This is a genomic window from Polynucleobacter sp. AP-Sanab-80-C2, assembly GCF_035012965.1.
Classification (GTDB): domain Bacteria; phylum Pseudomonadota; class Gammaproteobacteria; order Burkholderiales; family Burkholderiaceae; genus Polynucleobacter.
The window spans coordinates 110,448-166,512 of record NZ_JAYGQS010000005.1; the positions used below are offsets into that span (position 1 = coordinate 110,448).

The 56,065-nt window shown below is 46.0% G+C and carries 56 protein-coding genes, 1 tRNA gene and 1 other RNA gene (1 of these 58 running past the window's edge); 33 read left to right on the forward strand and 25 right to left on the reverse strand.

Features of this window, described 5'->3' with window-relative positions; all coding sequences use genetic code 11:
- Nucleotides 1–61: 61 nt before the first annotated feature.
- Nucleotides 62–274 (reverse strand): twin transmembrane helix small protein, encoded by a 213-nt coding sequence (locus VC178_RS09145; RefSeq protein WP_215295923.1) that lies wholly within the window; start codon nucleotides 272–274, stop codon nucleotides 62–64.
- 24 nt (nucleotides 275–298) lie between these two features.
- On the opposite strand from VC178_RS09145, the gene VC178_RS09150 reads away from it, so the two are divergent.
- The 5 genes from VC178_RS09150 to VC178_RS09170 are packed head-to-tail and all read left to right on the forward strand — an operon-like array spanning nucleotide 299 to nucleotide 4,322.
- The gene (locus tag VC178_RS09150) at nucleotides 299–1,084 is read left to right on the forward strand and encodes an SURF1 family protein (RefSeq protein WP_323482308.1); all 786 of its coding nucleotides are present in this window, start codon (nucleotides 299–301) and stop codon (nucleotides 1,082–1,084) included.
- Nucleotides 1,081–1,737 carry a hypothetical protein gene (locus VC178_RS09155; RefSeq protein WP_323482309.1) on the forward strand — a complete coding sequence of 219 codons (657 nt, stop codon included), beginning with the start codon at nucleotides 1,081–1,083 and terminating at the stop codon, nucleotides 1,735–1,737. The genes VC178_RS09150 and VC178_RS09155 overlap by 4 nt, the downstream gene beginning before the upstream one ends.
- Nucleotides 1,737–2,840, forward strand: a complete 1,104-nt coding sequence (locus VC178_RS09160) for a COX15/CtaA family protein (RefSeq protein WP_323482310.1) — start codon at nucleotides 1,737–1,739, stop codon at nucleotides 2,838–2,840. The genes VC178_RS09155 and VC178_RS09160 overlap by 1 nt, the downstream gene beginning before the upstream one ends.
- Nucleotides 2,837–3,730, forward strand: coding sequence for a heme o synthase (cyoE, locus tag VC178_RS09165; protein ID WP_323482311.1), 894 nt, complete (start codon nucleotides 2,837–2,839; stop codon nucleotides 3,728–3,730). The genes VC178_RS09160 and cyoE overlap by 4 nt, the downstream gene beginning before the upstream one ends.
- 1 nt (nucleotide 3,731) lies before the next feature.
- A complete protein-coding gene (locus VC178_RS09170; RefSeq protein ID WP_323482312.1) occupies nucleotides 3,732–4,322 on the forward strand; it encodes an SCO family protein in 591 nt (196 codons plus the stop codon).
- 23 nt (nucleotides 4,323–4,345) lie between these two features.
- On the opposite strand, the gene rpoH is transcribed toward VC178_RS09170, so the two are convergent.
- Nucleotides 4,346–5,275, reverse strand: a complete 930-nt coding sequence (gene rpoH, locus VC178_RS09175; protein WP_416350549.1) for an RNA polymerase sigma factor RpoH — start codon at nucleotides 5,273–5,275, stop codon at nucleotides 4,346–4,348.
- A 92-nt stretch (nucleotides 5,276–5,367) separates the two neighbouring features.
- Nucleotides 5,368–6,258: a signal recognition particle-docking protein FtsY gene (gene ftsY / locus VC178_RS09180; protein ID WP_323482314.1), complete on the reverse strand. Its 891-nt coding sequence runs from the start codon at nucleotides 6,256–6,258 to the stop codon at nucleotides 5,368–5,370.
- A gap of 63 nt (nucleotides 6,259–6,321) precedes the next feature.
- On the opposite strand from ftsY, the gene VC178_RS09185 reads away from it, so the two are divergent.
- Genes VC178_RS09185 through VC178_RS09205 form a run of 5 tightly spaced genes read left to right on the forward strand, consistent with a single transcriptional unit; the run spans nucleotide 6,322 to nucleotide 10,447 of the window.
- Complete coding sequence (locus tag VC178_RS09185) at nucleotides 6,322–7,686, forward strand: M16 family metallopeptidase (RefSeq protein WP_216178073.1); 1,365 nt, start codon at nucleotides 6,322–6,324, stop codon at nucleotides 7,684–7,686.
- Entirely contained in the window at nucleotides 7,686–9,023 is a 1,338-nt protein-coding gene (locus VC178_RS09190; RefSeq protein ID WP_323482315.1) for a pitrilysin family protein, read from the forward strand. Before VC178_RS09185 ends, VC178_RS09190 begins: the two co-directional genes overlap by 1 nt.
- 10 nt (nucleotides 9,024–9,033) lie before the next feature.
- Nucleotides 9,034–9,630, forward strand: a complete 597-nt coding sequence (gene rsmD / locus VC178_RS09195) for a 16S rRNA (guanine(966)-N(2))-methyltransferase RsmD (protein ID WP_323482316.1) — start codon at nucleotides 9,034–9,036, stop codon at nucleotides 9,628–9,630.
- Between the two features lie 36 nt (nucleotides 9,631–9,666).
- Nucleotides 9,667–10,164, forward strand: coding sequence for a pantetheine-phosphate adenylyltransferase (gene coaD / locus VC178_RS09200; protein WP_215295913.1), 498 nt, complete (start codon nucleotides 9,667–9,669; stop codon nucleotides 10,162–10,164).
- A gap of 16 nt (nucleotides 10,165–10,180) precedes the next feature.
- Nucleotides 10,181–10,447, forward strand: coding sequence for a YfhL family 4Fe-4S dicluster ferredoxin (locus VC178_RS09205; protein ID WP_216127017.1), 267 nt, complete (start codon nucleotides 10,181–10,183; stop codon nucleotides 10,445–10,447).
- Between the two features lie 9 nt (nucleotides 10,448–10,456).
- Here VC178_RS09205 and pth read toward each other — a convergent pair whose 3' ends face one another.
- The 6 genes from pth to VC178_RS09235 form a co-directional block, all read right to left on the reverse strand.
- Nucleotides 10,457–11,047, reverse strand: coding sequence for an aminoacyl-tRNA hydrolase (pth, locus tag VC178_RS09210; protein ID WP_323482317.1), 591 nt, complete (start codon nucleotides 11,045–11,047; stop codon nucleotides 10,457–10,459).
- Between the two features lie 112 nt (nucleotides 11,048–11,159).
- Nucleotides 11,160–11,810 (reverse strand): 50S ribosomal protein L25/general stress protein Ctc, encoded by a 651-nt coding sequence (locus tag VC178_RS09215; RefSeq protein WP_215295910.1) that lies wholly within the window; start codon nucleotides 11,808–11,810, stop codon nucleotides 11,160–11,162.
- Nucleotides 11,811–11,956: 146 nt separating this feature from the next.
- Nucleotides 11,957–12,922: a ribose-phosphate pyrophosphokinase gene (locus VC178_RS09220; RefSeq protein ID WP_323482318.1), complete on the reverse strand. Its 966-nt coding sequence runs from the start codon at nucleotides 12,920–12,922 to the stop codon at nucleotides 11,957–11,959.
- 54 nt (nucleotides 12,923–12,976) lie between these two features.
- Nucleotides 12,977–13,053, reverse strand: a tRNA-Gln gene (locus VC178_RS09225).
- Between the two features lie 5 nt (nucleotides 13,054–13,058).
- Nucleotides 13,059–13,943, reverse strand: a complete 885-nt coding sequence (gene ispE, locus VC178_RS09230) for a 4-(cytidine 5'-diphospho)-2-C-methyl-D-erythritol kinase (RefSeq protein WP_323482319.1) — start codon at nucleotides 13,941–13,943, stop codon at nucleotides 13,059–13,061.
- Nucleotides 13,936–15,423 (reverse strand): lipoprotein insertase outer membrane protein LolB, encoded by a 1,488-nt coding sequence (locus tag VC178_RS09235; protein WP_323482320.1) that lies wholly within the window; start codon nucleotides 15,421–15,423, stop codon nucleotides 13,936–13,938. The genes ispE and VC178_RS09235 overlap by 8 nt, the downstream gene beginning before the upstream one ends.
- A 35-nt stretch (nucleotides 15,424–15,458) precedes the next feature.
- Between VC178_RS09235 and mutM the strand changes: the two genes are divergently transcribed.
- Both mutM and mutY read left to right on the forward strand, forming a co-directional pair.
- Nucleotides 15,459–16,295 (forward strand): bifunctional DNA-formamidopyrimidine glycosylase/DNA-(apurinic or apyrimidinic site) lyase, encoded by an 837-nt coding sequence (gene mutM, locus VC178_RS09240; RefSeq protein ID WP_323482321.1) that lies wholly within the window; start codon nucleotides 15,459–15,461, stop codon nucleotides 16,293–16,295.
- A complete protein-coding gene (mutY, locus tag VC178_RS09245; RefSeq protein ID WP_323482322.1) occupies nucleotides 16,280–17,422 on the forward strand; it encodes an A/G-specific adenine glycosylase in 1,143 nt (380 codons plus the stop codon). Before mutM ends, mutY begins: the two co-directional genes overlap by 16 nt.
- Here the strand turns inward: mutY and rapZ are convergent.
- The 9 genes from rapZ to VC178_RS09290 form a co-directional block, all read right to left on the reverse strand.
- The gene (gene rapZ, locus VC178_RS09250) at nucleotides 17,367–18,257 is read right to left on the reverse strand and encodes an RNase adapter RapZ (RefSeq protein WP_323482323.1); all 891 of its coding nucleotides are present in this window, start codon (nucleotides 18,255–18,257) and stop codon (nucleotides 17,367–17,369) included. The genes mutY and rapZ overlap by 56 nt on opposite strands.
- 3 nt (nucleotides 18,258–18,260) lie before the next feature.
- Nucleotides 18,261–19,247: an HPr(Ser) kinase/phosphatase gene (gene hprK, locus VC178_RS09255; RefSeq protein WP_216178084.1), complete on the reverse strand. Its 987-nt coding sequence runs from the start codon at nucleotides 19,245–19,247 to the stop codon at nucleotides 18,261–18,263.
- A complete protein-coding gene (locus VC178_RS09260) occupies nucleotides 19,244–19,705 on the reverse strand; it encodes a PTS sugar transporter subunit IIA (protein ID WP_323482324.1) in 462 nt (153 codons plus the stop codon). The genes hprK and VC178_RS09260 overlap by 4 nt, the downstream gene beginning before the upstream one ends.
- A gap of 33 nt (nucleotides 19,706–19,738) precedes the next feature.
- Complete coding sequence (gene hpf, locus VC178_RS09265; RefSeq protein WP_215295901.1) at nucleotides 19,739–20,062, reverse strand: ribosome hibernation-promoting factor, HPF/YfiA family; 324 nt, start codon at nucleotides 20,060–20,062, stop codon at nucleotides 19,739–19,741.
- A 182-nt stretch (nucleotides 20,063–20,244) separates the two neighbouring features.
- Nucleotides 20,245–21,012, reverse strand: coding sequence for an LPS export ABC transporter ATP-binding protein (gene lptB / locus VC178_RS09270; RefSeq protein ID WP_215295900.1), 768 nt, complete (start codon nucleotides 21,010–21,012; stop codon nucleotides 20,245–20,247).
- Complete coding sequence (gene lptA / locus VC178_RS09275) at nucleotides 21,009–21,560, reverse strand: lipopolysaccharide transport periplasmic protein LptA (protein WP_323482325.1); 552 nt, start codon at nucleotides 21,558–21,560, stop codon at nucleotides 21,009–21,011. Before lptA ends, lptB begins: the two co-directional genes overlap by 4 nt.
- Nucleotides 21,561–21,570: 10 nt before the next feature.
- A complete protein-coding gene (gene lptC, locus VC178_RS09280; RefSeq protein ID WP_215319091.1) occupies nucleotides 21,571–22,212 on the reverse strand; it encodes an LPS export ABC transporter periplasmic protein LptC in 642 nt (213 codons plus the stop codon).
- Between the two features lie 3 nt (nucleotides 22,213–22,215).
- Entirely contained in the window at nucleotides 22,216–22,788 is a 573-nt protein-coding gene (locus VC178_RS09285) for a KdsC family phosphatase (RefSeq protein WP_323482326.1), read from the reverse strand.
- Between the two features lie 21 nt (nucleotides 22,789–22,809).
- Nucleotides 22,810–23,802 carry a KpsF/GutQ family sugar-phosphate isomerase gene (locus VC178_RS09290; protein WP_323482327.1) on the reverse strand — a complete coding sequence of 331 codons (993 nt, stop codon included), beginning with the start codon at nucleotides 23,800–23,802 and terminating at the stop codon, nucleotides 22,810–22,812.
- Nucleotides 23,803–23,813: 11 nt separating this feature from the next.
- Here VC178_RS09290 and VC178_RS09295 point away from each other — a divergent pair, with 11 nt between their 5' ends.
- Nucleotides 23,814–25,796 carry a monovalent cation:proton antiporter-2 (CPA2) family protein gene (locus VC178_RS09295; RefSeq protein WP_323482328.1) on the forward strand — a complete coding sequence of 661 codons (1,983 nt, stop codon included), beginning with the start codon at nucleotides 23,814–23,816 and terminating at the stop codon, nucleotides 25,794–25,796.
- 10 nt (nucleotides 25,797–25,806) lie between these two features.
- Here the strand turns inward: VC178_RS09295 and uvrA are convergent, their stop codons facing one another.
- Complete coding sequence (gene uvrA, locus VC178_RS09300; protein WP_323482329.1) at nucleotides 25,807–28,695, reverse strand: excinuclease ABC subunit UvrA; 2,889 nt, start codon at nucleotides 28,693–28,695, stop codon at nucleotides 25,807–25,809.
- Between the two features lie 37 nt (nucleotides 28,696–28,732).
- Here uvrA and VC178_RS09305 point away from each other — a divergent pair, with 37 nt between their 5' ends.
- Nucleotides 28,733–29,917, forward strand: coding sequence for an MFS transporter (locus tag VC178_RS09305; protein WP_323482330.1), 1,185 nt, complete (start codon nucleotides 28,733–28,735; stop codon nucleotides 29,915–29,917).
- A gap of 80 nt (nucleotides 29,918–29,997) precedes the next feature.
- Nucleotides 29,998–30,453: a single-stranded DNA-binding protein gene (gene ssb, locus VC178_RS09310; RefSeq protein ID WP_215295892.1), complete on the forward strand. Its 456-nt coding sequence runs from the start codon at nucleotides 29,998–30,000 to the stop codon at nucleotides 30,451–30,453.
- Between the two features lie 78 nt (nucleotides 30,454–30,531).
- Here the strand turns inward: ssb and queF are convergent, their stop codons facing one another.
- Genes queF through ilvA form a run of 3 tightly spaced genes read right to left on the reverse strand, consistent with a single transcriptional unit; the run spans nucleotide 30,532 to nucleotide 33,812 of the window.
- Nucleotides 30,532–31,359, reverse strand: coding sequence for an NADPH-dependent 7-cyano-7-deazaguanine reductase QueF (gene queF / locus VC178_RS09315; protein ID WP_323482331.1), 828 nt, complete (start codon nucleotides 31,357–31,359; stop codon nucleotides 30,532–30,534).
- A 9-nt stretch (nucleotides 31,360–31,368) separates the two neighbouring features.
- Nucleotides 31,369–32,277: a 5'-nucleotidase gene (locus tag VC178_RS09320; protein ID WP_323482332.1), complete on the reverse strand. Its 909-nt coding sequence runs from the start codon at nucleotides 32,275–32,277 to the stop codon at nucleotides 31,369–31,371.
- 14 nt (nucleotides 32,278–32,291) lie between these two features.
- Complete coding sequence (gene ilvA, locus VC178_RS09325; protein WP_323482333.1) at nucleotides 32,292–33,812, reverse strand: threonine ammonia-lyase, biosynthetic; 1,521 nt, start codon at nucleotides 33,810–33,812, stop codon at nucleotides 32,292–32,294.
- 134 nt (nucleotides 33,813–33,946) lie between these two features.
- Between ilvA and VC178_RS09330 the strand changes: the two genes are divergently transcribed.
- The 13 genes from VC178_RS09330 to rnpB all read left to right on the forward strand — a co-directional run bounded on the left by VC178_RS09330 (nucleotide 33,947) and on the right by rnpB (nucleotide 49,786).
- A complete protein-coding gene (locus tag VC178_RS09330) occupies nucleotides 33,947–37,786 on the forward strand; it encodes an FAD/FMN-binding oxidoreductase (RefSeq protein WP_323482334.1) in 3,840 nt (1,279 codons plus the stop codon).
- Complete coding sequence (locus VC178_RS09335) at nucleotides 37,786–38,184, forward strand: DUF971 domain-containing protein (protein WP_323482335.1); 399 nt, start codon at nucleotides 37,786–37,788, stop codon at nucleotides 38,182–38,184. The genes VC178_RS09330 and VC178_RS09335 overlap by 1 nt, the downstream gene beginning before the upstream one ends.
- Nucleotides 38,184–38,927: a bifunctional demethylmenaquinone methyltransferase/2-methoxy-6-polyprenyl-1,4-benzoquinol methylase UbiE gene (ubiE, locus tag VC178_RS09340; protein WP_323482336.1), complete on the forward strand. Its 744-nt coding sequence runs from the start codon at nucleotides 38,184–38,186 to the stop codon at nucleotides 38,925–38,927. Before VC178_RS09335 ends, ubiE begins: the two co-directional genes overlap by 1 nt.
- Before the next feature lie 67 nt (nucleotides 38,928–38,994).
- Nucleotides 38,995–39,900 (forward strand): Tim44-like domain-containing protein, encoded by a 906-nt coding sequence (locus tag VC178_RS09345; protein WP_323482337.1) that lies wholly within the window; start codon nucleotides 38,995–38,997, stop codon nucleotides 39,898–39,900.
- Nucleotides 39,901–39,953: 53 nt separating this feature from the next.
- On the forward strand, nucleotides 39,954–40,574 hold the full coding sequence (locus VC178_RS09350) for a hypothetical protein (protein WP_323482338.1): 621 nt from the start codon (nucleotides 39,954–39,956) through the stop codon (nucleotides 40,572–40,574).
- Between the two features lie 3 nt (nucleotides 40,575–40,577).
- Nucleotides 40,578–42,164, forward strand: coding sequence for a ubiquinone biosynthesis regulatory protein kinase UbiB (gene ubiB / locus VC178_RS09355; protein WP_323482339.1), 1,587 nt, complete (start codon nucleotides 40,578–40,580; stop codon nucleotides 42,162–42,164).
- 52 nt (nucleotides 42,165–42,216) lie between these two features.
- Nucleotides 42,217–42,870 carry a DUF502 domain-containing protein gene (locus VC178_RS09360; RefSeq protein WP_323482340.1) on the forward strand — a complete coding sequence of 218 codons (654 nt, stop codon included), beginning with the start codon at nucleotides 42,217–42,219 and terminating at the stop codon, nucleotides 42,868–42,870.
- Nucleotides 42,871–42,885: 15 nt separating this feature from the next.
- A complete protein-coding gene (aspS, locus tag VC178_RS09365) occupies nucleotides 42,886–44,685 on the forward strand; it encodes an aspartate--tRNA ligase (protein WP_323482341.1) in 1,800 nt (599 codons plus the stop codon).
- Nucleotides 44,686–44,712: 27 nt separating this feature from the next.
- Nucleotides 44,713–45,156 carry a dihydroneopterin triphosphate diphosphatase gene (nudB, locus tag VC178_RS09370; RefSeq protein WP_216178101.1) on the forward strand — a complete coding sequence of 148 codons (444 nt, stop codon included), beginning with the start codon at nucleotides 44,713–44,715 and terminating at the stop codon, nucleotides 45,154–45,156.
- Nucleotides 45,157–45,180: 24 nt separating this feature from the next.
- Nucleotides 45,181–47,004, forward strand: coding sequence for an ABC transporter ATP-binding protein/permease (locus tag VC178_RS09375; RefSeq protein WP_323482342.1), 1,824 nt, complete (start codon nucleotides 45,181–45,183; stop codon nucleotides 47,002–47,004).
- Between the two features lie 9 nt (nucleotides 47,005–47,013).
- Nucleotides 47,014–48,354, forward strand: a complete 1,341-nt coding sequence (locus VC178_RS09380; protein ID WP_323482343.1) for a glycerate kinase — start codon at nucleotides 47,014–47,016, stop codon at nucleotides 48,352–48,354.
- Between the two features lie 2 nt (nucleotides 48,355–48,356).
- Nucleotides 48,357–49,415 (forward strand): dihydroorotase, encoded by a 1,059-nt coding sequence (gene pyrC / locus VC178_RS09385; RefSeq protein WP_323482391.1) that lies wholly within the window; start codon nucleotides 48,357–48,359, stop codon nucleotides 49,413–49,415.
- Between the two features lie 64 nt (nucleotides 49,416–49,479).
- Nucleotides 49,480–49,786, forward strand: an RNA gene (rnpB, locus tag VC178_RS09390) — RNase P RNA component class A.
- Here rnpB and VC178_RS09395 read toward each other — a convergent pair.
- Nucleotides 49,787–50,209, reverse strand: a complete 423-nt coding sequence (locus tag VC178_RS09395) for an OsmC family protein (RefSeq protein ID WP_323482344.1) — start codon at nucleotides 50,207–50,209, stop codon at nucleotides 49,787–49,789.
- A 417-nt stretch (nucleotides 50,210–50,626) separates the two neighbouring features.
- Between VC178_RS09395 and rplM the strand changes: the two genes are divergently transcribed.
- The 4 genes from rplM (at nucleotide 50,627) to erpA (ending at nucleotide 53,129) form a co-directional block, all read left to right on the forward strand.
- Entirely contained in the window at nucleotides 50,627–51,055 is a 429-nt protein-coding gene (gene rplM / locus VC178_RS09400) for a 50S ribosomal protein L13 (RefSeq protein WP_068949468.1), read from the forward strand.
- 9 nt (nucleotides 51,056–51,064) lie between these two features.
- Nucleotides 51,065–51,466, forward strand: coding sequence for a 30S ribosomal protein S9 (rpsI, locus tag VC178_RS09405; protein ID WP_015422033.1), 402 nt, complete (start codon nucleotides 51,065–51,067; stop codon nucleotides 51,464–51,466).
- A 137-nt stretch (nucleotides 51,467–51,603) separates the two neighbouring features.
- Nucleotides 51,604–52,662 carry an N-acetyl-gamma-glutamyl-phosphate reductase gene (gene argC / locus VC178_RS09410; RefSeq protein WP_323482345.1) on the forward strand — a complete coding sequence of 353 codons (1,059 nt, stop codon included), beginning with the start codon at nucleotides 51,604–51,606 and terminating at the stop codon, nucleotides 52,660–52,662.
- A 92-nt stretch (nucleotides 52,663–52,754) separates the two neighbouring features.
- Nucleotides 52,755–53,129, forward strand: coding sequence for an iron-sulfur cluster insertion protein ErpA (gene erpA / locus VC178_RS09415; RefSeq protein WP_215295874.1), 375 nt, complete (start codon nucleotides 52,755–52,757; stop codon nucleotides 53,127–53,129).
- A 7-nt stretch (nucleotides 53,130–53,136) separates the two neighbouring features.
- On the opposite strand, the gene VC178_RS09420 is transcribed toward erpA, so the two are convergent.
- On the reverse strand, nucleotides 53,137–54,264 hold the full coding sequence (locus tag VC178_RS09420) for an anhydro-N-acetylmuramic acid kinase (protein ID WP_323482346.1): 1,128 nt from the start codon (nucleotides 54,262–54,264) through the stop codon (nucleotides 53,137–53,139).
- An 88-nt stretch (nucleotides 54,265–54,352) separates the two neighbouring features.
- On the opposite strand from VC178_RS09420, the gene tyrS reads away from it, so the two are divergent.
- Entirely contained in the window at nucleotides 54,353–55,585 is a 1,233-nt protein-coding gene (gene tyrS / locus VC178_RS09425) for a tyrosine--tRNA ligase (protein ID WP_323482347.1), read from the forward strand.
- A 5-nt stretch (nucleotides 55,586–55,590) separates the two neighbouring features.
- Here tyrS and ruvB read toward each other — a convergent pair whose 3' ends face one another.
- Nucleotides 55,591–56,065: the end of a Holliday junction branch migration DNA helicase RuvB gene (gene ruvB, locus VC178_RS09430; RefSeq protein ID WP_323482348.1), read on the reverse strand. Its footprint extends 596 nt past the window's final position; the window shows 475 of its 1,071 coding nt (coding positions 597–1,071); the start codon falls outside the window, past its right edge — the gene reads right to left on this strand; its stop codon occupies nucleotides 55,591–55,593.

The window sequence follows — 56,065 nt, forward strand, 5'->3', positions numbered from 1 at the left end:
CGGGGCGTTAAGCCCCGATTGATTTTTAGGCACCCCAGTATTAATAGCCGGAATAGCCGGTTTAGTTTGTACCTACTTTGATGCCTGTGGATTCAATTAGGCCAAAGTAGTGAGCCAACAGAATCCCGATGAATAGCGCAAGCGATAGACCGATACGTAGCATGAGTGAGCGAACCATTCTGGAACTATTGCCCCTATCCTTCATCATGTAATACAGGGCTGAACCTAAGCTAGCAACAATCATTAGTAGGACAATCGGAATAATCCACTTCATCTTAAATCCTTATTTTTAAATCTCTTGAATAATCTTTTTACTGCTCTCATTGCTAAGCGCATAGTTGCTACTGTATCAGCCTTGCTGGTCATTGCAATTGCTTGTGCTGCGGGTATTTGGCAGTTGAGCAGGGCTGAGAGCAAGATTGTCTTGGCGGCTCATTTATTAGCTCGGCAACAGATGCCAATATTGAGCGTCAATTCAAGCTCTTTAACTCTAGAAGATGCAAGTGAGCGTCGCATGATTGCTCGCGGCCAATATATTCCGGAGGCGGCTATTTGGTTGGATAATCGGCCAAGACCAATGCCTCCTCCTGGGAGCGCGGCATCACAATCCGGTTTCTTTTTAATGATGCCTTTGCGTCTAGAGGGTCGCGATGAAGTACTCTGGGTCAATCGAGGTTGGGCGCCGCGCAATAGTGCTGACCGAGAGTTGCTGCCCCCGGTTAAAACGCCAGCCAATGTGGTCAATATTGAGGGGATTGTGTTCGCCCATCCTGGCAAGGTCTATGCCTTGGGCGAAAGTAAGCCCCCCACAGATACTGGCAAGCCTCGAATTGAGCAAAATTTTGATTTAGTAGGCGAGGGCATGCTACGAGCTTGGTCTCAAAGCCCTTTTATTTTGAGAGAGATTGATACGGGTATCGATGATGGTTTATTGCGCGAGTGGGCTCCCCTGACAACTGGAGTCGATCGCCATTATGCTTATGCATTCCAGTGGTTTGCGCTAGCAGTTGCTGGTTTCTTATTTTGGTTGATTACTGGCCTGCGGCAATATAGGCGTCAGGATGTGAATGGGGATCAAGAGTGAGTGATAAAGAGTTATTAATTCCAGCTTCACAGATGGATGCATCAGCAATCAATGCGCGGACTCGTCGTGGCCGAATTCAAATGCTGTTGCTATTGCTCGCATGTGCTAGCCCGGTGCTCGCATCCTACTTTGCTTACTATGTGATTAAGCCTGAGGGTGGAAAAACAAATTTTGGTACCTTGGTTTATCCAGCCCAAGAATTTAATAGTGCTTGGCTCGATGCGCCCTTACAAGGCAAGTGGACTTTGTTGATTGCACGACCTGCAGGCCAATGCCAAATTAAAGATGAAAAGTGTGTTGAAGCATTATTTTTAATGCGCCAAACCAGAGTGGCAATGGGTAGAGAAAGTAAGCGCGTTCAGCTGATTTGGGTCAATACAGATGGCAAGCTTCTAGACCCTGAGCTTTTGAAGGCTTATGACGAACAGACTGCGGGACTTAAGGTGGTGCCACTGCCTGCAGATCCTAAGTCACGAGCTGAATTTAATGCGTGGCTGAATAAAGAGGGCGCTGGAAAAGAGATTCAGTTGATTGATCCAAGCCCAGCGAAGATGATGTACTTTCCAGTGACAAACTCTCCTAAAGAATTTGCTAGTATCAAAAAAGATTTAGAAAAGCTCTTAAAGTTAAATCACAAGGGCGAAAGTTTGTAATGCCCAATCTTCTTTTGTTCTTGGAGTTGGCTGCTATTGCCATAGTATTTGCAGGGCTACCATTGGCTTATCTTTGGACCAGACGGGGGTATAGTTTTTTTCAGAAACTCAATTGGGTCTTGGTGTTTATGACTTTTGATCTGATCGTATTTGGGGCTTTTACGCGCCTAACGGACTCAGGTTTGGGGTGTCCAGATTGGCCTGGCTGCTATGGCACATCTAATCCATTTCATGCATTGAGCGATATACAACAAGCTGAAAACGCCTTACCCAGTGGCCCCGTAACTGTCATGAAAGCTTGGATTGAAATGATCCACCGTTATTTAGCGATGACTGTAGGTGCATTGATTTTGGTTCAAGTAGTACTGGCATTTAATAAAGTAAAGGCTTTAGGTAAAACCCCCTTCTTTGTTAGTCTAGGTTTACTTTTATTGGTCTGCATTCAGGGAGCCTTTGGTGCGTGGACTGTGACACTTAAATTGCAGCCCATCATTGTGACGATTCATTTAATGTTGGCCCTTCTTTTATTGGCTTACTTAACTGCTTATGCTCAACAAGCTTGGGAAGAAAAAATTTCTACAGTACGTACACTGCGTATCAAACCTTTACCTGCTGCTCTTTTATTGGCAGCTTTTATAGTGCTCATGATTCAAGTTTTCTTGGGTGCCTGGGTTAGCACCAATTACGCCGTTTTAGCTTGTCCTGACTTTCCAACGTGTTTAGGTACTGCTTGGCCAGAAACTAATTGGGTTGAGGGCTTTACGCTGTGGCGTCAACTGGGTTTAAATGCGCAAGGTGAGTTTATTTCTCCAGTTGCGCTACAGACAATTCACTGGGCGCACCGCTTATTTGCAGTATTGGTATTCGTAGTGTTCTCATTCTTGGGTTGGAGGGCGCTGCAGCTTGCAACTCCAGCAATACCGGGGCTGAAACACTATGGCAAGCTCTTATTTAGTCTGCTTGCTTTACAGATTCTGACTGGTATCTCCAATGTTGTATTTCAGTGGCCTTTATTAGCCGCTTTATTACATAGCGCGGGGTCTGCTGCTTTGGTATTCTGCTTAGTCAGAATGAGTTATTGGGCTTCTTGGAAGTCATTATGAGCACACCGAAAAGATCCGCTACAGTACCGATGCCACGTTGGCGTCAGTACTGGGTTTTAACAAAACCTAGGGTGACTCAACTCGCAGTTTTTTGTGCAGTGATTGGTATGTTCTTGGCAACACCTGGCATGGTTCCATATCCAGTACTCATTGGAGGTGTTGTAGGTATCTGGTTATTAGCAGGCGCTGCATTTGCGGTGAATTGTTTGATTGAGCAGGCGGTCGATGCCAAGATGAGGCGCACTGCATGGCGTCCTTCTGCAACAGGTGAAGTCACTCCATTCCATATTATTGTTTTCTCTATCATTCTGGGTGCTTTGGGAATGATTGTCTTGTGGAATTTTTGTAATCCACTAACGATGTGGCTCACCTTTGCAACGTTTGTAGGCTATGCAGTGATTTATACCTGGCTACTAAAACCGGCAACACCACAGAACATTGTGATTGGTGGTTTATCTGGTGCAATGCCGCCAGCCTTAGGTTGGGCTGCAGTCACTAATACACTTTCTGCTGAAGCTTGGCTTTTGGTATTAATTATTTTTGTTTGGACGCCACCCCATTTTTGGGCCTTGGCTTTATATCGTCGCGATGACTATGTGCAATCTGGCTTGCCAATGCTCCCAGTAACTCATGGTGAGCGTTTTACGCTGCTCAATATTTTGCTCTACACCCTGATTTTGATTGCAGCAACTTTATTGCCTTACATCTATGGCATGAGTGGCATGCTGTATTTGATATCAGCAATTATTCTCGGTTTAATATTCCTGGCTTACGTGATTGCGCTATTTATTACCTATAGCGATGCATTGGCTAAGAAGACCTTTCGTTTTTCAATCACCTATTTGTCTTTGCTGTTTGCAGTATTGCTCATAGATCACTACTTTCTCTAAGATGAAGGTCACCATTTTGCGCAGTTGCTTCATTGCTTCATTGCTGATGATTTTGGCAGCCTGTAGTCCAAAGCCAGAGTTCAAAAATATTGATATCACTGGTGGCAAAGCGTTTGGTAAGGACTTTAGTTTGCTGGACCCTGATGGCAAGCTTAGAACGCTCAATGACTTTAAAGGTAAAGTTGTTGTGATGTTTTTCGGCTACACTCAGTGCCCTGATGTTTGCCCAACTACTTTAACTGAAATGCAGCAGGTCATGACCTTATTGGGGCCACAGTCAGATAAGGTGCAGGTGCTATTTGTAACGGTTGATCCTGAGCGTGATACGGCGACCATTCTGAAGCAATACGTTCCCTCATTTGATGCCCGTTTTCTTGGCTTGCGCCCAGCAGATGAAGTCGCGTTAGAAAAGGTTACCAAAGACTTCAAAATTTATTACAAGAAAGTGCCAGGAACTAGTCCAGGTTCTTACACCATCGACCACACGGCGGGTAGTTATGCATTTGATCCCGAAGGTCGCTTACGTTTGTATATCAAGCATGCGCAAGGTCCGGAGACCTTGGCACATGACTTGAAAGAACTTCTAAAGTAAGTTTTTGAAGTTGCTAAGCTTGCTTAAGCCGCTTCAGCTTGCAACATGCCACGCATCTTTTTGAGGGCGGCTGTTTCAATTTGACGCACACGTTCTGCAGAGATGCCATATTCTGCAGCAAGGTCATGCAAAGTCTTAGTGCCATTACCGTCAGCATCCATGGCTAACCAACGTGACTGCACAATATTACGACTGCGCTCGTCCAAAGCCATCAAGGCTTGATCTAATTTAGGACCTTGTAATGCATCGGCTTCTGCATGAGCAATACGTTCAGTGGGCTCTTGACTGTTATCAGCAAGCCATTGTATTGGTGCATAGGCAGCTTCTTCATCACTGTCATCGCCCTCAAGGGCAACATCGCCACCAGCAAGACGCATTTCCATTTCTTTAACGTCCGAGCCTTTCACATCGAGGGCTTTTGCTAATGCATCAACCTCACCAGGAGTGAGTGCGCTCAAGGTGGGTTTGTTGCTGCGTAAGTTAAAAAATAATTTGCGTTGTGCTTTGGTCGTTGCCATCTTAACCAAACGCCAATTCTTGAGAATGTACTCATGAATTTCTGCTTTGATCCAGTGGATTGCGTATGACACTAAACGGGCGCCATTATTTGGGTCGTAACGTTTCACTGCTTTCATCAAGCCGATGTTGCCTTCTTGAATGAGATCAGCATGCGGAATGCCATAACCAAGATATTGGCGTGCAACAGAAACGACGAGACGCAAATGGGAGAGCACCAAAGTTTTAGCGGCTTCTACATTTTCAGTACGACGAAACTCCTGCGCTAGATGCAGCTCTTCTGCAGCGCTCAGCATCGGCACACGATTCACGTACGCAATGTATGAGTCAAGAGTGCCAACCCCAAGGGATGGCAGCATAGGAAATGCAGACGCCGCTGCAGCCTGCGCTACAGGCAGCCTTTGCATATTCGGTTTGTCAGATTTCTTTTGAACCATTTTTTTATCAATAGAAAAGAGTTAATAGAGGTCTATTTTAGCACTCTTGTCAAGAGAGTGCTAATGCTTTGTATATTCTGTAAGTTATTGAATTAATTGAATAATTCTGAAGAATATTGCCTGGCAGTAAACGGGACTAAATCTTCAATACCCTCACCTTTACCAAGCGCTAAAACTGCTGGTGCGGGGCTATCTTTGAGGGTGTGGGCAAGGGCGCAGATAACGCCGCCTTTAGCTGTGCCATCGAGCTTGGTAACAATGATTCCAGTGAGCCCCAGGGCAGTATGAAATGCCTTCACTTGGCTTAAGCCATTCTGACCAGTATTGCCATCTAAAACCAAGAGAGTGTGGTGAGGGGCCCCAGGAAGGGCTTTGCCGATGACCCTCTTCACCTTTTTTAACTCTTCCATGAGGTGGTCTTGGGTGGCAAGGCGTCCTGCAGTATCAATAATCAGAATATCGCTTTTACGAGAGATCGCCGAGTGGATTGCATCATGTGCAACTGCTGCTGCATCACCCCCCTCTTGAGTAATGACATCAACTTGGTTGCGACCACCCCATTCCTGTAGTTGATTGCGCGCTGCTGCTCTAAAAGTGTCACCTGCAGCCAAGAGTACTGATTTACCTTGAGACTGAAAGCGCCTGCAAAGTTTGCCAATAGTGGTAGTTTTACCTGCGCCATTAACGCCAACGACCAACCAAACTTCTGGAATAGTATCTTGCTGGCTTGAAAATAAAGGGTTCGGCGATGGTTCTAAAACCCGCAATAGATCTCCAACCTCTTGAATGAGTAGTGCCTGAAGTTCTTCTGGACTGGATGCTTGTTCAGACTTTGCTGCTTTGCGCAGTTTGCCGATCAATTGCTCAGTCGTCGGCAGCCCCACATCACTTTGAATCAGTGATTCTTCTAGGGCATCAAACCAAGCTTCGTCAGTCTTGCTAGATTTGAATAGGGATCCGAGGGTTTTACGTAAGCCGAACATAATCGATACAATTTAATCCTTGCATCTTATCAATTTAATTCTTGGGATATGGTGATTCAGCAGATGCGTTCTAATTTACTCCGAATTTTTTTCCTATTTTTACTGTTTACGCCATTGTCTTGGGCTACAGGCAAAGATCAGGCGGATACACACGAATTTCAGTTAAGTAATGGACTGAAGCTCATAGTGAGGGAAGACCATCGTGCCCCAACTGTGGCCCATATGGTTTGGTATCGCGCAGGTTCGATGGATGAGATCAATGGTCGAACTGGCGTGGCGCATGTCCTTGAGCACATGATGTTTAAGGGAACTGACAAGGTGAAAGCAGGTGAGTTTTCACGTTTAGTAGCAGCGGTTGGTGGGCGTGAAAATGCATTTACTTCTCGCGATTACACCGCTTACTTTCAGCAAGTTGAAAAATCAAAGTTGGATGAAGCGATTAAGCTAGAAGCAGATCGAATGTCCAACTTAAATTTTGATGACGCTGAGTTCTTAAAAGAAATTCAGGTGGTGATGGAGGAGCGGCGTTTACGCACTGAAGATAATCCTAGTAGCCTTCTCAATGAATCGCTCATGGCAACCGCTTATATGAGCTCACCATATCGTCATCCTGTAGTTGGCTGGATGAATGATTTACAGAATATGACAGCTTCTGATGCAAGGGATTGGTACCGCAATTGGTATAAGCCAAACAATGTAACTGTAGTCATTACTGGTGATGTTGATGCCAAGAAAGTCTTGGTATTGGTAGAAAAATATTATGGCGCCGTTCCCGCACAAGAGCTACCAGTGCGTAAGCCACAAGTCGAGCCACCGCAAAAAGGAGTGAAGCAAGTTCAAGTGAAGGCACCGGCAGATAGCGCGCAATTGGCGATGGCTTGGAAAGCACCACGTCTTGAGTCTGGCAAGCTGGATAATCCTGAGCCATATGCACTTGAGTTGTTAACCGCAGTGCTGGATGGTTATGACAATGCACGCTTGAATCGCATGTTAGTAAAGCAAGAAAAGGTCGTGAACGATGTAGGTGTTGCTTATGACATGGTCTCTCGTGGGCCCGAGTTATTTCTGATTAGTGCCACCATGGCTAAAGGAAAAACGGTTTCACAGGCACAAGCAAGCATTCGCAAAGCGTTGGATGAGATCAAGCAAAAAGGGATTTTGGAGTCTGAACTCAAGCGCATTAAGGTGCGCATTCTTTCAGAACAAATTTATAAGCGCGATTCTATTTTTGGTCAAGCGATGGAAATTGGCAGTACTGAAATGGCTGGATTTTCTTGGAAGGATATTGACTATATGCTGGAGAAAATGCAAACCATTACTCCGGAGCAAGTCCAAGCGGTTGCCAAAAAATACTTGGTCGATGAAGGCTTGACGATTGCTGTACTCGATCCACAGGCACGCAAGACCGTTGGTAAGGAGGGCAAATAATGAGAGCCCTCACGAAAATCGTTTCATCCTATTTTTTAGCTTTTGGTTTCATCGCTAGTGCAAATGCCATATTGCCAATTGAAAAACTGGATGCTTATAAAGGTGCCAAAGCTTTTCTAGTACAAACCAAAGCATTGCCGATGGTTGATATTGAGGTCAGCATAGATGCCGGCGATCGTTATGATCCTGCTGGCAAAAGTGGCTTAGCCGACATGACCGCAGGCCTGATGAATTATGGGGTACGTGGCGATAGGGGCTTGTTAAATGAGGCCCAAATTGCGGATGAGATTGCTGATTTGGGTGCAAATATTGGTTTATCAGTTAGTGGCGAGCGCGCCATTTTGCGTATCCGGACTTTAAGTAGAAAAGATTTGCGTGATCGGGCTGTGCAATTGGCAGCCTCTATGTTGAGTTCGCCCACCTATGATGCCAATATTCTTGCGCGGGAAAAGCAAAGAACTATCACCAGCTTGCTTGAAGCAGAAACTAAACCAGAGTATGTTTTAGAGCGCCGTTTCAAAAAAATGCTCTACGGAGCTTATCCTTTGGCCGATACTCCCTCAGTAAAATCGGTTGGTACGATTACTGCTACAGACTTACAGCAGTTTCATAAACAGTTTTATCGTGGCGATCGGATGATCGTCAGCATTGTGGGTGACGTAGATTCGACTCAGGCAAATGAAGTCGTACAAATGTTATTAAAAAGAATTCCGCAATCAGGACCAGTAATTGCGCCTCTACCTGAACTTCAACGTTCACCCGTAGAGCCTTTAGCTCAGCGAGAGGTACAGATTCCATTTGATTCTCAGCAAGCTCATATTGCGATGGGTATGACGGCAGTAGCGAGGAATAATCCTGATTATTTCCCCTTACTTGTAGGAAATTACATTTTGGGTGGCGGTGGATTTGTGTCCCGCTTGATGAACGAGGTTCGTGAGAAGCGTGGCCTTGCCTATAGTGTCTTTAGTTATTTCGCTCCAGGCAAAGCTAGCGGTATTTTTCAGGCCGGCCTACAGACCAAGAGCGATCAGGGTTCTATGGCGCTTGGGGTGATGAGTGACACTATTGCAAAATTTATTACGAATGGTCCGACCGTCAGTGAACTTGCTGCAGCAAAAGCCAATTTGATCAATGGTTATCCATTACGTATTGATAACAATCGCAAACTCTTGGATAACGTCTCCTCTATCGCATGGAATGATTTGCCACTTGATACGATGGAAGTCTGGACTAAACAAATTGAGGCTGTTAGTTTGGAGCAGGTGACTGCTGCATTCCAAAAATATCTGGCGATGGATCGAATGAAGATTGCAGTCTTGGGGGCTCAAAATAAATAAGTCAAAGCCGATGAAGGCAGAGCCGCCAAAGAAAGTGCGCATTATCGGTGGTATATGGAGAAGTCGCCAGTTAACCGTCTTAGATTTACCAGGTTTGCGACCTTCTACAGATCGTATTCGAGAAACTCTATTCAACTGGCTTGGTCAAGATTTGACAGGCCTCACTTCTTTGGACTTATTCGCAGGAACAGGCGCTCTTGGTTTTGAGGCAGCCTCACGGGGTGCAGATTTGGTGGTGCTTCTCGAAAAAGATAAAAAGACCCATGCGAACTTAGTGTCTAATTTTGCGCTGTTGCAATCCTCGCCAGTATCTGCAGTGGTAGAAATTTTGCAGCGAGACAGTGTGGAGTTCTTAAGTCAACAGCCTGACCGCTCAACGAATCTGATTTTTATTGATCCTCCTTTTCAGGATGGGACATTACTTGACCGTGCTGTCATTGAGGCTGGCAGAATTTGTGATGACTCCATCGGGGGCGGAATTTATGTGGAATTTCCCTCAAATCGTCCTCGTGAAGAGATAGAAGCCCTACTGCCAAGCTGGCATTGTGGAAAATACTTAGAGGCTGGGCAGGTAAAAGCCTGTCTATTTCGGAGTGTAAGGGGCTAAACTCTTGCCTATAGCCGTTAAAGCCTTAGGAGAGTTATGACTGTCGCTGTCTACCCTGGAACATTTGACCCATTTACACGTGGTCACGAGGATTTGGTTCGTCGAGCATCTAGTATTTTTGATAAGTTGATTGTTGGTGTTGCCTCAAGTCGTAGCAAGCATCCTTTTTTCACTTTGGATGAGCGGATTGATATTGCTAAGGAAGTGCTTGGGCATTACTCCAATGTGAAGGTGGTTGGCTTTCAAGGTTTGCTAAAAGATTTTGCGCGCGAGCACAATGCACGCGTTATCGTGCGTGGCTTGCGTGCGGTATCTGACTTTGAGTATGAGTTTCAGATGGCAGGGATGAATCGTTATTTACTACCTGATGTAGAAACCCTGTTTTTAACCCCATCTGATCAATACCAATTTATCTCTGGTACCTTTGTGCGTGAGATTGCTTCTATGGGTGGCGATGTCAGTAAGTTCGTTTTCCCGTCTGTGGAAAAGTGGCTTGTTCAAAAGATTGCGGCTGCCAATCAAAATTCTAAGTAAAGCCATCGAGTAAAAAATGGCTTTAATGATTACCGACGAATGCATCAATTGCGATGTGTGTGAGCCAGAGTGCCCGAACGATGCAATCTATATGGGGCTAGAGATTTATGAGATAGACCCCAGTAAATGTACTGAGTGTGTGGGTCACTATGATGCGCCCCAGTGCCGTCAGGTATGTCCAGTAGACTGCATCCCCTTTAACCCCGCACATACTGAAACCCAAGAGCAGTTAATGGTGAAGTTCAAGCTATTAACTGCCGCCAAAAAAGCGAATTCAGTTTAACTGACCAGCTTAGCCCTTAGAGTGCAGTTCCATCATGGCGGTTTGGGTATCGCCTTTTAAAAATAGCGGCAAAATTTGCAAACCATTTTCAATACTGACGTCGATGAGTTTTTGTTCTGCTAATTGTGGTCTACGTAAAACATAGTCAGCAACCTCCATCGGACGACCCTCACCAGCCGCATCCCTTGGGTGCCCGATCCCTAGACGCAGACGCCAGTAGTCTGGCGTGCCTAGGTGTGCTTGAATATCTTTGAGGCCATTGTGACCACCAGTGCCACCACCAAGCTTGATACGTGCCGTTCCCGGTTTGAGATCGAGCTCGTCTTGCACTACCAAAATATCTGCAGGTGTAATTTTGTGAAAGCGACAAAGAGCTCCAACGGCTTGGCCACTCAGGTTCATGTAGGTGCCAGGCTTAAGTAAAAAGAGATCTTCACCTTCCCATTTCGCTTTAGCTACTTTTCCATGAAAACGTTTTTCTGATTCAAAGCGAGCGTTCAATTGTTTTGCCAAGACGTCGACAAACCAGAAGCCAGCATTGTGCCGATCTTCTTCATGCTCATCTCCAGGATTCCCCAGGCCAACAATTAATTTCGTCATGATGAGAGTGTAAAGATATAAGTGGATTTCTACAAAAAGAGTAAATAGAGCAAGGAGATAAAAAGAAAGCCCGCTTGCGCGGGCTTCTTTCGCAAACAGATGGCTTAATGAATTAAGCCTTATCCTTTGCATCAGCAGCAGGCGCAGCTGCTGGGGCTGCAGCGGCTGCAGGTGCAGCTTCTTCAGTCTCAGCGGCTTTAACAGCTGGAATACGTGCGTTTGCAAGCACTGGGTTTTCTTGCTCAACATGTAATACCAAAGTAACGCCTTTTGGCAATGTCAGGTCTTTCGCATGAACAGAATGACCCACTTCAATTTTGCTCAAATCCACTTCAATGAACTCTGGTAAGTCTGCTGGTAAGCAAGAAATTTCGATGTCATTGAGGATGTGGCTAATAACAGCACCTTGCAATTTCACAGCAGCCGATGTGTCAGCATTAGTGAAGTGCAATGGAATGCGCATGTGAACTTTCTCAGTCGCAGAAACGCGCTGGAAGTCAATGTGCAAAACCAATGGCTTAAATGGATGCATTTGGTAATCGCGTAACAACACTTTTTGTGTTTTGCCACCAATTTCCAAATCCAAAATGGATGAGTGGAATGCTTCCTTGCGGAGAGCATGGAACAACGCGTTATGGTCTAACTCAATGACCAAGGCTGGATCTTTACTACCGTAAACGATTCCCGGCGTCTTACCGGAATTGCGCAGACGGCGGCTCGCACCCGTTCCCTGTACGCTTCTTTCAAAGGCTACAACTTTCATATTCAATTTCCCTATTAAGGTTAATTTCCGTTCGCGACCAAACAGAAAAGCCTTCGATTATATCGTGTGAATGGGGATTTTTGCCTACAAATGCTCAAAAAACGCCTAAGAACCAGCAAAAAACGGGGTAAAACGGGGTTTTTTGCTTATTCGGCAAACATGGACATGACTGAATCGCCCTTGCTAATACGAGAAAGGGTCTCTGCTAGTAATGGCGCTACGGTCAATTGACGGATTTTGCTCACTCTGGACGCTTCTGCAGTCAATGGGATGGTGTCGGTAACAACCAGTTCATCCAATTCGGAGGCGGCAATTCGAGCCACTGCACCGCCTGATAGAACAGCGTGAGTACAGTAGGCGGTAACTCCCTTCGCACCACGCTCTTTAAGCGCTTCAGCAGCCTTACAAAGGGTTCCGCCGGTATCAATGATGTCATCCATGATCACGCAATGGCGACCTTCTACTTCGCCAATGAGGTGCATTACTTCCGATACATTGGCTTTAGGGCGACGTTTATCAATAATCGCCAAGTCTGTACCTAATTGTTTTGCCATGGCACGGGCGCGCACTACACCGCCGATATCTGGGGAAACAATAATCAGATCTTTTTTTGTCTTTTGCGCTTCCAGATCGGCCAAGAGAACGGGTGAGGCATAAATGTTATCTACCGGGATATCAAAAAAGCCCTGAATTTGATCAGCATGGAGGTCCATGGTCAGAACACGCTCAATACCAGCGACCGATTGCAGCATATTTGCCACGATGCGGGCAGAGATTGCAACGCGGGCGGAGCGTGGACGACGGTCTTGGCGGGCGTAACCGAAGTACGGAATCACCGCAGTGATGCGGCTTGCGGAGGCTCGCTTCAAGGCATCAATCATGATCATCAGTTCCATCAAGCTGTCATTGGTTGGTGCACAGGTTGATTGAATGACCACGACATTTTTGCCGCGAACGTTTTCTTGAATTTCTACTTGAATCTCGCCGTCCGAGAAACGACCTACAAAGGCTTTGCCCATCGGCAAATTGAGCTCTTTGGCTACAGCCTCAGCCAAAACCGGATTTGCGTTGCCTGTAAATAAAGTCAATAAATCTGTGTTTGTGGAGGACATAGTCTTAAGGATTTTGAGGGGTCAAAAGGTTTTCTTTGTCATTTCTACAGTAATTGGCAGGGGAAGAAGGATTCGAACCTTCGCATGCTGGAATCAAAATCCAGTGCCTTAACCAGCTTGGCGATTCCCCTTCGGATCAATCTGAAGAAATCAAATTGTAAGCGGGATTTTTATTTAGCCCCCGAACAACCCGACCTATCCACCCTTTAGGAAGATTTTGTAGAAGATTTTCCAGTTTTGCGACATTCGTCTTAGAGTCTAAGACTGTAAACACGCTACTTCCAGAGCCTGACATACGGGGCTCAGAGCCCGGTACTGCCTGACTAATCCAATCCAAAGCTTGCTTCACTTCAGGACAAATCCGCATCGCTACTGCCTGACAATCATTTGAAAGATCGGACCATGGCGATGCAAGAAAGCCATCTATTGTAATCTGACCGTGATTTCGGGTCAATTCAGGGTCCTGAAAAATGCTGATAGTAGGGATCCCTTGATTTGGGAAGATCACTAAAAAATCACGAGTTTCCAGGTCAATTTCTTGAATTTGTTCGCCAATACCTTCAACAAATGCATTTTTGCCAAAAATGAAAAATGGCACATCTGCCCCGAGCTGAAGACCAAGTTCGCAAAGTGTCTTTTGGTTTAACTTGAGATTCCAGAGGGTATTTAAACCAATTAAGGTGGTGGCAGCATCGGAAGATCCGCCACCCATTCCAGCCCCCATGGGGATTTCTTTTTGCAGGCCAATCTCAACCCCAGATTCAATCTGGCAAAAGTCTTTTAATAGTTTGGCAGCTCTGACCACTAAATCATTTTCAGGTTCTACTCCCGCAATGGGATCGATACGACGAATCTCATTTTGGGGGATCAGTTTTAAGTGGATCGTGTCACACCAATCAATTAACTGAAAGACGGATTGCAGTAAGTGATAACCATCTGCTCTTCGACCAACAATGTGAAGAAATAAATTCAGCTTGGCTGGTGAGCGTAGCGTTAAGGATTGATAACTGATTTCACTCATTCGGGCTATCAAAGACTAGGCGAATATCAATCGATCCAATATTCGAGCTGCGAGTCATGCTTAATTTCTCAAGACGGTTCTTATTGCCCCAGGTATAAATTAAGTCCCAGCCATCCTGGTTAATTTTGCTCACTTGCCCTTTGGCATTTCTTTCTATGCTTGCTTCGCTACCGGGCCTTACTTCGCCTCTGAGCCAGTTTGATAAACCTCTTGCTGGTAATGGAAGTCCCAAAGTGTTTTGAACGAGGGTATCTGCATCAATTGCTGTGACTACTTGTCCATCACGTTCAAGAGTCGCTTCGCCCGGCATGATGGTAATTTTTGCGATGGATCCACCAACAGGATTGCGTATCTCTAAAACGTCTTTGAGTTGCTCTTGGGTGAGCGTAAAGCCACCTGATCCACCTTGATTGTGAGCATCGGTAAGCCCAGTAACTTTAACGGCAAAGCGGCCATCCCAAGAGCCTGCAGAAGCTTGATCAGCGTTTGACCAGTCTGGTTTTAAGCGCTTGAGCGTTTCTTTAAGGGTGGGATTATTAGCGTCTAATTTTTGAGCCTGTTGCCACATCTCTTCTGCTTCAGTGCGGCGACCCATTGCCCACAATACCTCACCAGTATGTGCCGCAATATCAGCCTCCGGTTTCATTCTGAAGGCTTGTTGAAGTTGCTCTAGAGCCAATTCATTTTTTCCAAGACGGAAGTTGACCCAGCCTAAGCTATCTAAGATAAAGCTGTCCTTAGGGGAGAGTTGGTGCGCTTTAGTGATGAGTGCAAATGCTTCGGATAGTTTGATGTTGCGGTCGGCAAAAGAATAGCCCAAAGCATTTAAAGAATTCGCATCATTTGGATTCTTGCGCAAAATTTCCCGCAAGGTTTTTTCCATCACATCTAAGCGCCCTACTTTTTCTGCTGACATGGCATAGGTATAAAGCAGCGCTGGATCCTTGGGAGTCGGTTTTGCAGTAGACGTAATTTCATAGAAAGCCCGCAGAGCATCTGACTCATCTTTGGCTTTACTGAGCAAAGCTTGCAGTTGCAGTAGTGTATTTTCTTGCTGTGCTGGAGTTTGTTGGCGCAATAACGCGATGGCAGGTTTGACGGCATCTGACCAGCGATTATTTAAAACCAGCAACGTAATCAAAACTTCTTTGGGTTTGGTTTGGGAGGCTGGAGACAAACTATCCCAAGTTTTAGCAGCATTTAAAGCTAACTCAGGCGAGCCACCTGCAATCCCAATTTCCATCGCCCTTTGGGCCAAGCGAGGATCCTTGAATTGACGTGCCATTTCCATATAGGTGTTGTAGGCTAGGCCAGCTTCGCCTCTTTGCAGGGCAATTTCTGAAGCTAAGACTTCAAAAACCGCCTGCCCTGTTTGGATATCGTCGGTTTGTGCAGATGCCTGACTAGGCAGGGCGCTTGCGTAAGCGATGGAGAAGAGTAATAAACCCTTCAAATAGGATTTAAGTAACAATTTGCTCATAAGCACATTCTAATCTGCGAATCTACAATTGATTTATGCCAGAACTTCCAGAAGTTGAAGTCACCCGCTTGGGAATTGCCCCTCACCTTCAGGGGCGCGTGATTAGTGCCGTCAAAATCCTTGATGGGCGTTTACGTTGGCCTGTCCCCAGCACCCTGACTAAGATTTTGCCTGGTCAAAAAGTGCACACCATTGAAAGGCGCGGAAAGTACCTCTTAATTGAGCTGGATATAGGGCATCTATTGATTCATTTGGGAATGACAGGCACCTTGCGGGTATTGCCCAGTACTGATCCTTTGAAGTTGCATGATCGCGTGACTGTAGAGTTTGGGAAGTTGAGTTTACGTTTGCATGACCCCAGAAAATTTGGTGCAGTGTTGTGGCATCCAAGAACTAAAGGTCCGATAGAGAAAAATGTTCTATTGCAAAAGTTGGGAGTAGAGCCTTTTTCAACAGAATTTGCTGGAGAGCTTGGCGCTGAAATTTTGTATCGGGCATCACGCAAGCGCACCGTCGCTGTTAAGCAATTTCTGCTGGCTGGCCAAGCGGTCGTTGGTGTTGGCAATATTTATTGCTCCGAGAGTTTGTTTGAGGCAGGCATTCATCCTGCTAAGGCTGCTGGAAAACTCACGCGCCCTCAATGTGTTCGTCTAGCTGAAGCAGTGAGATTGATTTTGAAAAAAGCCATTGCTGCTGGCGGCAGTAGCTTGAAAGATTTTGTGAACAGTGATGGAGATCCAGGACATTTTATGGTGCAAACCAAAGTCTATGATCGTAAAGATGAACCCTGTAAAGTTTGTAAAACACCCATCAAGCAAATTGTGCAGGGACAGCGCTCCACTTATTTTTGCCCTACATGTCAAAAGCGCTAATCACTACTTTTTCTGAAAAGTTGATTGCTTGGCATGCACGCAGTGGCCGCTCAGGTCTGCCTTGGCAAGGCAATCGAGACCCTTATGCAGTCTGGGTTTCAGAAATCATGCTGCAACAAACTCAGGTAGCTACTGTTCTAGAGCGCTTCCCTCGCTTTATGAAGCGCTTTCCAACGGTTAAAAAATTAGCAGCTGCTCATATCGATGAAGTGCTGGCTGAGTGGGCTGGCTTGGGTTATTACTCTCGCGCTCGAAATTTACATGCATGTGCCCAGCAAGTGATGCAACAATTTGCTGGACAATTTCCGAGCGATCCAGTTTTACTCGAGCAACTCAAGGGGATTGGTCGGTCAACCGCAGGCGCAATCGCTGCTTTTGCTTTCCATGTAAGAGCGCCAATTCTAGATGCGAATGTCAAAAGAATTCTGGCGCGCTTATTTGCTGTAGAAGGCACGCTACAAGACAAGGCTGTGAATGACCATTTATGGGGGCTAGCTAATCAGATCTTACCAAGCAAGCCTCAGGATATGCCGGTGTATACCCAAGCATTGATGGACTTTGGCGCTACTTGGTGTACTGCTCGTAAACCAGTTTGTCTTAGTGGTGAAAAAAAATGCCCATTTGAAAAATACTGCCAAGCAAATTTAAGCAATCAAGTATTGGCCTTGCCGAAAAAGGTAGTAAAAGCAAAGTCACCCGAGTTTGACTGCGACATGCTCTTAGTTAGGCATGGCAATGCGATTCTGCTGCAAAAGCGCCCAAGCAAGGCAATTTGGGGTGGATTATGGTCTTTACCAGAATCTATCTGGGTGGCGAAATCCACTCCTCGAAAAGTAGCACCCAGCCTCAAGAGCTTGTTGGAAGCGGCTTTACCTGAAGAAAAGGCAGCTGTATGGCTAAAGGCCTGTAAGGCGGTCCAAGTAGGTCCTCAAATTAAGCATGTCTTTACCCATCGACGTTTGTGGATGCAGATTTGGGATGTGAATGCTTTAAAAAGCGTAGAGCCTGAAAGTGCAAATTTGAAGTGGGTACCCCTGAGCCAATTAGGGCGCTATGGCCTACCGCAGCCGATTAAGATTTTGCTGCAGGGATTGAGTCTAGCTCGCGGTGACGGTCTAAAAAATTAAGCTGTAGATCAATCAATTCTCTTTGGGTGCGGAAGTGTTCGCTAATTCGATTCACAAGATAGACCGAGCGATGCTGACCACCAGTGCAACCAATTGCAACCGTTAAGTAACTGCGTCCGTCAGCAATGTAGTGCGGTAACCATTTCTCAATAAATTGTGTAATGTCACTTTCCATGCTGATGACTTCTGGAATTTTTTCTAGAAATTCTTTTACGGGTTTATCGTTCCCTGTTAAGGGCCTTAAGATTTTGTCGTAATGGGGGTTGGGCAAGCAACGAACATCAAAGACGAGATCTGCTTCACTAGGCACGCCTTTTTTAAATCCAAAGGATTCAAAAATGACTGTCAAACCAACGGGCTTATCTTTCAGTAGGTCCTGAATCCAGGAGCGTAGGGCGTGAGATGGTAGGTTACTAGTATCAATGCTATGAGCTTGCGTGCGCAGGGGTTCAAGCAAGCTTCGTTCTTTATTAATCGCTTCTATCAATGTCGCCGATTGGGATTGCCTGGCATTCGTTGATAAGGGATGTCGTCGGCGAGTTTCTGAAAAGCGCTGTACCAAGGTATTGGTATCTGCATTTAAGAATAAGATGCGTACTTGGTGCGTACGCTTCAGATTTTCAAGAATGAAAGGAAGCTCTGCAATCGATTGGCCACGACGTGCATCAATAGCTACTGCTACGCGCTCGCACTTTTCGCTTTCAAGAGTGCTGATAAGGTTTTCTAGGAGCGAGACGGGAAGGTTATCGACGCAATCATAGCCAGCATCTTCAAAGGCCCTCAGGGCTACTGATTTACCTGAGCCTGAGATTCCGGTAATCAGATTAATTTGCATGACTTAAAGCAAGCGCCCTTGGGATTTAATCGCATCTGCCTCGGTATTCATTTGGGCTCGTTGACGCTCTATAAATTCTTTGAGGGTATCAATACCGCGTAATTGCAAAATTGTATTCCGGACTGCAGCCTCTACCAGTACCGCTAAGTTGCGTCCAGCAGCCACTTGAATTTTTACCGTTCGAATCGGAATTCCCAAAACATCGATATGTTGAGCTTCCAGTGGCAATCTTTCAAATTCACCATCGGTTCGCCGAACCAATTGCACAATAAGGCGCAGTTTTAATTTTCGACGAACGGCTGTTTCACCAAAAATCGTACGAATGTCCAAGAGGCCAAGTCCGCGCACCTCAAGAAGATTACGAAGAATTACGGGGCAACGACCTTCGATATAGTCGGGCCCTAAGCGTGCAAAATCTACCGCATCATCAGCAACTAAACCATGCCCGCGAGAAATCAATTCCAAACCTAACTCACTTTTGCCTAAGCCTGATTCACCCGTTAATAAAACGCCCAAGCCTAAGATGTCCATAAACACCCCGTGCATCGTAATTTGCGGAGCGCCAATTTTGGTGAGATAGGTGCGCAAATGGTCAATGACTTCTGCAGCTGAAATACTCGTTGTAAACAGTGGGGTAGATGAGCGTTGGCAGAATAGTTGTAGATCTGGATCTGCGGACTTGCCATCAGCCACAATGACACAAGGCGGAGTTTTAGAAATTAGGTTAGCAATTTGCTCTTGTTTTTGTTCGGGCTCAAGCGCTGCGTGATAGTCAACTTCTTGTACACCAAAAATTTGGATGCGACTTGGGTGAATCAGATTTAAGTGACCCACCAAGTCTGAGCTGGCTGCAGCAGCTTTGACTGCCTCAGGTGGAAAAGTACGATCAGCACCTTCAAGGCCGCTAATCCAGGAGAGCTTCAGATCAGAAACATTGTCGTCAAAGATTTGTTGCGCAGTTACTCGATCGAGGAGTAATGGCTGGGTCATTTTGTATTACCCCATTGCTGCAATAGATCGCAGACTGATGTGGGGTCGGTAGCAGAAATCAATTTTTCTCTTGCCTCTGAATCTGATAGCAGTTGTGCGATAGAGGAGAGAATTTCTAAATGTTGTTGGGTTGCCTTTTCTGGAACCAACAAAAAAATGAGGATCGACACAAGCTCACCATCAGGCGCTGCAAATTCGATCGGGTCTTTCAACTTCATGAAGGCTGCAGTGGGTTGCTTCAGGCCTTTTACACGACCGTGAGGAATCGCAACACCAGCCCCGAGGGCTGTTGAGCCTAAGTCTTCTCGGGCATTGAGAAACTCTACTACTGAGCTTGCATCAATACCAACTTGCTTGGCAAACAACTCCCCAGCGGCTGCAAAAGCATCAGCCCTGTTTTTGGCGGGGTTATCTAATGCAATGCAGTCAGGGTTAAAGAGATTAGTCAGCACATTCATTACAGATGATTATAGGTGTCCTCACGCTCACGCTTACTCAAAATGCTTTTCGTGATGATGATCTTGAATCTTTTCTTTGTGTTTCACAACCTGGCGCTCAAGCTTATCGACCACTGCATCCATAGCGTGATAGAGATCGGCATTATGTGCTTCAGCGAACAGTTCTTTGCCTTTGAGGTGAATCGTGATTTCGGCACTTTGACGGAGATCTTTTTCTTTGGCGTTATCAATCACTAAAAAGGCAGATGCATCAATGACGTGATCGAAGTGCTTGCGAATTTTGGCTAACCCAGCCTCAAGATGCGTGCGCATAGCAGGGGTAACTTCTACATGACGGCTATTAATTTTTAAATTCATGAGCAACTCCTTATATCAACGCGTGCGCATAGCAATACCGGGGGTGCGCAGCAAGCCCCTGTCTTTTTGAGCTGTTTTTTTTGGAAAGTGAACCATGAACCTCCAGCGTATCAGCGAATTTGCCGAAAACCAAGAGGGGAAAGTACTTTTTATTACTTATACGGACAGATGCCTTGTCTGGCTTACATCCGGAAGTTTTCGCCTAAGTAGACTCTGCGGACAGCATCATTTTGAATAATTTGATCAGGCTTGCCTTCTGCTAGAACGCTTCCTTCGCTAATGATGTAGGCGTGGTCGCAGATACCCAAGGTTTCTCGAACGTTATGGTCGGTAATCAACACACCAATCTGACGGTCTCGCAAGAATCGAACAATCCGCTGAATTTCCCCTACGGCAATAGGGTCAACTCCTGCAAATGGTTCATCGAGCAAGATAAATTTTGGTTGGGACGCTAAGGCTCTCGCGATTTCAACACGGCGACGCTCTCCCCCAGACAATGACAGAGCTGGATTATTGCGGAGGTGGCCAATTTGTAGTTCGCCTAATAATTCATCTAAGCGATCCGCAATTTCGCCTTTGCTTAAGGGTTTTCCGCCTTGGACTTGGAGCTCTAGGACTGCTTGTATATTCTCAGCAACGTTGAGCTTTCTAAAAACAGAAGCTTCTTGAGGAAGGTAAGAGAGCCCCATACGCGCTCGCTCATGAATAGGAAGATGGGTGATATTGACCCCATCTAAAATAATTTGACCGGCGTCCAGTGGCACCAGCCCAACAATCATGTAAAACGATGTCGTTTTACCCGCACCGTTTGGACCCAATAGTCCAACTACTTCACCACATTCCACTTCAATCGAAACATCTCGTACTACTGTTCGAGAGCCATAACGTTTTTGAAGATTGCTAGCGATGAGTGTTGCTTTGGGATGGTTTTGAGCTAAATCCGTTGTCATTTCTCTAATGTGGCTTTTCGTCTTGGTGAAAGGATTGCTCTAGCTAAAGGCAAGTCCTCCGCTTTTGCATTGGCGGGAGGTGTTACACGATAGCGCTCTTTAATATCATCGTACTCAATTTTCCAGCCCTGCAGTTGATCGAGCATCTGCATATTCAGAGAGCGCTTAAGACTGGCGTCTCCTGTGATAGTCAGAATCTCAGTCTTGGCATTGTAGGTAACTTGGGTCCCGCGTCCTTGTATAAATTCATCGGCAGGACCTTCTCTGCGCTGCCTGAAACTTGCAGTGGTGTCGGCTGATCCTTTGACGTCAACTAATTCATAGCCTTCAGGATCTACTTGAATATGACCATCTTCGCCTGTAACGATAATGCTGCCTTTAATCAATAAAACTTGACCTTTTAAGTCATACACCTGCTGTACATCATTTACTGAAACTTTTTCAGCCTCAAGAATGATGGGCTTGTCTTGATCGGCTTTCTCGGCGTTAGCAATAGGGCTCAGCACCAGTAAGGAGAGGGTGAATCCAATATGAAGTAGGCGATGCATGGTAAACATTTTATTGTGCACCCCGAGGAGCGCGTTCGATTCGACCTTTAACTTGACCAGAAAGTGTCATGCTTTGTTGAATGTTGTCGAATGTTCCACCTTCAGTCGAGTTCATGATCGACATGCCTTGCTCTAATGTGATTGGCCGATCAGTTTTAACGATATCGTCGTTAATCAAGACCTTGAAATAACTAGACGAGGCCAGCATCCGTAAGCTTGCAGGCTCTGTGGCAGTAGCTGCTTGTTGGGGTCTAAAGATAGAAGCATTATCAAAGAGCTCTAAAATTGTTAGGTCACCATCTAGATGACCGGTATTCGATTTGACAGTCACAGGAGCTTTGTCTGGCTGAAAGAGGCGCATCCGTGGAGCATCAATATCAATGGAGGCATCGTCATCATAGTGAGTCACTTTATTGCCCAAAATTCTGTACTTGGTATTGCCTTGTTCGTTTAAAGCGGAAAGAGTGCCGTTTTTAATAATGTAGTCAGGCTCATGTAGGCGAATACGTTCAAGCATTGAGCTTTCTGGAGGAGTATTTTTTTTAACCAACCAAAAAGTCATGAGGGTTAAGGCACTCATCAATAGTAAAGGCGTGAGGCCCAGCAATGTACGCCCAATATTGAGTTTGATCCGTTGAGAATTCAATTGCATTGCTTATTGACGAGCCTGGCTGAGCAATTCCTCGTAGCGGCTTTGTGCTTTGAGAATCAGATCACACACTTCTCTAACGGCGCTATTGCCACCCACATGCGTAGTGACATAATGTGCAAATTCTTTCACGGCTTCATGCGCTTGCACAGGAGCAATTCGTAGTCCAGCGTTTTTCATCATGGCTAGATCTGGCCAGTCATCGCCCATGACAGCGCAGTCACTGGCTTTCAGTCCAAGTGTTTTTAGAACTTCTTCTAAAGCTAACGCTTTATTTTCAACACCCATATGAACCTGTTTGATGCCTAATTCATCACAGCGCGCTAAGACCATTTTGGAGTTTCTACCCGTGATGATGGCTGTCGGAATACCACATTGCTCTAAAAGTTTGATCCCTAGACCATCTTGAATATCAAATGCCTTTAAAGATTCTTTACCATCAGCACCAATCCATACCTGTCCGTTGGTGAGGACCCCATCAACATCTAAAACTAGCAACTTCACTTTGCCAGCGCGCTCCCATGCTTGTGGATACTGTGACAGAGGGTTAGTGTTGTGTGTAGTAAAAGCGTTGGGCATAAGTCTCAATCAACGACGGTATTAAATTACTTTGGCTGCAAAGAGATCATGTAGATTGAGGGCGCCTAGTAGGCAGCCATCTTGATCGGTAACAACTAAATGATTGATGCGATGTTTTTCCATCATTTCAATGGCTTCTTCAGCCAACAGTTCTGGTGGGATGGTGCGAGGGCTAGCAGTAGTGGCATTTTGTAAAGTGACGCCACTAAGATTCGTGTTTTTCTCTAGCAGTCTGCGTAAATCACCGTCTGTCAAAATGCCAAACACTTTTTGCTTGTCATCCAATGTCACTACCATCCCCATGCGCTTAGCAGTCATTTCTAGTAGGGCATCTTGCAGTGAAGCGTGGATAGAAATTTTTGGCGTGTCATCAAAGCTACGCATTACTTCACTGACATGCATTAATTGTTTGCGGCCCAAGCGACCGCCAGGATGGGAACGCTGAAAATCTTCTGCCTGAAATCCACGGGCGTCTAATAAAGCAACTGCTAATGCATCGCCCATAGCTAATGCAGCCGTAGTGCTGGTTGTGGGGGCAAGATTCAGTGGGCATGCTTCTTTTTCAACGCTGGTATCTAAATGGGCGTCTGCTAATTGGGCAAGCGAAGAATTTGGTGCGCCAGTCAAAGCAATCAGTTTTGCACCAGTACGTTTCACGATCGGTACGATAGTTAATAATTCTTCTGTCTCTCCAGAGTTCGAGAGAGCAACAAAAACATCGTCTCTAGTAACCATACCTAAATCACCGTGACTAGCCTCGGCTGGGTGCACAAAAAAAGCAGGTGAGCCTGTCGAGGCAAAGGTAGCAGCAATTTTGCGAGCAATATGCCCCGATTTACCAATGCCAGAAACCACAATTCTCCCTTTGCAGTCATGCAGTAATTCCACGGCGTATACGAGTGCATCGGCGTTGATGCCTTCTAGGCGATCGCGCATGGTTTGCAGCGCAGCAGCCTCAATAGTGAGGGTATCGCGTGCAAGCTTTAGGGTACGTTCACGAGTCTTAGCTATCATCGAGTAAGTATATGCCGTCAGTCCTTCAATTAACCCTCATTCTCCTAGCCGCAGGTGTGGCTGGAGTGGTTATTTTCCGCTATTTTGGCTTACCCCCTATTTTGGGCTATTTAGCGATTGGGGTGCTGATTGGCCCCAATGCCCTGGCTTTGGCGAGCGACTCTTCTACAGTGAAGTATTTAGCTGAATTTGGGGTAGTTTTCCTAATGTTTTCGATCGGCTTGGAATTTAATCTAAACAAGCTGCGATCGATGCGGAACATCGTATTTGGTCTGGGCGGCAGTCAAGTGGTCTTGACGATGCTATTAGCGGTGCCCGTCAGTCTCTTGATGAACTGGATTTACCCAATTTCTTGGCAGGCAGCCATTGCCTTGGGCGGGGCTTTGGCGATGTCTTCCACCGCGATTGTGACAAAACTCATTTCTGATCGATCCGAATTAGAAACAGAGCATGGTCGCAATGTGGTCGGTATTTTGTTATTCCAAGATTTAGCGGTGGTCTTTTTATTGATCTTGATTCCCTCTTTGGGAAAAAACCCAAAAGATCTGTTTGTTGCTCTTACTGCGGCCTCAATCAAGATTACGGTTGCTTTGGCCTTAATTTTCTTCATTGGCCAATCGCTCATGAGTCGCTGGTTTAGATTGGTTGCTAAGCTACGCTCGCAAGAATTGTTCATGTTGAACCTCTTGTTGATTGTGCTCGGTATGGCAGGTTTAACAGAGCACTTTGGTTTGTCTTTAGCGCTCGGTGCATTTTTGGCTGGGATGTTAATTGCTGAGACCCCATATCGTCATCAGGTTGAAGAGGATGTCAAACCATTTCGTGATGTGTTGTTGGGACTCTTCTTTATTACGATTGGCATGCTGCTTGACTTCAATGTCATTCGTGAACAGTGGATGTTGGTGGTAGCACTTCTGATTGGCCCCTTACTATTTAAATTTGGCTTGATCGCCTTACTCTCGAGAGCGTTTGGCTCAAGCCCTGGCATCTCGATTAGAACGGGCTTATGCCTTGCTCAGGCGGGCGAATTTGGTTTCGTATTGCTGACTCAAATTGATGGCTTAGATTTAATTGATCCCGTTCTGAGCCAAGCGGTTCTTGCCGCGATGTTGCTCTCGATGTTTTGCGCGCCATTTTTGGTTGAATATAGTGATCGCATTGCAATGCGTTTTTCCAGTAACGAATGGCTATTGCAATCGCTTGCATTGACACGCGTTGCTGCAAAGAGCGTACGCAATGAGAATCACGTCATCATTTGTGGGTTTGGCCGTTCTGGTCAAAGCTTGGCACGTATGCTCGATCAAGAAAAGATTCCTTACATTGCCCTAGATTTAGATCCCGATCGCGTGAAAGAGGCTGCTGCTGCAGGCGATAACGTGGTGTATGGCGATGCGAGTCGTGAAAATTATTTAGTTGCCGCTGGCCTCTCAAGAGCTAAGACAGTTGTCATTACTTATGCAGATACTGCTGCTAGTTTGCGTGTGTTGCGTCAGGTTGAACACCTGCGTCCCGGCATGACAGTATTGGTTCGCACCAAAGACGACGCCGACATTACTAAGTTGCAAGCGGCTGGCGCTACCGAAGTAGTGCCTGAGTTGATTGAGGGAAGCCTCATGATTGCCTCGCACGTCTTGTTGATTATGGGTGTACCTATGCGTAAGGTAGTTCGGCGGATTACGACTGCACGTGAAGAGCGTTATAGCTTGCTAAGAGGGTATTTCCGGGGCGCAGGCGATGATGACTTTGGCTCGAATGAGTCTTGGCGTTTACATTCGATTACTTTGCTGCCCAATTCTCAAGCCGTTGGTAAAACTCTAGAAGAGCTTGATTTAGGTAGTGCAGGTGTCAGCGTTCAAGCAGTACGTCGTAAGGGGCGCAACGCAGACTATGTGAAACTTGTCTTGACGCCCGAATTGCAACTGCAAGGTAACGATATCTTGGTGATCTCAGGTAACTCTGAGGCGACTGACTTGGCTGAAGCTAAATTACTCTGATATTTATTGACTATTTCTTTTTCTTAGCTGCGACGAGTTTGCGAGTGAGTAATGGTGCCAAGTAGTGACCAGTAAAGCTGGCTTCATTTTTTGCTACATCCTCTGGCGTTCCCGTGGCAATGATCTGACCACCACCTGCACCACCTTTTGGTCCTAAGTCAATAATCCAGTCAGCAGTCTTGATCACATCTAAGTTGTGCTCAATGATGACAATCGTATTGCCTTGCTTTTTGAGCGTCTGAATCACCGTGAGTAATAGTTGAATATCGTGAAAATGTAAACCAGTGGTTGGTTCATCCAAGATATAAAGTGTTCGACCAGTATCCCGTTTAGAAAGCTCAAGTGATAATTTCACGCGCTGGGCTTCGCCGCCAGATAGAGTTGTAGCGCTTTGTCCCAGCTTCACATAACCCAAGCCAACATCTAACAGTGTTTTGAGTTTGCGCTTGACTACTGGAACGGCCTCAAAGAATTCATGGGCTTGCTCGATCGTCATCGAGAGCACTTCATGAATGTTTTTACCTTTATAGCGAATATCTAAAGTTTCACGGTTGTAACGTTTGCCATGGCAGACATCGCAGGGTACATAAACGTCTGGCAAGAAGTGCATTTCTACTTTGAGTACGCCATCGCCTTCGCAGGAATCGCAGCGTCCGCCTTTGACGTTAAAGGAGAAGCGACCGGCTTCATAACCACGTTCACGTGAGGCAGGTACACCTGAAAAAAGTTCGCGAATGGGCGTAAAGAGGCCGGTATAGGTAGCGGGGTTGGAACGAGGTGTTCTGCCAATGGGAGACTGATCAACACTAATCACTTTGTCAAAGTGTTCTAAGCCCTTCATTGCATCATGTGCAGCAGGCTCTGCATTAGAGCCATAGAGGTGTTGTGCAACTGCATGATGCAGGGTGTCGTTAATCAGTGTAGATTTACCGGAACCCGATACTCCAGTGACGCAGGTTAATAAACCGACTGGAATTTTGGCGTGTACTGATTGCAAGTTATTGCCACGCGCACCGATGATTTCTAAAAAGCGATCATTTACCGGAATACGTTTTTGGGGAACTTCAATCGCTTCGCGACCAGCAAGATAGGCGCCAGTAAGGGATTTGGGATTGGCCTCAACCTCAGCGGGCGTGCCTTCTGCAACAATTTCGCCGCCATGAACACCAGCTCCTGGGCCGATATCGATGACCCAATCAGAAGCGCGAATCATATCTTCATCATGCTCAACCACTAATACGCTATTACCTAAGTCACGTAAGTGTTTGAGTGTGCCAATCAATCGATCGTTATCGCGTTGATGTAGACCAATTGAGGGTTCATCGAGTACATACATTACACCCGTTAAGCCTGAGCCAATTTGACTTGCGAGCCGAATACGTTGGGCTTCTCCGCCAGATAGGGTGTCTGCACTGCGTTCTAAAGAGAGGTAATCAAGACCCACGTCATTTAAGAAACGCAGACGTGCACTGATTTCTTTCACGATCTTATCGGCGATTTCTCTCTTGGCACCTTTCAGTTCAAGTGCTTCAAAGTATTCCTTTGCTTCTTTTAGTGGGAGAGCGCTAATTTCATAAATAGCGCGAGATTGTTTCTTCTCACCCACTTTGACAAAGCGCGCCTCTTTGCGTAAACGACTGCCGTTGCATTCGGGACAGGTTTGCACATTTTGATAGCGAGATAGTTCTTCACGCACGGTGACAGAATCTGTCTCGCGATAGCGCCGCTCAAAGTTAGCAACGATCCCTTCAAAAGCATGCTCGCGAATGCTATTTTTGCCACGCTCATTAATGTATTCAAAAGGAATGGTGATGTCACCAGAGCCCAACAAGATGAGGTCTTGTTGTTTCTTGCTAAGGGATTCAAATGGCTTTTCCACGTCAAACCCGCCATGCTTGGCAAGAGTTTGCAGTAATTTGAAGTAGAACTGATTACGGCGATCCCAGCCTTTAATCGCCCCAGACGCTAGGGATAAGTCAGGATGTGCCACGATACGTTTTGGATCAAAGAAAGATTGATGTCCAAGGCCATCGCATGAAGGGCATGCACCCATTGGATTATTAAATGAGAAGAGGCGCGGTTCTAGCTCTTGAAGAGAGTAAGAACAAACGGGGCAAGCAAACTTACTGGAGAAAATCATCTCTTTACCAGTATCCATATCCACAATCATGGCCTTGCCATCCGCGAGGCGCAGCGCTGTCTCAAAAGATTCAGCAAGACGTTGTTGAATGTCAGGGCGCACTTTAATGCGATCAACAACTACTTCAATGGAATGTTTATCATTCTTTTTGAGGGTTGGTAATTGATCGACTTCAAAAATTTCTGCCTTAGCTACGTTTGCTGTGCCACCGCCGGAGCGCACTCGAAAGCGCACAAAGCCTTGGGCCTGTAGGTCTTGGAAGAGATCAACGAACTCGCCTTTGCGCTCACTTACCACTGGCGCAAGAATCATCAACTTTGTGTCCTCAGGCATAGAGAGCACTGTGTCTACCATTTGAGAGACGCTTTGCGCTTCTAGCGGTTGGTCATGGTCTGGGCAGTGAGGAGTGCCTGCGCGTGCAAATAGCAAACGCAAATAATCATGAATTTCAGTAACAGTGCCCACAGTGGAGCGTGGGTTATGGCTCGTTGCTTTTTGTTCAATGGAAATTGCAGGTGATAGACCTTCGATGGTGTCAACGTCTGGCTTTTCCATCAACTGCAAAAATTGACGCGCATAAGCGGAAAGCGATTCGACATAGCGACGCTGACCTTCGGCATAGAGCGTGTCAAAGGCCAGTGAGCTCTTACCTGAACCAGATAGGCCAGTCAGGACGACGAGTTTCTCTCTAGGGATGTCTAGATTGATATTTTTGAGGTTATGGGTGCGGGCACCGCGGATCTTGATTTCGTTATTCATGATTTTTTTGCGTAACTTGTTAATATAGCTCTTTCCCATGAATTCTTCTGAACTTCGCTCCACTCTGGCCTTAGCGGGCATCTTCGGCTTACGTATGCTGGGCCTGTTTTTGCTGTTGCCCGTTTTTAGCATCCACGCCAAAGACTTGCCGGGAGGTGATCAAGCCTTCTTGATAGGGCTGGCACTCGGAATTTTCAATATTGTTCAGGCCTGCTTCCATATTCCCTTAGGCAGACTTTCTGATCGAATCGGCCGAAAAGCGGTCGTTTTATGGGGGTTGTCCTTGTTTGTTGCCGGGGCTTTAATTTGCGCAACCAAAGATGATTTGTTATGGATTTCTATCGGTAGAGGGGTGATGGGCGCCGGTGCAATTTCTGCAGCGGTTTCTGCTTGGGTTGCCGATCTGACTCGAGAGCAGGTGCGCAGTCAAGCGATGGCTTTAGTCGGCGCCAGTATTTCTCTCTCTTTTGCAGTTTCGCTAGTGGTGGCTGCTCCGCTTTATCGCATGATTAGCTTAAGCGGGATGTTTTTTGTATTGGCAATACTAGGTATCTTGGCGATGTTAGTGGCCTATTTTGTATTGCCAAATAACAGACCTGAAGTTCATGCGCAACAAGATTCACTCAAAGTCGTATTTCTTCGCCCAGAGCTCATGCGACTAAATGTAGGTGTATTTGTATTGAATGCTACCCAAGTAGCTATGTTTTTAGTGGTGCCACGTTTATTAGAGCAAGCAGGATTTCCGCTCACTGCCCACTGGCAAATTTATCTCTCAGTGGTTTTACTCTCGTTTGTATTTATGGTTCCACTTTTAGTCTACGGTGAAAAAAAACAGCGCATACGACTTGTTCTGTTAATTGCCATCATTTTGCTGGTTATTGCTGAAATCATTTTCACTCAAGCTGCATCTGTGACTCTCATTACGGTGGCATTGCTGATCTATTTTGTAGGCTTCAATCTTTTGGAAGCATTACAACCATCATTGGTCACTCGTTATGCAAAAGAATCAAAGGGCACTGCTTTGGGGGTTTACAACACCACACAATCTATTGGCCTCTTTTCTGGTGCATTGTTAGGGGGTTATTTAATGGATAGCCTTGGCAATGTATCGGTCTTTGCAGTCGGGGCGGCTATGCTAGTTGGCTGGCTTATAATTGCCTGGTCGATGGGTGAAATGCCAGCGAGAGCAACAGAATCAAAGGGTTTAGCCACAAAGACATAGCCGTAGCTTCATCAATTTAATTAAAGCGAGCAGTTCATTTTCAGCAGTAATAACAGTGGTATTTTTCTTCGGGAGACAACATGGCTTCGGTAAATAAGGTCATCATCGTAGGTAATGTAGGACGTGATCCAGAAACGCGTTATATGCCAAGTGGCGACGCCGTTACAAACATTTCAGTAGCAACATCTGATCGCTACAAAGATAAACAAACTGGTGAGATGAAAGAAACCACAGAATGGCATCGCGTTGCATTCTTTGGCAAGCTTGCAGAAATCGCTGGCCAGTACCTCAAAAAAGGTTCGCAGGTTTATGTTGAGGGCCGTTTGCGAACACGCAAATGGACTGATGCCAGTGGACAAGAAAAGTATTCTACCGAGATCGTTGCAGAAACTATGCAAATGCTTGGTGGTAAGCCAGTAGGCGGAAGTGGTGATGGTGGTGAAAGCTATGCTCGCTCAAAGCCGGCTGAGCAGTCTGCCCCCGCATCGTCTAATGCCGCATCCCTCGGTGCAATGGACGATGATATTCCGTTTTAGGCAACATTAAATAATGCGGTAGATATCGTAGTATTAAAAAACCCCTTCTAGAATTTTCTACAAGGGGTTTTTATTTGCCTACTGTCTTGCGTGTCGAATATTTTCGGGCCAAGGCGAATTATGATCAGTGCGGAATGGGTTGATGTCTAGGCCCCCGCGTCGGGTGTAGCGGGCGTAGACAGAAAGTTTTTCTGGTTTGCACTGTCGTTTGATGTCAGTAAAGATTGTTTCTACGCAATGCTCATGAAACTCACCCAATTGCCTAAAGCCAATCAGGTAGCGCAGTAAGCCTTCTTCAAGAATGGGGCGTCCTTGATAACGAATTTGGACGCTAGCCCAATCCGGTTGACCGGTAACAGGGCAGTTTGATTTGAGTAAGTGCGATACCAAGCACTGTTCAATTGGACCAAACGATTCATTAACACCTAATAGGCTTGGATCTGCAGGCAAGCTTGGATCAATCTTGATATCTAGTCGATCCATCAAGATGCCACCCATCTCTTGTATTCCTTTTTTGGAAATGATTTCAGTGGGGTTGATGCGAGTAGTGATCTTGCTGCCAGCCACTACTGATAAATCCGCAGTGAGTTTTTCTTTGACTTCATTCTCATCTTCAAAGCGGGCGCTATTGAGACTATTGAGATAGAGCTTGAAAGATTTAGACTCAATCATGTTGGGAGAGTCTGCGGGAATCTGAAACTCAGCCAGGGCAATTTGTGGTTTTCCTTTTTGATTGAGCCAGCTCAGTTCAAATGCGTTCCATATGTCAACACCCACAAATGGCAAAACTTGACCCTCTTTAAGTCCAATCTTCTTGCGGTTCTCAGCCCTGGGAATGGGAAAGAGCAAACTCGAATCATATTGATCTGGGTATTGCGTTGATTGTCCAAGTGGAAGCGTTGCCATTAATTACTTTTAGCTTTTAGGTTTATTCGATACACCTGATACGACATGTCCTGTTGGGGCTACTGATGCAGCTGATTGGCAATGGCCCGTTTGATCATCAAAGAAAAAGTCCGGTTCAAATTCTCGTAAGAACTCACTCTTTGATAGGCCACCCAAAAACATAGCTTCATCGACATCAATACCCCATGCCATCAGTGTTCGAATAGCACGTTCATGTGCTGGGGCAGAGCGTGCAGTGACTAGCGCGGTACGAATACGCATACCGTTTTCGCTAGTGGAGCGCTGCAGCCTGTGCAATGCTTCCAATAAAGGTTTGAAGGGTCCCGGAGGTAATGGAATGTCAACCTTCTTGCTCTCATGATCAACAAAAGCCTCAAGCCCTTTTTTCTGAAATACTTGCTCGGCTTCATCGGAGAACAGGACTGCATCTCCGTCAAACGCAATCCTAATTTCATTGGGGTGAGACTCAGCAGTTTTACTAGACTCTGGGTAGACCCGCGCAGCTGGAAAACCTGCATCAATCGTCGCCCTTACATCATCTTCGTTGGCCGATAAGAAGAGGTTGGCGTGTAATGAGCGAAGGTAATGGTAGGGAGGGCGACCTCTGGTAAATACGCCACGTTCAAGATGTAGACCATGGTGCTCGGCGGAACGGAAGACGCGCAGACCACTGACAGGATCATTGCGGGAAAGCATCACTACCTCAACCCGTTGCTCACCTTCTTCATTAAAAGCGAGAAGTTTTTTAACTAATGGAAATGCCACCCCTTTTTGAGCGGCCTCACTCAGGCGCTCAAGTTGTAATTTCATATAAGCGCTGTCATCGGTTGATTCGAAGATGCGATTTTCTTCTTCAAAATCAAATAGGGCGCGCGATGAGATCGCAACGACAAGTTTTCCGGTGAGCGTGTATGACATTTAAGAATTACATCTCATTTCAGGAACAGCTGATATGCAGGGTTATTACTTTCATCCCAGTGAGGGTAACCTAATGTTGCCAAGAAGTTTTGGAATTTCTTCTGTTCATTTTTGGGTACCTGGATGCCTACCAAAATGCGGCCGTAATCAGCACCATGATTACGATAGTGGAAGAGACTAATGTTCCAGTTAGGTGCCATGCTCGTTAGGAACTTCATCAAAGCACCCGGGCGCTCTGGAAATTCAAAACGGTAGAGCAATTCATCTTTGGCAAGTACAGAGTGACCACCCACCATATGACGTAAGTGCGATTTTGCTAACTCATCATGGGTGAGGTCAATCGTTGCAAACTTCGCTTTACGGAAATGTTTTGCAATGGCTTCGCTATCCCCCGCTTTTTGTGTGCTGATGCCTACAAAAATATGTGCTTCGCTTTGATCACCAATCCGATAGTTAAACTCAGTCACATTGCGTTTACCGAGTAATTCACAGAAACGTTTGAAAGAGCCACGCTCTTCAGGAATCGTTACGGCAAATACTGCTTCGCGGAACTCACCAACGTCTGCACGCTCTGCTACAAAGCGGAGACGGCTAAAGTTCATATTGGCTCCGCAAGCAACGGCTACCAGGGTTTTCTTCTTGAGACGTTTTTTATCAACATACTTCTTCATGCCTGCAATGGCTAAGGCGCCAGCAGGCTCAAGGATGCTTCGGGTATCGGTAAAGACATCATTAATGGCTGCACAGATTTCATCGGTATCGACAGTAATGATTTCATCAACCACTTTTTTACAGATGCGGAAAGTTTCTTTGCCGACCAATTTGACAGCAGTGCCATCAGAGAATAAGCCAACATCTTTCATCTCAATCCGTTTATTTGCTTTGAGCGATTGATTCATGGCATCAGAATCTGAGGCTTGTACGCCGATGACTTTAGTCTTTGGGCTTACTGCCTTAATATATTCGCCAATACCGGAAATGAGGCCGCCACCACCAATGGCGACAAATACTGCATCGATAGGTTTTTCATATTGAGTAAAAATTTCGTGGGCAATGGTGCCTTGTCCAGCGATTACATCTGGGTCATCAAATGGATGAACAAAGGTCAAGCCTCGTTTTTTGCCTAATAGTTCCGCATGTTGAAATGCGTCGCTGTAAGACTCACCCTGGAGAATGATCTCGACCCAAGAACCACCTCTCGCTTTAACGGCATCAATTTTGACGCTGGGAGTCGTCACCGGCATCACGATGACAGCCTTACATTTCATTTTGGCAGCCGATAAGGCTACGCCTTGAGCATGATTGCCTGCAGAAGCTGCAATCACACCGCGTTTTAAAGATTCTGGGGGCAAATGGGCCATTTTGTTATAGGCGCCACGGATTTTGAAGGAAAAAACCGGCTGGTTATCCTCTCTTTTGAGAAGGACCTGGTTGCCCAAACGCTTAGTCAGTTCGGGGGCGAGCTGAAGTTCAGTTTCTCTGGCTACGTCATAGACGCGAGCCGATAAAATTTTCTTTAAATAGTTCGTTGCCATCCAATGAGCGTACCACGGATGGCTCCTAAGCCCTTAGATTTGCAAGGGTTTATCGATTTAGGGAGCAACTTTATCCGTTTGCTGACACTATCAGGTTCGCTCAACTAAAATGCTTATTTATCAAATATGTCGCTATGAACGCACCATTGGCTTTAAACCAGTTGTTGGATGCTGAGGCGGGTTCCCCCCGTCTTCGCGAAATTCCCTACAACTACACCTCCTTTTCTGATCGAGAAATTGTGATTCGCCTCTTAGGTGAGGAGTCGTGGCGGGTTCTCAATGAGTTGCGCGGCGTCCGCCGTACTGGCCGCTCTGCCCGCATGTTGTTTGAAATCCTGGGTGATATTTGGGTGGTTCAACGCAACCCATTTTTGCAGGATGATTTATTAGATAGCCCGATTCGTCGCAAACAACTAATCGATGCTCTGTGGCATCGTTTAGGTGAAGTTAAAAAGCGCAATAGTGGCGAGTCTGCAGAACAAGTTGAAATTTTATTAAGTGCTGCTTATCGCGCCATTGAAAATTTTGAAAACGGATTTAAGGAAGTTGAACAAATTCGTAAACGCGCACGTAAGGAATTAGGCCGCCATACCGCTAGTGACAATATTTGTTTTGATGGCGTATCGCGCGCAGCGCATGTTACTGATGCAACGGACTGGCGTGTTGAGTTTCCACTGGTAGTACTTAAGCCTGATTACGAGTCGGAGATTCCTGGTTTGGTGAAAGCCTGCGTAGCATTGGGCCTCACAATTATTCCTCGTGGAGGTGGTACTGGCTATACCGGTGGTGCGATTCCCTTGTATGCCATGTCTGCAGTGATTAATACTGAGAAATTACAAGATATCGGCGGCGTGAAATCTAAGCCTCTGCCTGGTGTAGCTCATGAGGTCTCAACCATCTTTACTGGTGCTGGTGTTGTCACTCGCCGTGTAGCTGATGCTGCAGAGCAAGCTGGCTTAGTGTTTGCAGTTGATCCTACTTCTGCTGATGCGAGTTGCATTGGCGGCAACATTGCCATGAATGCCGGCGGTAAAAAAGCAGTTCTTTGGGGCACTGCTCTAGATAACCTTGCTAGCTGGCGTATGGTGGATCCAGAGGGAAATTGGCTCGATGTTGAGCGCCTTGAGCACAACCTCGGCAAGATTCATGATGTTGCAACCGTGCGCTTTCAGTTAACTTGGTCTGATGGTAATAGCGAGCCTGGTCAGCGAATTCTAAAAACAGAATTGCTCGAAGTAGAAGGCAAGCGTTTTCGCAAAGAGGGTTTAGGTAAAGACGTTACTGATAAATTTTTATCAGGCTTGCCTGGCGTACAAAAAGAAGGTTGCGATGGTTTGATTACTAGCGCAACTTGGATATTGCATCGCATGCCAAAATTTATGCGTACTGTTTGCTTAGAGTTTTTTGGGCAAGCGCGCGAAGCCATTCCAAGTATTGTCGAAATCAAGGCTTACTTGGATGGTTTAAGTAAGCAAGGCGGTCCCATTCTGGCTGGCCTGGAGCATTTGGATGATCGATATTTAAGGGCAGTTGGTTACTCCACAAAATCTAAACGCAATAGTCTGCCAAAGATGGTCTTAATTGGCGATATTGCTGGCGATGATGAAGGAGCAGTCGCAGCAGCTACTAGTGAAGTAGTGCGCATGGCAAACCTGCGGGTTGGCGAGGGCTTTGTTGCAGTGAGCGCAGAAGCTCGCAAGAAGTTCTGGCTCGACCGTGCTCGGACAGCCGCCATTGCTCGTCATACCAATGCATTTAAGATCAATGAAGATGTGGTAATTCCTTTGCCGCGGATGGGTGAGTACACCGATGGGATTGATCGCATCAATATTGAACTATCCCTTAAAAACAAGTTACAAGTTCTCGACGGCCTGGAGTCGTTCTTGAAAAAGAGCGCTTTGCCATTAGGCAAGAGTGATGCGGAATATGAAATCCCTACAGCAGAGATTTTAGGTGATAGGGTTCAGCAGGCTCTTGAATTAATTGCGAGGGTGCGCACTCGTTGGGCTGATTGGCTGACGCAGATGGATACCCATTTCCCACAACTGCAAAACTACAGCTTGCGCGCATCATGGAAAGAGGAAGTTCGTTCTGAATTACGCATTATTTTTGGCGGTCTTGCATTCGAGCCGATATTGGCTGAGCTTGAGGCTATTCATAAAAATATTCTGCGTAAGCGCGTATTCGTAGCATTGCATATGCATGCTGGTGACGGTAATGTACACACCAATATTCCGGTGAACTCTGATGACTACGAGATGCTGCAAGATGCCCATCGTGCAGTCGATCGTATTATGAAGTTAGCCCGCTCCTTAGATGGCGTGATTTCTGGTGAGCATGGTATTGGTATTACGAAGTTGGAGTACCTGACAGAAGCAGAATTAAAAGACTTCCGTAGCTATAAGAATCGTGTAGACCCTGAAGGCAGATTTAACAAGGGCAAGCTGATGCCGCATGCCGACCTGAGCATGGCTTACACGCCAAGCTTTGGCTTGATGGGGCATGAGTCCATCATCATGCAGCAAAGTGATATCGGCGCTATCGCTGATAGCGTGAAAGATTGCTTACGCTGTGGTAAGTGCAAGCCAGTTTGCGCGACCCACGTACCACGCGCAAATCTTTTATATAGCCCCCGCGACAAAATTTTGGCGACATCATTATTGATTGAAGCCTTCTTATATGAAGAGCAAACTCGTCGCGGTGTTTCAATTCGGCATTGGGAAATGTTTGATGATGTCGCAGCGCATTGCACTGTCTGTCATAAGTGCTTAACGCCTTGCCCAGTCAAGATCGACTTTGGTGATGTGACGATGAATATGCGCAACCTCATGCGTAAAATGGGTCAGCAGCGTTTTAATCCAGGTACAGCAGCATCGATGTTTTTTTTGAATACCACCAGTCCAGAGACTATTCATTTAGTTCGTACGGCTATGATTGGTTGGGGCTATAAGTTACAGCGCTTAGGCAATGATCTTCTGCGTAAGTTTGCTAAAAAGCAAACTGCACATCCTCCTGCAACTGTTGGGAAACCGACCATCACTGAACAGGTTATTTTCTTTGTAAATAAGAAGATGCCTGGTAATTTGCCGAAAAAGACTGCGCGTGCTTTATTGGATATTGAAGATGCAAACTACGTGCCCATTATTCGGGATCCTAAAACAACCTCTGCCGATACTGAGGCGGTCTTTTATTTCCCGGGCTGCGGATCCGAGCGTCTGTTTTCGCAAGTGGGTTTAGCAACTCAAGCAATGCTTTGGAATGTTGGTGTACAGACAGTGTTGCCACCAGGCTATTTATGCTGCGGCTACCCACAGCGCGGTAATGGTGATTTTGACAAAGCGGATAAGATGATTACGGACAACCGCGTCTTATTTCATCGGGTGGCTAATACCTTGAACTACTTAGATATCAAGACGGTAGTCGTATCTTGCGGCACTTGTTACGACCAATTAGCGGGCTATCAGTTTGAGCAAATCTTCCCTGGTTGCCGGATTATTGATATCCACGAATTTTTAGCCGAGAAGGGTGTCAAGCTCACTGGAGTAACAGGCGTGAAATACATGTATCACGATCCTTGCCACTCTCCCATGAAGTTACAGGACCCCTTGAAGACAGTGAATGAGCTCATTCAATTAGAAGATGGTATAGCGATTGCGAAAAATGATCGTTGCTGTGGTGAGTCTGGAACCTTAGCGGTTACTCGCCCTGATATTTCTACTCAAGTCCGTTTTCGCAAACAAATTGAAATGGAAAAAGCGGCCAATGATTTGCGTCAGGGCGATTTCACTGGCGACGTTAAAGTATTAACCAGCTGCCCATCTTGCTTGCAAGGCTTAACCCGCTTTGATGCAGATAGTGATACTACTGCTGATTACATCGTAGTTGAGATGGCGCATAAATTACTCGGTGAAAATTGGATGCAAGACTACGTCACCAAAGCTAACCAAGGCGGTATTGAAAGGGTGTTGGTTTAATGATTCCAGTGAATGTTGTGGTGCACCAGCAGTCCAAGGTTCTTGAGCTCTCCTATGAGGACGGCTCTTCATATCGACTGCCTTTTGAACTATTGAGAGTGCTTTCTCCATCGGCAGAAGTTCAGGGTCACGGCCCCGGTCAAGAGACTTTGCAAACGGGTAAGCGTGAGGTGTTGATTGCCAGTCTGGAGCCTGTCGGCCATTACGCACTGAAACCCACTTTTTCTGATGGACATGATTCAGGCTTATATTCTTGGGATTACTTGCATTTCTTGTGCGAAAACCAAGAGCAAGTATGGAAAGAGCATTTGGATAAATTGGCTGCTGCAGGTCTTGATCGTGATGCGCCGATGGTGCAGGCAGGACGCTCACATGGCCACTCTTGTGGAAGTCACTAATGAGTAAAACTCACTTTGGCTATCAAAGCGTTGACGAAGCCGAGAAGGCTGGTAAGGTTGCTGAGGTATTCCATTCGGTAGCTAGCAAATACGATGTGATGAATGACTTAATGTCTCTCGGTCTACATCGCGTTTGGAAAAAGATCACGATTGCAAGTGCAAATGTACGTCTTGGTCAAAAAGTGCTGGATATTGCTGGCGGTACTGGCGACCTAGCTAGCGCATTTGCCAAGGCGACGGATTGGGGTCGTAATCCTGATGCTCAAGTTTGGTTGAGTGATATCAATGCTTCAATGTTAGGCGTCGGTCGAGATCGCTTATTAGACCAGGGCATGGCCTTGCCTTGTGTGCAATTTGATGCGGAGAAAATTCCGTTCCCTAATAACCATTTTGATGTGGTAACCGTTGCTTTTGGTTTGCGCAATATGACTCATAAAGAGCTTGCACTTGGCGAAATGTGTCGCGTGATTAAGCCTGGGGGCCGCGTACTCGTCTTGGAGTTTTCCAAGCCAGATGCCTTCCTGCAGCCCGTATATGACCTGTATTCATTCAAAGTACTGCCTTGGTTGGGTGAAAAAATAGCACAAGATTCAGAAAGCTATCGCTATTTGGCAGAATCTATTCGCATGCACCCTGACGCGGATACCCTCAAAGAGATGATGCTGGGGGTTGGTTTTGACGAAGTGCAAACCCATAGAATGACTGGGGGTATCGTTGCCTTACATATTGGTATTAAATACTGATAGTTGTATAGTTTTTAAGCTCTTAAAAACTCAAGTATTGAAGAAGTTATTACAAGGGGTAAAAGCAATGAACAAACATTTTTTTAAAGCAGTTTTATTAAGCTTTACTTTGATATTCGCAACAGTGGGTCACGTTGATGCGGCGCGTCTTGGCGGCGGCAAAAGTATCGGTAAAGCTCCCAGTGCTCCAATTCAAAAGCAAGCTCAACCTGCACAAAAGCAAGCTCAGCAAGCTCAACCTGCAGCTCCAGCACCACAAGCGCCAGCGCCTAGTCGTTTTGGTGGCATGGGTGGCCTCTTAGGTGGGTTAGCTGCTGGTTTAGGTATTGGCTATCTCTTATCGCATTTTGGTCTGGGTGAGGCAGCCTCTTCCCTGATTACCGGTTTGTTGATCGCGATGCTGGCTGGTTTTGTCATCATGTTTGTGATTCGCAGGTTCTTGCCTGCCATGTCAGGCGCAGGGCAGAATGCAAATGCAACTACCCCTGGTATGCAGCGAGCGAGCCTTAATCAAAATCCGAGACAAGACCCGGCTTTTGCTCCTGTAGCAAATGATTTTGCTGGCGTTTCACAGGAGCCTGAGCTATTTCATTCCACGCTGCCACCAGGCTTTGATCAGCAAGCCTTCTTAGAGAATGCAAAACAGTATTTTGTGACCTTACAAAAAGCCTGGGATCAAGGGGACCTTGCTGCATTGCGTGAATTCGCTACCCCTGAAATGTTTGCAACTATTCAGCAGGACTTAGCGGGTCGGACTGATAGCGCCAACCAAACTGATGTTGTGACGATTAATGCGCGGTTGTTGGGAATCGAAACCGCAGATGCGCATTACTTCTGCAGCGTTCAGTTCAGCGGCATGATCCGTGAGCAACAGGGAGCGCCAGCCAGTGATTTCTCAGAAATCTGGAATTTAAGCAAGCCAGTAGAGGGTCCTGGAGGCTGGGTACTAGCGGGTATCTCCCAGTTAGTTTAAGCTTTAGGTAATTTCCGTCGGAAAACCCGCACTTGTGCGGGTTTTTTACACTTATGAACACAATATCCTCTTCAACCCATACGATTGCTGCCGGAGCTGCTTGCCGAGGAATTAACCACGTCTTGGGGCGAGAGCCATGGGCGTGCGCTGAGCTAGCAAAGCATGCAGAGAAGACGGTGCTTATTCAACTTCCTTTTGGGCGCTTGTGCTTTGAGATTAATCCTGTTGGACACTTAGAGGTCTTAAGAGAGTTGGAAAGCCCTACACTTGCCTTAGAGGTGTCTGCAAAAGCGATGAGTGATTTGGTGGCTAGCCCTGGCAATTTAAAAGAACAAGCTTTCAAAGCTGTCAAAATTACTGGTGATGCAGATTTGGCTCAATTGATTGGACGTTTAGCGGGCCAGTTGCGCTGGGAATATGAGGAAGATCTGGCGCGTATAGTTAGTGATGCGCCTGCAAATTTTGCTGTCAGACAAGGCAAGAAATTTGTTTCTGATACGCGTTCTGCCGCCAGTGACTTATTAGACAATGTGATTGAGTATGTCAGTGAAGAGCGAAAGATCCTTTTAAATAAACGCGATTTTATGGTTCGCAAATCCGAGTTAAATGACTTACGCGAGTCAGTAGATCGTTTAGAAAAACGTATTCAACTCATAGAGCAAAAGGCTAAATAAATCGTGCGTCGAATTGCTCGTCTCTGTTTTATCTTTTTTACTGCTTGGCGTTATGGTTTATTGCCTTTATTGCGCGATGTTCTTAAATCAGGAGTTGGCCGTAGCTTTTTGACAGTCGTTTGTTGGACTTCTCCTGGCACTAAATTACCAAGAGGAGAGCGCATTCGCTTAACCCTTGAAGCGCTTGGTCCGATTTTTGTAAAGTTTGGACAAGTGCTTTCCACGCGTCGTGACTTGTTACCAGAAGATATTGCCAATGAGTTGGCAAAGTTACAAGATCAAGTACCGCCGTTTTCTAATGCAGAGTCTCGTCGTTTAATTGAAGAGGCTATTGGTCAGCCTATCGAAGAGGTATTCATGAGCTTTGATGCAACCCCGGTAGCAAGTGCCTCGGTTGCACAAGTGCATTTTGGAGTGTTGCGCGCCACCGACAAACATCCTGAATGGGCCCATAAAACGGTAGCGATCAAAGTATTGCGCCCTGGTATCTTGCCAGTAATTGAAGGTGATCTGGCCTTGATGTATGACTTAGCAAAAGTCATTGAAAAGAGTTCTGAGGATGGTCGTCGCTTGAAACCGACTGAGAACGTTGCAGAGTTTGACACTTACTTGCATGATGAATTAGATCTGATGCGCGAGGCAGGAAACGCAAGTCAATTACGTCGCTATTTTGCAGATTCTAAGAAGTTGATGATTCCAGAGATGTATTGGGATCTATGTCACACCAATGTCATTGTGATGCAAAAAATGGATGGCATTTCAATTGGACGCACCGCAGACTTGCGTGCAGCTGGCGTAGATTTTAAGAAGTTGGCAGCTGATGGCGTAGAGATATTTTTCACACAAGTATTTGAGTACGGATTTTTCCACGCAGATATGCATCCTGGAAACATCATGATTAGTTTGGAGCCAGAAACTTTTGGCCGATTTATTTCTTTAGACTTTGGAATCGTTGGCGCTCTCAGCGAATCGGATAAGAATTATTTAGCGCTGAACTTTTTGGCGTTCTTTAATCGTGACTATCGCCGCGTTGCTGAACTTCATATTGAATCTGGTTGGGTTCCGGCGAATACGCGCGTTGAAGAATTAGAGGGGGCTGTGCGTTCTGTTTGTGAGCCTTACTTTGATCGTCCACTCAAAGAGATTTCTCTTGGAATTGTGTTGATGCGTTTGTTCCAGACCTCACGTCGCTTTAAGATCGAAATACAGCCTCAATTGACCCTGTTGCAAAAAACACTCTTAAATGTAGAAGGGTTGGCGCGTGAGCTAGACCCAGATTTGGATCTTTGGAAAACCGCTAAGCCAATTTTGGAAAAATGGGTTGATAAGCAGCTCGGTTGGCGCGGTTTGCTGGACGGGCTGAAGGAAGAGGCGCCTACTTGGGCCAAAATTCTGCCTACTTTGCCGCGTTTAATTGCTGATAGTTTGGCTCAAAGCCGTCATCAAACAAAAGACCAAAATGGCGAATTAGAGGTCTTAAAAGCCCTTTTGCTTGAAGAAAGACGTACTCACCGCCTGATAGCTGGGGCTTTGCTCTTTGCTGGAGGATTTTTGGCTGGAATTTTGATCATCAGCCTAGGCATTTATTAGCCTCTCGCCGATTGGCTCCTTAACCGCTAAAATAGCGGGTTAGGCAAAACACATGAAAAAATACTTTATCGCGGGCATTCTGGTTTGGGCACCATTGTCAATCACCGTTTGGGTGATTGCCGGGGGCTTGGGTTTACTCGACGGTGTTTTTGGCTCGGTAATGCACGCCATCATTATGGTTCTTCCCCATGATGCTGCAATAGATGTCCAACACTTCCGCGACCTCCCAGGCGTTGGAATTGTGATTGTAATTGCAGTGATTATGTTCACCGGACTACTGGCAATTAGTTTTGCTGGCCAGTGGTGGTTAAAGATTTGGGATAGGTTTGTCAATCGCATTCCGATTGTTCGCTCTATCTACTCGAGCGTTCAACAAGTTTCTTCCACTTTATTTTCTGGAAATGGTCAGGCCTTTAGTAAGGCTCTGTTGATTCGTTATCCTCATGCGGACTCTTGGGTGATTGCATTTCAAACCGGCACGCCTGCAAAAGAAGTGACTGCTAAGCTCGGCGAAGACTACGTCAATGTATTTTTGCCCACCACGCCAAATCCTACCTCCGGATTTTTTATGATCGTACCTCGTGCGCAAACGATTGAGTTGGAGATGAGTGTAGAAGAGGCATTGAAACATATTGTTTCCATGGGCTCGGTTCCACCAAATAATTCTAGTGCTCTGACTTCACATGAGTCACCACACCATTTTTGATTTTAGGAAATTGTTATGTCAATGCGTAGCCATACTTGCGGCCAAGTAACCGATTCACTGATTGGTCAAGAGGTCACACTCTCAGGCTGGGTTAACCGCCGTCGTGACCACGGAGGCGTCATCTTTATTGACTTGCGTGATCGCGAAGGTTTTGTGCAGGTAGTTTGTGATCCAGATCGTCCAGAGATGTTTGCCCTTGCTGAGCATGTGCGCAATGAGTTCTGTATTCAGATTAAAGGTTTAGTTCGCGCACGCCCTGCTGGCACAGAGAATACAGATTTGGTTAGCGGTAAAGTAGAAATTCTCTGTCACAACCTGGTTATTGTGAATGCTTCTATTACTCCGCCGTTCCAGATTGATGATGAGAATTTATCTGAGACCACTCGTTTGACTCATCGTGTATTGGATTTGCGTCGTCCGCAAATGCAAAAGAATCTACGCTTGCGTTATAACGTTGCAATGGAGTGCCGCCGCTATTTAGACGAAGCGGGCTTTATTGATATTGAAACACCGATGCTCACCAAGAGTACGCCTGAAGGTGCGCGCGACTATTTGGTTCCATCCCGTGTGCATGATGGTCAGTTCTTCGCTTTGCCACAGTCTCCCCAGTTGTTTAAGCAGCTATTGATGGTGGCTGGTTTTGATCGTTACTATCAAATTACCAAGTGTTTCCGTGACGAAGATTTACGTGCAGATCGTCAACCAGAATTTACCCAAATCGACTGTGAAACGGCTTTCTTGAGCGAGATTGAGATTCGCGATCTCTTTGAAAACATGATTCGTCATATTTTTAAGAAAACTATGAATGTGGAATTGCCTAATCCATTTCCAACCATGCCTTACTCAGAGGGTATGGCGCGTTTTGGTTCCGATAAGCCAGATTTGCGTGTCAACTTTGAATTCACTGAATTGACAGATGTGATGAAAGACGTTGATTTCAAGGTCTTCTCAGGCGCAGCAAATCAAGAAGGTGGCCGAGTAGTGGGCTTATGTGTACCAGGTGGCGCCGAGATCAGTCGTAGTGAAATTGATGACTACACCCAGTTTGTCAGTATCTATGGCGCCAAAGGTTTGGCATGGATCAAAGTGAACTCTATCGCTGAAGGCCGCAATGGTTTGCAATCACCGATTGTGAAAAACTTGCATGATGCTGCGATCGAAGGCATCTTGAAACGGACTGGTGCTAAAGACGGCGACATCATTTTCTTTGGTGCTGATAAAGAAAAAGTGGTGAATGATGCCATCGGCAACCTGCGCTTGCGTATTGGTCACTCTGCTTGGGGTAAAGAGCATGGCCTCTTTACCGAAGCATGGAAACCGTTGTGGGTAGTAGATTTCCCGATGTTTGATTACGACGAAGGCGAAGCGCGTTGGGTTGCTTGCCATCATCCATTCACCAGTCCGAAGGATGAGCACATGAAATACCTCGAATCTGATCCAGGCAAGTGCTTGGCTAAGGCTTATGACATGGTTCTGAATGGCAGTGAAATCGGCGGCGGTTCTGTTCGTATTCACCAAGAGGCGGTACAAAGTCAGGTATTTCGCGCATTGAAGATTGGTGCTGAAGAAGCTCAAGCAAAGTTTGGCTTCTTATTAGATGCACTTCAATACGGTGCGCCCCCACATGGCGGTATTGCCTTCGGCTTAGATCGTATTGTGACCATGATGACTGGTGCTGAGTCCATTCGTGATGTCATTGCTTTTCCTAAAACACAACGTGCACAATGCTTATTAACCCAAGCGCCTAGCCCAGTAGATGAGCGTCAGTTGCGTGAGTTGCATATCCGTTTGCGCCAAGCAGCACCGGCTGCTTAAAACAATTCAAGCCGTATCGGCGCTATCTTGAAAATCCCTATCTCGGTTTTAGTCGTTATCTACAAATCGAATAGGGATGTTTTATTGATAGAGCGTGCTGATCGTGCAGGCTTTTGGCAATCCGTTACTGGTAGCTTGGATAGGTCAGATGAAGATTTAGCTCAAGCGGCTACCCGTGAGGTTTTCGAAGAAACGGGGATTGCCGTTGACCAGCTGCCAGCAGATGCGCTGCGCAATTTGCATCACCAGATCGAATATGAGATCTATCCAGAGTGGCGCTTTCGATATGCGCCTGGCGTCACCAGAAATACTGAACATTGGTTTGCGCTGCAGGTTCCAGAAAATACTTCCATTCACCTTTCCCCAAGAGAGCATGTTGCTTATGATTGGTTGCCATTTGCAGAGGCAGCTCAGAAATGTTTTTCTCCTAGCAATGGTGAAGCGATTCTGAAATTGTTTTCAGCGAACTGAACTAGAAGCGAATAAGATAGAGCGATGAGACATTCATCGGGACACCATCACGGTAGCGCAGATTCCAAGCCCTCACAGGGAAGTGACTGGAAGGTTATTCGCGATTTAATTCCCTATCTACTGGAATATAAATTTAGAGTTGCGATTGCTCTGGCTTGCTTAGTGGCTGCTAAGGTTACCAATCTAGGTATCCCTATTTTGCTGAAGCGTTTAATTGATGATTTAAACCTCAGGGCAGACTCTCCACAAGTCTTACTTGTAGTTCCAGTAGGGCTCATTCTGGCTTACGGGCTCCTCCGAATGGCTGCATCCTTGTTTGCTGAGTTGCGTGAGTTTCTCTTCGCTAGGGTGACCCAAAATGCTGTCCGCAAAGTGGCTCTCCAGGTCTTTGAGCATTTACATGCTTTGGCGCTGAGCTTTCATCTGGCTCGTCAAACTGGAGGTGTCAGTCGAGATATTGAACGTGGTACTCGCGGTATTCAGTCGCTGATTTCTTATTCGCTCTATAGCATCCTACCAACGCTTGTTGAGTTCATTTTGGTGTTGGGCTATTTGGCGTACTCATATGATATTTGGTTTGCAGCAATTACCTTATGCGCCTTGGTTTTCTATATCGTATTTACTGTAGTAGTCACGGAGTGGCGTACCCATTTTCGCAAGACTATGAATGACATGGATTCAAAGGCGAATCAGAAAGCCATTGATTCTTTATTAAATTTTGAGACGGTAAAGTATTTTGGTAATGAGGCTTTTGAAGCTAGTCGTTACGACAAAAATTTAGTGCGCTACCAGGCCGCTGCTATTAAGTCGCAAAAATCTTTAGCAGTTCTCAACTTTGGACAGCAAACAATCATTGCCATTGGCTTAGTCTTAATTTTGTGGCGCGCTACACTCGGCGTAGTAGACGGCACCATGACTCTTGGCGACCTTGTATTAGTAAACACTTTAATGATCCAGTTGTATATTCCACTCAATTTCTTGGGTGTGATTTATCGCGAGATCAAACAGTCTCTAACGGACATGGAGCGAATGTTTTCATTACTCAATACCGATAAAGAGATTGCTGATTCACCGAATGCACATCCATTGCGAATCGATCATCGTGGTCACGGGCCAGATGTCCGTTTTGAGAATGTATCTTTTCACTACGATGCTAAGCGTGAAATTTTGCGTGATGTCAGCTTCAACATCCCCGCCGGTACTATTACTGCGGTTGTGGGTCAAAGTGGTGCAGGCAAGAGTACCTTAGCTAGATTGCTCTTTCGATTCTATGATGTGCAGTCTGGAAAAATCTTGATTGATGGTCAAAACCTTCAAGATGTGACACAGGCAAGTTTGCGTAAAGCCATTGGCATCGTTCCCCAAGATACGGTTTTGTTCAATGACACCATTGGTTACAACATTGCCTATGGTGATCCTTCAGCAACAATTGATGAAGTTCATGAGGCTGCAAGGGCAGCGCAAATCGATGGCTTTATTAAACGTTTGCCTGAGGGTTATGAGACCCAAGTAGGCGAACGGGGCCTGAAGTTATCGGGTGGCGAAAAGCAGCGTGTGGCAATTGCTAGAACTTTACTTAAAAAACCCGCAATGTTGATTTTTGATGAGGCTACTTCAGCCTTGGACTCTAAAACGGAGAGGGCTTTTCAGGAAGAATTACTCAGTTTGGCCAAAAATCGTACAACTCTAATCATTGCACATCGACTTTCAACCATTATTCATGCCGATCAAATCTTGGTGATGGATCATGGTCAGATTGTGGAGCGTGGCACTCATCCTGAGTTACTGGCTGCTAATGGGAGGTATGCCGAGATGTGGCAAATGCAAGAACGAGCGGCACTTGATTAGAATAGCTTGATGACGCAGCAAATGAATCCATCAGTTACTACAGAGGCTATTCTCAAGAATGCCTTTGCTGCTGCCGTATCGGTAGCGGATCCGCAGGTGATTGTCCCGCAATACTTAGCAAAGATATTTCCATTTGGGCAGGAGCCACAAGGTAAATGCTTGGTAGTTGGTGCCGGCAAAGCAAGTGCATCTATGGCAAGTGCCCTAGAGTCTTATGCAAAAGTAAACTGGCCCCAGACAAAGATAAATGGTGTGGTTCTGACGCGCTATGGCCACAGCTCTCCAACAGCTCACATTAAGATTGTGGAGGCTGGTCATCCGGTACCTGATCAAGCTGGTATGGATGGCGCAAAGGAAGTGTTGGCTTTGGCTAATGAACTTCAAGCTGGGGATGTCTTAATTGCTCTGGTGTCAGGCGGCGGCTCTAGTCTTCTAACCTTGCCGGTCGAGGGCATTTCGATTGAAGATATGCGCAAGACTACTGAGGCACTCCTGCGCAGTGGTGCACCGATTGAAGAGATGAATATAGTGCGCAAACATTTATCAGCAATTCTGGGTGGCAACTTAGCAAGGGTTGCGATTGCGCGCGGTGCTCGTGTTGAAGCTTTATTAATTTCAGATGTGACTGGGGATTCTCCAGCAGATATTGCGAGCGGTCCTTGTGCTGCTGACTATTCAACTTATTTAGATGCTCTGAATATCTTAGAAAAATATCACTTAGGTACTGACGCAGTACCTACAATTGTTTTGAATCATCTCAAGCAAGGTTTAGCCGGAGAGAAGCCAGAAACCTTAAAAGACATTGACTTGGTAGATGCGCAAGTAGCCAATCATGTGATTGCTACCGCATATAAAAGTTTAGAAGCAGCAGCTGATTATGTACGTACCCAAGGATATGAACCTGTTGTTCTGGGTGACACCATTACCGGTGAAGCTCAAGAGGTTGGAGTGAGTCAAGCAAATTTGGCTCGTGAGTATTTAGCCAAAGGTGACAAGCCCTTGGCTCTTATTTCTGGTGGTGAATGCACGGTGACGATTCCTGCAGGACTTAAGGGGCGCGGCGGCCGTTGCAGTGAATATCTCTTATCTCTTTTTGCTGCTAGTGCAGATTTATCCAAGATTGCTGCCTTAGCGGCAGACACCGACGGTATTGATGGCAGCGAGAAAAATGCCGGCGCATGGTTTAATGGTGAAGTTCGAAAACTAGCTCAACCTCAAGGGCTTGTGCCAGAAACATTCTTGGCGGCACATGATTGCTACGGTTTCTTTGCAGAATTAGGAGCTTTAGTGGAAACTGGCCCTACACTCACAAATGTGAATGATTTCCGCATTATCTTGCTCGATAAATAATGATGTCCAATAGTCCGATACAAATTGAATTAATTCAGCCAGACGATTGGCATTTACACATTCGTGATGGCGAAGTAATGAAGGATGTATTAGCTGACACTGCTCGTCAATTTGCACGCGCGATCATCATGCCAAACTTGAAGCCACCAGTCACTACCGTGGATTTGGCTAAGGCTTATCAAGCTCGCATTGAATCGAATTTGAAATCATTAGGTATTGGCAGTTTTACGCCGCTGATGACTTTATATCTAACTGATAACACTTCAGCGGATGAGGTGCGTAAAGCTAAGGCAGAAGGCATAGTTGGATTCAAGCTATATCCTGCAGGTGCTACGACAAATAGCGATGCGGGTGTTAGTGATATTAAGCGTTGCTATCAAGCTTTAGAGGCGATGCAAACTATCGGAATGCCTTTGCTGGTCCATGGTGAAGTTACTCATGCTGACGTTGATATCTTTGATCGCGAAGCTGTATTTATTGATCAAGTTCTCCAGCCATTGCGCAAAGATTTTCCTGAGCTCAAAATAGTGTTTGAGCACATTACGACAAAACAGGCGGCGCACTATGTGCGTGATGTCTCGACTGATGGAAAGAATACGATTGCTGCGACGATCACTCCACAGCATTTGCTTATGAACCGCAATGCGATCTTTGCTGGCGGTATTCGTCCACACAACTACTGTTTGCCAGTACTCAAGCGTGAAGAGCATCGCGTTGCCTTGCTAGAGGCTGCTACTAGCAGCAATCCTCGTTTCTTCTTGGGTACCGATAGCGCGCCACATGCGAAGGGCGCTAAAGAGGCTGCTTGCGGTTGTGCTGGTTGCTATAGCGCATTTAATGCTTTGGGTTTATATGCTGAGGTATTCGAGAGTGTTGGTAAATTGGATCAATTGGAAGGGTTTGCCAGTTTCTTTGGTCCTGATTTTTATTCTTTGCCACGCAATAGTAAAAAAATTACTCTTTTCAAACAGGCGCAAAGTATTCCTGCAGAATTGCCTTTAGGTGATGCGACGATTGTGCCGCTACGCGCAGGCGAAACAATCGCCTGGTCGCTGATTTAAATCTACATACGCTAGTACTTCGTTTTCAAGCCAATTTGCTCCGTCTGCGTTAGACTGCAGGCGCAGAGTCAATTAGGCAATCGCCGCCTCTTTATTGAGGGGGAGGAAAGTCCGGACTCCACAGGGTAGGGTGATGGCTAACGGCCATCCACGGTGACGTGAGGAATAGGGCCACAGAGACGAGCGTATTTAGTTACGGTGAAACGCGGTAACCTCCACCTGGAGCAATCCCAAGTATGCAGACGATGAGGCGTCCCGCTGAGTCTGCGGGTAGGGAGCTTGAGCCGTTAGGTAACTAACGGCCTAGAGGAATGATTGCCCCTAGGTGCGAATCTAGGCGACAGAATCCGGCTTATCGATTGACTCTGCACTTATTCCGTAATGACTTCGACGCTGTAAGTCAGCTCAGCAGTTTTAGCCAGCATGGTAGTGGCGGAGCAATACTTTTCATGAGAAAGCTTCACGGCGCGATCCACTTTGGTTTGCTCTAAATCTTTTCCCTTAACGATGAAGTGCAAATTAATCTTGGTAAAGACTTTGGGGTCCTCAGAGGCTCTTTCTGCCTGAAGGGTGACATCGCAGGCTGTAACTGCTTGGCGAGCCTTTTGTAGGATTAAAACCACATCGAATGCGGAACAGCCTCCAGCCCCAGCCAGAAGGAGCTCCATCGGCCTTGGAGCTAGGTTTCTGCCGCCTGCTTCAGGGGCGCCGTCCATATTGACGAGGTGCCCACTGCCAGTTTTAGCTGAAAAAGCCATACCACCATTACCCAACCAAGAGACTCGACATTCCATATTAGTGATCCCTAACTTAATAAATTAATCAATATTATCAATAGTTTACCAATTTCTATACATTAGTATTGCCCTAAATTTGGGCTAAAAAACATCAGAAAATTGATTTTGGTCAATTTTCTTGCATTGCACCATAAATCTTGTGTAGAATAACCATATTGGTAGTCAGTCTTGTATAAGACTGCAACTTACCACCCAGTGTCTCCTCCACCCAAACATAGGTGGATTCCAACCCAGGACTCGTTCCTGGGTTTTTTTTGGGTTACAATTCAAGGCTTTACTGAATTACCGAACCAGTCAGCGGTAATTTGTTGTACCAGTTAGATTGCAGAATCTGCGAGCTTGCAAACATAAGCAGGGCCAAGGTGGACGTAGTTTGGTTGGGGTAATTTTTTGACTATAACAATTTGAGAAATCATGAAAACTTTTTCCGCAAAATCCCATGAGGTAAAGCGTGAATGGTTCGTGATTGACGCTACGGACAAAGTCCTCGGTCGTGTCGCCAGTGAAGTGGCACACCGTCTACGCGGCAAGCACAAGCCTGAATTCACACCACACGTTGATACTGGCGACTTTATCGTCGTGATCAATTCATCTAAGCTGCGTGTCACTGGCACAAAAGGCTTGAACAAGATTTATTACCGTCACAGCGGATACCCAGGTGGTATTAGTTCGACTAACTTCGACAAGATGCAAGACCGTTTTCCAGGCCGCGCTTTGGAGAAGGCTGTGAAGGGTATGTTGCCAAAAGGCCCACTAGGCTATGCCATGATCAAGAAATTGAAAGTTTATGGCGATGCTAATCATCCGCACACGGCTCAACAGCCTAAAGCGTTAGAGATTTAAGGAAACCAAATGGCTATTAATTACGGAAATTGGAATTACGGTACCGGTCGCCGCAAAAGTTCTGTTGCGCGCGTTTTTATAAAATCTGGCAAAGGCGAAATTACTGTTAACGGTAAGCCTATCGATGCTTATTTTGCTCGTGAAACATCGCGCATGATCGCTCGTCAGCCTTTGGCTCTCACAGCCCACTTAACGACCTTTGATATCAAAGTAAACGTTTCTGGCGGCGGTGAAACTGGCCAAGCTGGTGCAGTTCGTCACGGCGTAACTCGTGCATTGATCGATTACGACAACGCTCTGAAGCCAACTCTGTCTAAAGCAGGCTTGGTTACTCGCGATGCTCGTGAAGTTGAGCGTAAAAAAGTTGGTCTGCATGGCGCTCGTCGTCGTAAGCAGTTCAGCAAGCGCTAATTCTTTCAGTCGCTTCAGTTTTATCGAAAGGGTCGCGCAAGCGGCCCTTTTTGTTTCTACAATGAAGCAAATTGTAAGAATGTTGTATTACTCTGCAAAAATAGAGTGATTGGGAATACAGGATTTTGGAGAAAGACATGATTAAGGTTGGCATCGTTGGCGGCACAGGATATACCGGGGTTGAGCTACTGCGTTTATTGGCCCAGCATCCTGAAGTCAAAATAGTTGCTATTACATCTCGCACTGAGGCTGGTATGCCAGTAGCCGAAATGTTCCCATCTTTGCGTGGTCGTGTTGATCTGAAATTTACAACACCGGATGAAGCCAAATTAAACGAATGTGATGCAGTGTTCTTTGCAACCCCGCATGGTGTTGCAATGGCACAAGCAAAAGAATTGCTTGCAAGCAATGTGAAGATTTTGGATCTTGCGGCGGACTTCCGTTTGAAAGATGTTAAAGAATTTTCCAAGTGGTATGGCATGGAACATAGCTGCCCAGAGATTTTGGCTGAAGCTGTTTATGGTTTGGCGGAGATAAACCGCGAGGCTATTAAAAAAGCACGTGTTGTCGGCTTAGCTGGTTGTTATCCAACTTCAGTGCAACTTGGGCTTGCACCATTACTCTCTCCAAAATCTACTGGCGGCAAGCAGTTGATTGATGGTAAGCACATTATTTCTGACTCCAAGTCAGGAACATCTGGTGCTGGACGTAAAGCCGAGATTGGCACATTGCTATCTGAGGCAAGTGATAACTTTAAAGCCTATGGTGTTAAAGGCCATCGCCATCTTCCTGAAATCGCGCAAGGTTTGAAGGCGATTGCAGGTCACGATCAGATTGGTCTGACATTTGTGCCGCATCTCACCCCAATGGTAAGAGGCATTCACTCGACTTTATATGTCCGCCTGACCGATGCTGGAATGGATGTTGACTACCAAAAGCTCTATGAGAACTTTTATCAGGGCGAGCCTTTTGTCGATGTAATGCCTGCTGGCAGTCATCCAGAGACGCGTTCAGTGCGGGGTAGTAATGGCATTCGGATTGCGATCCACCGGCCAGGAGGTGGGGACACTTTGGTCATTTTGGTAGTGGAAGACAATCTAGTGAAGGGTGCTTCAGGTCAGGGCGTACAGTGCATGAACCTCATGTTTGGCTTGCCAGAAACTACTGGGCTTAACCAAATAGCCGTTTCTCCATAATCGGGTATCTGGGTGATCAGTAATGACCCTTCAGCAGACTGGGCATTTAAAGCCTAGAATAGAGTTATCGTCTTTTGAATTAGGAGTAAATCATGACCCAATTAGCTACGCAACCTGCACAAGATTTAGCCGAGCCACCAACCCCTTTGGTATTCACGGATAGCGCTGCTGCAAAAGTGGCTGATTTGATTGCTGAAGAAGGTAATCCAGAGTTGAAGTTACGTGTGTTCGTTCAAGGTGGTGGTTGCTCAGGTTTTCAATACGGCTTCACATTTGATGATGCTGTGAATGAAGATGACACCCTTTTTGAAAAGAATGGCGTTACTTTGTTAGTCGATTCAATGAGCTTCCAATATTTAGTGGGTGCTGAGATTGATTACAAAGAGGACATCAATGGCTCACAATTTGTGATTAAGAATCCAAATGCAACAACCACTTGTGGTTGTGGCTCTTCTTTCTCCGCTTAAAAATCTACTACGCTGGATAACAAGCACCTAGAATTCTGGGTCCCTTCGCTCCTGTAACGGCTGGCAAATTTGCTGGCCGTTTTTCTTTATGAGCCCAGGCAAGCCAAGCAAAAGCGAGGCCTTCAACGAGTTGCGGATCGATACCAACAGAATCACTAGTTGTAATTTCTAAAGGCTCTGTAAAGAAATGCTGTGCCTTCACTTTGAGTAAATTCATCAAGGCTTGGTTTTTGGCGCCGCCTCCGCAGACAATCAGCTTCTGGGTTTGTGGGCCATGACGTACCAAGGCTTCTAGCGCTGAATGAGCGCTTAGGTGCAATAGGGTTGCTTGCACATCTCCAATGGAATGATTCACATCCCCTAGTTTTTCTTGCAACCAGTTAAGATGAAAATCATCTCTTCCCGTACTTTTTGGTGGAGCTTTTGCAAAGAAGGGATCTGACAACATTCTTGCCAGCAGCTCTGTATTCACTTTACCTTGTAATGCCCATTTACCATTCTCATCAAAAGCGTTTCCTTGATGTTGATGTATCCAAGCATCCATCAAGATATTTCCAGGGCCACAATCAAAACCAGTAATTTCACCGCCATTTGGAAGAAGAGTGAGATTAGCGATGCCGCCAATATTTAAGACTGCGATGCTTTTTGTTGCAGAAAATTGTTGTGCATGAAAAGCGGGAACTAATGGGGCACCCTGACCGCCAGCAGCAAGATCGCGACTTCTAAAATCTGCAATGACATCAATACCGGTCTTTTCAGCTAAGAGAGCTGGATTGAGGGTTTGGTGTGTGTATGCTAAATCTCCAAGATGAGGCTGATGGCGAATAGTTTGCCCATGGGCGCCAATAGCAGTGATATCCGATGCCTGCAAATTCGCTTTGTTAAGTAATGTGACCACTGCCTCGGCATAGGCTAGGGCCAAGGCATTACCAGCCCGCCTCTCCCTATCGAGCTCATTGGGGCCTGTAGCTTGCAGCTCAAAAAGGGCTTTTCGAAGATCGGGGGCAAAGGGTGTGCTGACAGCCTCTACTGCGCTCGCTTGACCATTAGGCTTAATTTTGGCTAGAACGGCATCAATCCCATCCAGGCTGGTGCCAGACATTAAGCCAATGTAATGGGAATCGGACTTGTTCATGGGGTTCTGGGTTTAGCTCTCAAGGATGCGACAATTATGCTTTAGCAATTTAAATACTAATTTAACTGAAACAGTTAACCGAATCAGCATGACGGCTAAACCTGAACAAAAATATCCTTTGACCCCCGAAGTCTTTGCTGCACTCGAAGTCACCAAACGTGGCTGTGATGAGTTATTGGTTGAGGCTGACTGGGTACAAAAGCTGGCTCGTAGTCAGGCCACTAAGACCCCACTCAGAATCAAACTGGGTTTGGATCCAACTGCTCCTGATATTCATTTAGGTCATACGGTTGTTCTGAATAAATTACGTCAGTTGCAAGATTTAGGTCATACCGTGATTTTCTTGATCGGTGACTTCACCAGCATGATCGGCGATCCATCGGGCCGCAATGCTACTCGTCCACCATTAACTGCAGAAGAGATTGCTGTTAATGCCGAGACTTATTATCGTCAAGCAAGCATGGTGCTCGATCCGGCTAAAACAGAAGTGCGCTATAACAGCGAATGGTGTGATCCCTTAGGCGCACGCGGCATGATTCAGTTGGCTGCGAAACATACCGTTGCTCGTATGTTAGAGCGCGATGACTTTACGAAACGCTATCGCAATGGCGTACCGATTTCTATTCATGAGTTCTTATATCCTTTGATGCAGGGCTATGACTCGGTTGCTCTGAAGAGTGATTTAGAGCTTGGTGGTACTGATCAAAAATTTAATCTCTTGGTTGGTCGTGAACTCCAGCGTGAATATGGCCAAGAGCCTCAATGTATTTTGACTATGCCGCTCTTGGTTGGTTTGGATGGCGTTGAGAAGATGAGTAAGTCCAAAGGGAATTACATCGGTATTAGTGAGCCCGCTGGAGATATGTTTGGCAAGCTCTTAAGCATCTCAGATGATTTGATGTGGGATTACTTCACATTGCTGTCATTCCGCCCAATGTCAGAAATTGATTTGATGAAGCAAGAAGTTGCTGCTGGACGAAACCCAAAAGACTGCAAAGTATTGCTTGCGCAAGAAATCGTTGCGCGCTTTCATTCTCAGGCTGCGGCAGAAAAGGCCTTAGAAGACTTTAATCACCGTGCTAAAGGCGGTGTCCCTGATGACATCCCAGAAGTAAATCTCTCTGGAGCCCCCATGGGAATTGCCAGCCTCCTCAAGGCTGCCGGCTTAGCACCATCTACATCAGAAGCGATGCGTAACGTTGAGCAAAGTGGTGTAAAGATTGATGGCGCTACCGTAACAGATAAACAAGCCAAGATTGAGGCTGGAACCTATGTTATGCAGGTTGGTAAGCGTAAGTTTGCTAAGGTAACGCTGAGTTAATGAGTTTAGAGGTCTAGGCTAGCACTGCTACTAGGTGGTGTTAAACCAAAGTGCTCATAAGCTTGCCGAGTTGCTACACGACCACGAGACGTTCTCTGTAGATAACCTTGCTGAATGAGGTAAGGCTCTAAGACATCCTCTATCGTGTCACGTTCCTCGCCAATTGCTGCAGCTAGGTTATCAATCCCGACTGGACCACCATCAAACTTGTGCAAGATAGCTTCAAGCAATTTTCTATCCATCACATCAAAACCACTTGGATCAACATCCAACATCTTCAGTGCGGCATCAGCCATGGCTTTGGTAATCGTGCCAGTGCCTTTTACTTCTGCATAGTCACGTACACGACGCAGTAAGCGATTGGCAATACGCGGAGTGCCACGAGCACGTTTTGCAATCTCTATAGATCCCTCTGGATCAATACTTGCCTTAAGCAAACTTGCCGAGCGATTGATGATTTTGGTGAGCTCTTCAGTGGTG

What these genes read in the sequence shown, in the direction of transcription:
- uvrA (WP_323482329.1), bottom strand. Translation starts at nt 28,695, where the DNA reads ATGAATAACGAAATCAAGATCCGCGGTGCCCGCACCCATAACCTCAAA.
- VC178_RS09160 (WP_323482310.1), top strand. Translation starts at nt 1,737, where the DNA reads ATGCCCAATCTTCTTTTGTTCTTGGAGTTGGCTGCTATTGCCATAGTA.
- VC178_RS09145 (WP_215295923.1), bottom strand. Translation starts at nt 274, where the DNA reads ATGAAGTGGATTATTCCGATTGTCCTACTAATGATTGTTGCTAGCTTA.
- VC178_RS09350 (WP_323482338.1), top strand. Translation starts at nt 39,954, where the DNA reads ATGAACACAATATCCTCTTCAACCCATACGATTGCTGCCGGAGCTGCT.
- ftsY (WP_323482314.1), bottom strand. Translation starts at nt 6,258, where the DNA reads ATGTTCGGCTTACGTAAAACCCTCGGATCCCTATTCAAATCTAGCAAG.
- mutM (WP_323482321.1), top strand. Translation starts at nt 15,459, where the DNA reads ATGCCAGAACTTCCAGAAGTTGAAGTCACCCGCTTGGGAATTGCCCCT.
- VC178_RS09420 (WP_323482346.1), bottom strand. Translation starts at nt 54,264, where the DNA reads ATGAACAAGTCCGATTCCCATTACATTGGCTTAATGTCTGGCACCAGC.
- rpsI (WP_015422033.1), top strand. Translation starts at nt 51,065, where the DNA reads ATGGCTATTAATTACGGAAATTGGAATTACGGTACCGGTCGCCGCAAA.
- pyrC (WP_323482391.1), top strand. Translation starts at nt 48,357, where the DNA reads ATGTCCAATAGTCCGATACAAATTGAATTAATTCAGCCAGACGATTGG.
- cyoE (WP_323482311.1), top strand. Translation starts at nt 2,837, where the DNA reads ATGAGCACACCGAAAAGATCCGCTACAGTACCGATGCCACGTTGGCGT.
- lptC (WP_215319091.1), bottom strand. Translation starts at nt 22,212, where the DNA reads ATGCAATTGAATTCTCAACGGATCAAACTCAATATTGGGCGTACATTG.
- VC178_RS09205 (WP_216127017.1), top strand. Translation starts at nt 10,181, where the DNA reads ATGGCTTTAATGATTACCGACGAATGCATCAATTGCGATGTGTGTGAG.
- VC178_RS09335 (WP_323482335.1), top strand. Translation starts at nt 37,786, where the DNA reads ATGATTCCAGTGAATGTTGTGGTGCACCAGCAGTCCAAGGTTCTTGAG.
- VC178_RS09285 (WP_323482326.1), bottom strand. Translation starts at nt 22,788, where the DNA reads ATGCCCAACGCTTTTACTACACACAACACTAACCCTCTGTCACAGTAT.
- VC178_RS09305 (WP_323482330.1), top strand. Translation starts at nt 28,733, where the DNA reads ATGAATTCTTCTGAACTTCGCTCCACTCTGGCCTTAGCGGGCATCTTC.
- VC178_RS09215 (WP_215295910.1), bottom strand. Translation starts at nt 11,810, where the DNA reads ATGAAAGTTGTAGCCTTTGAAAGAAGCGTACAGGGAACGGGTGCGAGC.
- VC178_RS09290 (WP_323482327.1), bottom strand. Translation starts at nt 23,802, where the DNA reads ATGATAGCTAAGACTCGTGAACGTACCCTAAAGCTTGCACGCGATACC.
- ilvA (WP_323482333.1), bottom strand. Translation starts at nt 33,812, where the DNA reads ATGGCAACGAACTATTTAAAGAAAATTTTATCGGCTCGCGTCTATGAC.
- rsmD (WP_323482316.1), top strand. Translation starts at nt 9,034, where the DNA reads ATGAAGGCAGAGCCGCCAAAGAAAGTGCGCATTATCGGTGGTATATGG.
- VC178_RS09345 (WP_323482337.1), top strand. Translation starts at nt 38,995, where the DNA reads ATGAACAAACATTTTTTTAAAGCAGTTTTATTAAGCTTTACTTTGATA.
- VC178_RS09190 (WP_323482315.1), top strand. Translation starts at nt 7,686, where the DNA reads ATGAGAGCCCTCACGAAAATCGTTTCATCCTATTTTTTAGCTTTTGGT.
- coaD (WP_215295913.1), top strand. Translation starts at nt 9,667, where the DNA reads ATGACTGTCGCTGTCTACCCTGGAACATTTGACCCATTTACACGTGGT.
- lptA (WP_323482325.1), bottom strand. Translation starts at nt 21,560, where the DNA reads ATGCATCGCCTACTTCATATTGGATTCACCCTCTCCTTACTGGTGCTG.
- VC178_RS09330 (WP_323482334.1), top strand. Translation starts at nt 33,947, where the DNA reads ATGAACGCACCATTGGCTTTAAACCAGTTGTTGGATGCTGAGGCGGGT.
- argC (WP_323482345.1), top strand. Translation starts at nt 51,604, where the DNA reads ATGATTAAGGTTGGCATCGTTGGCGGCACAGGATATACCGGGGTTGAG.
- rpoH (WP_416350549.1), bottom strand. Translation starts at nt 5,275, where the DNA reads ATGGTTCAAAAGAAATCTGACAAACCGAATATGCAAAGGCTGCCTGTA.
- VC178_RS09375 (WP_323482342.1), top strand. Translation starts at nt 45,181, where the DNA reads ATGAGACATTCATCGGGACACCATCACGGTAGCGCAGATTCCAAGCCC.
- VC178_RS09320 (WP_323482332.1), bottom strand. Translation starts at nt 32,277, where the DNA reads ATGTCATACACGCTCACCGGAAAACTTGTCGTTGCGATCTCATCGCGC.
- ssb (WP_215295892.1), top strand. Translation starts at nt 29,998, where the DNA reads ATGGCTTCGGTAAATAAGGTCATCATCGTAGGTAATGTAGGACGTGAT.
- rapZ (WP_323482323.1), bottom strand. Translation starts at nt 18,257, where the DNA reads ATGCAAATTAATCTGATTACCGGAATCTCAGGCTCAGGTAAATCAGTA.
- hpf (WP_215295901.1), bottom strand. Translation starts at nt 20,062, where the DNA reads ATGAATTTAAAAATTAATAGCCGTCATGTAGAAGTTACCCCTGCTATG.
- VC178_RS09395 (WP_323482344.1), bottom strand. Translation starts at nt 50,209, where the DNA reads ATGGAATGTCGAGTCTCTTGGTTGGGTAATGGTGGTATGGCTTTTTCA.
- VC178_RS09220 (WP_323482318.1), bottom strand. Translation starts at nt 12,922, where the DNA reads ATGTCCTCCACAAACACAGATTTATTGACTTTATTTACAGGCAACGCA.
- pth (WP_323482317.1), bottom strand. Translation starts at nt 11,047, where the DNA reads ATGACGAAATTAATTGTTGGCCTGGGGAATCCTGGAGATGAGCATGAA.
- VC178_RS09170 (WP_323482312.1), top strand. Translation starts at nt 3,732, where the DNA reads ATGAAGGTCACCATTTTGCGCAGTTGCTTCATTGCTTCATTGCTGATG.
- aspS (WP_323482341.1), top strand. Translation starts at nt 42,886, where the DNA reads ATGTCAATGCGTAGCCATACTTGCGGCCAAGTAACCGATTCACTGATT.
- ubiE (WP_323482336.1), top strand. Translation starts at nt 38,184, where the DNA reads ATGAGTAAAACTCACTTTGGCTATCAAAGCGTTGACGAAGCCGAGAAG.
- VC178_RS09295 (WP_323482328.1), top strand. Translation starts at nt 23,814, where the DNA reads ATGCCGTCAGTCCTTCAATTAACCCTCATTCTCCTAGCCGCAGGTGTG.
- VC178_RS09235 (WP_323482320.1), bottom strand. Translation starts at nt 15,423, where the DNA reads ATGAGCAAATTGTTACTTAAATCCTATTTGAAGGGTTTATTACTCTTC.
- hprK (WP_216178084.1), bottom strand. Translation starts at nt 19,247, where the DNA reads ATGACCCAGCCATTACTCCTCGATCGAGTAACTGCGCAACAAATCTTT.
- VC178_RS09380 (WP_323482343.1), top strand. Translation starts at nt 47,014, where the DNA reads ATGACGCAGCAAATGAATCCATCAGTTACTACAGAGGCTATTCTCAAG.
- lptB (WP_215295900.1), bottom strand. Translation starts at nt 21,012, where the DNA reads ATGACAACGGATTTAGCTCAAAACCATCCCAAAGCAACACTCATCGCT.
- queF (WP_323482331.1), bottom strand. Translation starts at nt 31,359, where the DNA reads ATGGCAACGCTTCCACTTGGACAATCAACGCAATACCCAGATCAATAT.
- mutY (WP_323482322.1), top strand. Translation starts at nt 16,280, where the DNA reads ATGTCAAAAGCGCTAATCACTACTTTTTCTGAAAAGTTGATTGCTTGG.
- erpA (WP_215295874.1), top strand. Translation starts at nt 52,755, where the DNA reads ATGACCCAATTAGCTACGCAACCTGCACAAGATTTAGCCGAGCCACCA.
- VC178_RS09185 (WP_216178073.1), top strand. Translation starts at nt 6,322, where the DNA reads ATGCGTTCTAATTTACTCCGAATTTTTTTCCTATTTTTACTGTTTACG.
- ispE (WP_323482319.1), bottom strand. Translation starts at nt 13,943, where the DNA reads ATGAGTGAAATCAGTTATCAATCCTTAACGCTACGCTCACCAGCCAAG.
- tyrS (WP_323482347.1), top strand. Translation starts at nt 54,353, where the DNA reads ATGACGGCTAAACCTGAACAAAAATATCCTTTGACCCCCGAAGTCTTT.
- VC178_RS09260 (WP_323482324.1), bottom strand. Translation starts at nt 19,705, where the DNA reads ATGAATGTGCTGACTAATCTCTTTAACCCTGACTGCATTGCATTAGAT.
- VC178_RS09360 (WP_323482340.1), top strand. Translation starts at nt 42,217, where the DNA reads ATGAAAAAATACTTTATCGCGGGCATTCTGGTTTGGGCACCATTGTCA.
- rplM (WP_068949468.1), top strand. Translation starts at nt 50,627, where the DNA reads ATGAAAACTTTTTCCGCAAAATCCCATGAGGTAAAGCGTGAATGGTTC.